Origin of the sequence: Streptomyces sp. SPB074 (genome assembly GCF_000154905.1) — a bacterium.
Lineage (GTDB): Bacteria > Actinomycetota > Actinomycetes > Streptomycetales > Streptomycetaceae > Streptomyces.
Genome location: NZ_GG770539.1, coordinates 4,256,853 through 4,298,165, shown reverse-complemented (window position 1 = coordinate 4,298,165; position 41,313 = coordinate 4,256,853). Strand labels below are relative to the sequence as shown.

Genomic DNA, 41,313 nt, shown 5'->3' with positions numbered 1-41,313 from the left:
CGCCCGTGTGGCTCACCGCGAGGCACACCGAGGTGTCCGTGAGCAGCCCGGCGGAGAGCTGCGCGGTGAGCGGATCGGCGGGGGCGTCCACGACGCGGCCCACCGCGCGCAGCCGGTACGCGGTGTCGGCGACGACCGGTCGTGAGAGGCCCGCGCCCACGACGAGGACCCTGCTCGCCCCGTGGAGCAGGCGGGCGGCCTCGCCCAGGCGCGCGGGGGGCAGCGTCGTGCGCAGCCCGTCGAGCGCCTCGCGGCTCGCGGCGAGGGTCGAGGCGAGCGCGCGAGCGGCCGGGTCGGCCGCGTCCCCGAAGCCGTCGGCCGGTCCCGGTGGGTGCGGGGCCTGGCGGGCGGCGGCGATCTTCAGCTCCTGGAAGCCGCGGAATTCCAGCCGCTGACACGTGCGCACGACCGAGGAGGGCGCCGTCTCGGCGAGCGCGGCCACCTCGCTCACGCTCAGCCCGACGAGGCGTTCCCCCAGGTCGAGGACGGTGTGCGCGACACGCGCCTCGGCACCGCTGAGCCCGGAGAGACGGGAGCGGATGTGCGCGGCGAGGTCGGCCGGACTCTTCTCGGAATTCTGTTCCACGAAAATAGTGCACCTTGGAATTCAGTTCCTCGCTCGCCGTGCCGCACGGAACGGCGAGCGGGAGACGTCGCGCCCGAACGGATTCCACCGCGGGAAGGAGAACCGAGTGCCCGCCGCCGTCCCCGTCGCCGTGCTCACGGCGGCGCTGCCGCACGCCATCTGGAACGCCCTCTCGCACGCGGCCGCCGACAAGGCGGCGCGCACGGTGATGATCAACCTCGTCTACACGGTCTGCGGCGCGCTCATCGCCTGCTGGACGCCCGTCCCGGAGGCGCGCGCCTGGCCGTTCCTGATCGCCTCGGCCCTGTTGCAGGCGGTCTACCAATGGCTGCTGCTCCAGGCGTACCGGCTGGGCGACTTCGGCCAGATGTACCCGATCGCGCGCGGCACCTCGCCCTGGCTCGTCGCGCTCGCGTCGACGGTGCTGCTCGGGCAGGCGCTGCCCGGGGGGGCAGGCGCTCGGCGTCATCGTCATCTCCCTCGGCCTCGCGGGGCTCGCCCTCGCGGACGGCCCACCGGGGCGGGCCCAGTGGCCGGCGCTCGCCGCCGCGCTCGGCACGGGCGTGATGATCGCGAGCTACACCGTCGTGGACGGCACGGGCGTGCGGGACGCGGGGACCGTGCTCGGGTACATCGGCTGGATGTTCCTGCTCCAGGGACCCGTGCTTCCGCTCCTCGCCCTTATCCGCTGGCGCGACCGCTTCGGCGAGCGCATACGGGTGGGCTGGCGGACGGGTGTGCTCGGCGGGGTCCTCTCGCTCTCGGCCTACGGGCTCGTCGTGGGGGCGCAGGCGTACGGGGACCTGGCGAGCATCGCGGCGCGGAGCGAGACGAGCATCGTCATCGCGGCGGTGATCGGGGCGGTGGTGTTCAGGGAACGACTGGGGAGGTGGCGGCTTGTCGCGAGCGCGGTGGTACTGGGCGGGATCGCGGTCCTGGAGCTGGCCTAGCCGGAACGCGACGCGAGGGCGCGCGCGGTACGGACCCGGGCGGTACGGACCCGGGCGGTACGGGCCGGGGCGGTACGGACCCGGGCGGTACGGGCCGGGGCGGGCCGCCCGGAGGCGGTCACCCCTCGGCGATCACCACCGCCGAGGCCACGCCCGCGTCGTGGCTCAGCGAGACGTGCCAGTGGCGGACGCCCAGCTCCGCCGCGCGCGCCGCGACCGTGCCGCGGACGCGCAGGTAGGGACGGCCGCCCGGCTCGGCGCAGACCTCGGCGTCGGTCCAGCGCAGCCCGGCGGGGGCGCCCAGCGCCTTGGCCAGGGCCTCCTTCGCGGCGAAGCGCGCGGCGAGCGAGGCGATACCGCGCGGCTCGCCGTCGGGGAGCGTGGTCTCGCCCCCGGTGAAAAGGCGCTCCGCGAGCTGCGGAGTGCGGCGCAGGGCCGCGCCGAAGCGGTCGATCTCCGCCACGTCGATACCGACACCGATGATCACGGGAGCCGTTCCTTCCCGGCCGGGAAGGAACCCCGGCCCGGGGAAAACCTACGCCCCGGGCCCGCCGGCCCCCCACGCGCCCGGCGCACCGCCCCCGCACCGCACACCGGGCTCACCCGCCACCGAGCCTGCCGCCGGGCCCGCCACCGCACCCATCACCGAGCCCGCCGCCACGTGCCGCCCCCTTCACCGCTCACCCCCTCACCCCCCGCCCCCTCACTCCACCGTCACCGACTTCGCCAGGTTCCTCGGCTGGTCCACCTCGTTGCCCCGCGCGGTCGCCAGCTCGCACGCGAAGACCTGGAGCGGGACCGTCGCCACGAGCGGCTGGAGGAGCGTGGGTACCTCGGGGACCTCCACGAGGTGGTCCGCGTACGGGGCCACCGCCTCGTCGCCCTCCTCCGCGATGACGACCGTGCGCGCCCCGCGGGCCCGGATCTCCTGGATGTTGGAGACGATCTTGTCGTGCAGGACCGAGCGACCGCGCGGGGAGGGCACGAGGACGACGACGGGCAGCCCCTGGTCGATGAGCGCGATGGGCCCGTGCTTCAGCTCCCCGGCGGCGAAGCCCTCGGCGTGCATGTACGCGAGTTCCTTGAGCTTGAGGGCGCCTTCGAGGGCGACGGGGTAGCCGACGTGGCGGCCGAGGAAGAGGACCGTGTCGTGCCCGGCGAGGGAGCGCGCGAGCTCCCGCACCGGCTCCATCGTCTCCAGCACGCGTTCCAGGTCGGCCGGGATGCCGGCCAGCTCCGAGACGACCTCGCCGATCTCGTCGCCGAACTTCTCGCCCCGGTGCTGCGCGAGCCACAGGGCGACGAGGTAGCAGGCGACGAGCTGGGTCAGGAACGCCTTCGTGGAGGCGACGGCGACCTCGGGACCCGCGTGCGTGTAGAGAACGGCGTCGGACTCGCGCGGGATGGTCGAGCCGTTGGTGTTGCAGATGGCGAGGACGCGCGCTCCCTGTTCACGGGCGTGGCGCAGCGCCATGAGGGTGTCCATGGTCTCGCCGGACTGCGAGATCGCGATGACGAGCGTGCGGTGGTCGAGGATCGGGTCCCGGTAGCGGAACTCGCTGGCCAGCTCGACCTCGCAGGGCAGGCGCGTCCAGTGCTCGATGGCGTACTTGGCGATGAGCCCGGCGTGGAAGGCGGTCCCGCAGGCCACGACGACGATCTTCGACGTCTCGCGCAGCGCCTCGGGCGGGACCCGCACCTCGTCCAGGAGGAGCGTCCCGGACTCGTCCACGCGGCCCAGGAGCGTATCGGCGACGGCCTTCGGCTGCTCGGCGATCTCCTTGAGCATGAAGGAGGCGTAGCCGGACTTCTCGGCCGCCGAGGCGTCCCAGTCCACGTGGTACGTGCGGACCTCGGCGGGGAGCCCGTCGAAACCGGTGACCGCGACGCCCTGGGGCCACACCTCGACCACCTGGTCCTGGCCCAGTTCGATCGCCGTGCGCGTGTGGTCGATGAAGGCGGCGACGTCGGAGGCGAGGAAGTACTCGCCCTCGCCGACACCGACGACGAGCGGCGAGTTGCGGCGGGCGCCGACGACCCTCTCGGGGGCGTCGGCGTGCACGGCGACGAGCGTGAAGGCCCCCTGGAGGCGCCCGCACACCTCGCGCATGGCGGCGGCGAGATCGCCGTGCGCGCCGTACGCCTCGGCGAGGAGGTGCGCGACGGTCTCGGTGTCCGTCTCGGACTCCAGGTGGTGGCCGCGCGCGCGGAGTTCGGCGCGCAGTTCGGCGAAGTTCTCGATGATGCCGTTGTGGACGACAGCGACCCGCCCGGCGTTGTCGAGATGGGGGTGGGCGTTGGCGTCGTTGGGGGCGCCGTGGGTGGCCCAGCGCGTGTGGCCGATGCCGGTCGTCGCGCTCGGCAACGGCCGTTCCATCAGCTCCTTCTCCAGGTTGGCGAGCTTGCCCGACTTCTTCGCCGTCGCGAGTCCCCCGTCCGCGAGCACGGCGGCGCCCGCCGAGTCGTAGCCCCGGTACTCCAGGCGACGGAGCCCGGCGAGGACGACGTCAAGAGCCGACTGCGTTCCGGCATATCCCACAATTCCGCACATATCGGAAGACTACGGCGCGGGGGCGCCCGGCGACGGAGAGCGACGCGGCCCCACTCGGCCTCATTCGCGCGCCTCCGCGAGCAGCGCCAGGTACTCGACCTCCTCGCAGCGGGGCTTGCTGCCGAAGCGGTAGGCGTCCGCGAGCGCCTCCAGGTCCTCCCCTATGCCCTCGTCCGGCAGGTCCTCGGCGAGCCCGGCGAGCCGCGCCTCACGCCGCCCCCTGGCCCGCGCCTCACGCCCGGCCTTCCGTCGCTCTCCGTCACGACGCCACCACTGCGTACGCCACACACGCACCACCTCCCGGCGACAGAAGCTACTCGCCGCTTCCACAGAAAATCCACAGTCGCGCGCCCCCCTCTCCCCGCGCCCCGCCACCCCGCCGCCCTCGCGCGTGACGCACCCCACCCCCGCCGCGCGTATCGCGGGCGTGACAATGGGAGGTGTGATCACCTCACCCCCGAGGAGCGTCCACCGCAGGCCGGAGGCGACTCCCTACGTGGATCTGACCAGGGACGAGTGGAGCGCGCTGCGCGCCAAGACCCCGCTGCCGCTGACGGCCGCCGAGGTCGAGCGGCTGCGCGGCCTCGGCGACGTCATCGACCTCGACGAGGTCCGGGATGTCTACCTGCCGCTCTCGCGCCTGCTGAATCTGTACGTGGACGCCAACGACGCCCTGCGCGGCTCGCTCAACACCTTCCTCGGCGAGCAGGGCACGCAGTACGGGACACCGTTCGTGATCGGTGTCGCGGGGAGTGTCGCGGTCGGCAAGTCCACCGTCGCGCGCCTGTTGCAGGCGCTGCTCGCGCGGTGGCCGGAGCACCCGCGCGTCGAGCTGGTCACGACGGACGGCTTCCTGTACCCGATGGCGGAGCTGGAGAAGCGCGGCCTCATGGCGCGCAAGGGCTTCCCCGAGTCGTACGACCGCAGGGCGCTGACCCGCTTCGTCGCGGACGTGAAGGCGGGCAAGGACAACGTGACCGCGCCCGTCTACTCGCACCTCACCTACGACATCGTGCCCGGCGAGCGCCTGACCGTCTCGCGCCCGGACATCCTCATCGTGGAGGGCCTCAACGTCCTCCAGCCCGCCCTGCCGGGCAGCGACGGACGTACCCGCGTCGGCCTCGCGGACTACTTCGACTTCAGCGTGTACGTGGACGCGCGCCCGCAGGACATCCGCGGCTGGTACCTGAACCGCTTCCGCCGCCTGCGCGAGACGGCCTTCCAGGACCCGTCCTCGTACTTCCGCAAGTACACGCAGGTCTCCGAGGAGGAGGCCCTGGCCTACGCCCGCCGCACCTGGCGCACCATCAACGAGCCCAACCTCATCGAGAACGTGGCGCCGACCCGGGGCCGCGCGACGCTCGTCATACGGAAGGGCCCCGACCACAAGGTCCAGCGCGTCCGCCTGCGCAAGCTCTGACCCCGGACCGCGCGCCACGCGGCCGGCCGGGGGCCACGCGACCGACCGGGGGGCCACGCCGCCCGCCGGGCACCCCGCGACCGACCGGGCGCCGCGCGAGGGCGGGTTCGGCGCCCGTCCGGGGCTACCGGACCCGCGCCACCCCGGCCCAGAACCCGCTGCGTTCCTGCGGCGGCACCCTGTCCCCGTCCTGGTACCAGTAGTTGGCGGTGACGAGTCCGGGGGCGACGAGGTCGAGTCCCGTGAAGAACCGCTCGACCTCCTGGCGGGTCCGCATCCGGAGCGGGATCGCGCCGCGGCGGTAGCTGTCCTTCGTCGTCTCCTCCAGCTCGGGGTGCTCGTCCGCCGTGCCGTGCGTCAGGACGAGGTAACTCCCGGGCGCCAGGCGGGAGACGAGCGTCCGCACGATCGTGTAGGGGTCCTGGTCCTCCGGCACGAAGTGCAGCAGGGCGACGAGCGAGAGCGCGAGGGGACGCCGCAGGTCGAGGAAGTCGCCCGCGCGGTCCAGGAGTTCGGCCGGGGCACGGACGTCCGCGTCGAGATAGGCCGTCGCGCCCTCGGGGGTCCCGGCGAGGAGCGCCGAGGAGTGCGCGAGGACGAGGGGGTCGTTGTCGGCGTAGAGGACGCGGGCGCCCGGGACGAACTCCTGCACGACCTGGTGGAGGTTGGGCTCGGTCGGGATGCCGCTGCCGATGTCGAGGTACTGCCGGACGCCCCGCCCCGCCACGTACCGGGCCGCGCGGTGCATGAACTGCCGGTTGCGCCGGGCGTTGAGCCGCGCCCCGGCGGGCAGCCCCTCCCCCACGGCACGGTCCGCGGGGAAGTTGTCGACGCCCCCGAGAAGCCAGTCGTAGACGCGCGCGGGGTGCGGCCTGCTCGTGTCGACGCGGGGGTCGTAGCTCATGAAAAGGGTCCTCCGTGGGGCGAACCTGGCACTGCTGACAGGGAGTTGACAGACCCCCAGGATGCCTCATGCCACCCCGGCCGCGGACCGGACCCCGCGCGGCCGGGGCGACGGACGCGGTGGACCCGCCCCCCGCGCCCCCGCCCGCGCCCCCGCCCGGCCTCAGCCCAGCGCCGACTTCACGGCGTCCGCGAGGCCACTCGCCACCGAGCGTGCCTGCTCGATGTCCGCCGCCTCGACCATGACCCGCACGAGCGGTTCGGTGCCGGAGGGGCGGAGCAGGACGCGGCCCGTCGTGCCGAGCGCGTGCTCGGCCTCCTCGACGGCGGTGCGCAGCTCGGGGGCCGAGGCGACGCGGGAGCGGTCGACGTCGGGGACGTTGACGAGGACCTGCGGCAGGCGGGTGACGACGGAGGCGAGGTCCGCGAGGGAGCGCCCGGTCTCCGCCATGCGCGCGGCGAGCATGAGCCCGGTCAGGGTGCCGTCGCCCGTCGTCGCGTGGTCGAGGAGGATGACGTGCCCGGACTGCTCGCCGCCGAGCGCGTACCCCTCCGCCTTCATGCGTTCGAGGACGTACCGGTCGCCGACGCGCGTCTCCTCGAAGTGCACGCCCTCGCGCTCCATGGCGAGCTTGAAGCCAAGGTTCGACATGACGGTGGCGACGACGGTGTTCTTGCGGAGCGTGCCGTGCTCGCGCATCGCGAGGGCGAGGACGGCGAGGATCTGGTCGCCGTCGATCTCGCGGCCCTCGGCGTCCACGGCGAGGCAGCGGTCGGCGTCGCCGTCGTGCGCGATGCCGAAGTCCGCCTGGTGGGCGACGACGGCGGCCTGGAGCTGGGCGAGGTGCGTGGAGCCGACGCCGTCGTTGATGTTGAGGCCGTCCGGCTCGGTGCCGATCGTCGTGATGACCTCGGCCCCGGCGCGCGCGAAGGCTTCGGGCGAGACGCGGGCGGCGGCGCCGTGCGCCTCGTCCAGGACGACGCGGAGGCCGTCGAGACGGTTGGGGAGCACGGCGACGAGGTGCGCGACGTACTGGTCGAAGCCCTCGTCGTAGTCACGCACCCGGCCGACATCGGCGCCGGTCGGCCGCGACCACTCGGTGGCCCCGGGCTCGCGGTGGCGGTGGTACTGGGCCTCGACGCGGTCCTCCAGCTCGTCGGCGAGCTTGTGCCCGCCACGCGCGAGGAACTTGATGCCGTTGTCCGGCATGGCGTTGTGGCTCGCCGAGAGCATGACGCCGAAGTCGGCGCCGAGCACCCCGGTCAGGTGCGCGATCGCGGGCGTCGGCAGCACGCCGACGCGCAGCACGTCCACCCCGGCGCTCGCGAGGCCCGCGACGACGGCGGACTCCAGGAACTCGCCCGAGGCGCGCGGATCGCGCCCCACCACGGCGGTCGGCCGGTGCCCCGGCCTGCTCCCCACCTCACCCAGTACGTGCGCCGCCGCGACCGCGAGCCCGAGCGCGAGCTCGGCCGTCAGATCGACGCCCGCGACCCCGCGTACGCCGTCCGTCCCGAAGAGCCGTCCCACCTGGATTCCTCCCGCTCGCTGTCACGCGCGACCCCGCCGTTCACCGGGCCGCCGCACTTCGCACATCAGTTGTTATACGTCATACCGCATACACCGGGTCCCCCCGGGGACGTCGCGCGCCCAGCGGATGCCCGCCGGGGACGTCGCGCGCCCGCCGGATGCCCGCCGGGTACGCGAACGCCCCGGCGACACGGAAGTGCCGCCGGGGCGAACAAGCGATACGGCAGGGGCCGTGATCAGCGCTTGCTGTACTGCGGGGCCTTGCGGGCCTTCTTGAGACCGGCCTTCTTGCGCTCGACGGCACGGTCGTCGCGGCGGAGGAAGCCCGCCTTCTTGAGGGCGCCGCGGTTGTTGTCCACGTCGGCCTCGTTCAGCGCGCGGGCCACGCCGAGACGCAGGGCGCCGGCCTGACCCGAGACGCCGCCACCCGCGATGCGGGCGATGACGTCGTAGCGGTTGTCGAGTTCGAGCACCTTGAAGGGCTCGTTGACTTCCTGCTGGTGCACCTTGTTGGGGAAGTAGTCCTCAAGGGTGCGACCGTTGATCTTCCACTTGCCGGAGCCCGGGACGATCCGGACGCGGGCGATCGCGTTCTTGCGACGGCCCAGGCCGGCGGCCGGCTGCGGCTCGCCGAAGGCGGAGGCGAGGGACTCCGAGGTGTACTCGCCCTCGACGGGGACCTCGGACTCGGTGGTGTACTGCTCGACGTCGACAGCCTCTTCGATCGGCTGCTCGGCGGTGGTCTCGGCCACGATGCTCCTCAGAATTCTCTGTGTCTTAGGGGGTGGCCGGACTTACTGCGCGACCTGAGTGATCTCGAACGGCTGCGGCTGCTGCGCACCGTGCGGGTGCTGCTCGCCCGCGTAGACCTTCAGCTTCGAGAGCATCTGACGGCCGAGGGTGTTCTTCGGGAGCATCCCCTTGACGGCCTTCTCGACGGCCTTCTCCGGGTTGTTCGCGAGGAGGTCGTCGTAACGGACCGAACGCAGACCGCCCGGGTAGCCCGAGTGACGGTAGGCGAGCTTCTGGGTCCGCTTGTTGCCGGAGAGGTGCACCTTGTCGGCGTTGATGATGACGACGAAGTCACCGGTGTCGACGTGGGGGGCGTAGATCGGCTTGTGCTTGCCCCGCAGGAGGCTGGCGGCGGTCGACGCCAGACGGCCCAGGACAACGTCCCGGGCGTCGATGACGTGCCACTGGCGAGTCACATCGCCGGGCTTGGGGCTGTACGTACGCACTGGTCGTAGCCTTCGCTTCTTCTGTGATGGGTGTCTCCCGGGCCGAGAACAGCCAGGGAGGGGGTCCTGACATGGCCACCACGGACGATCACGACAGCCCTGGACGCACTCGTCGACGCAAACGCGTGCGCACCGCTGGTCATCGGCTTGGTGGACCGGTGTAAGGGCCCCTCACGTGAGAATGAGCAAGCCAATACACAACGAGAAGCCAGGCTACCCGCCCGTCCCCGTACGGGTCAAAAGCGTGCGGCCCGCCCCCGCGATATCGCGGGGCGAGGGAGCAGATGTCCGCCCCGCCCGCAGGCGGTCACCGCCCGCATCCGTGTGACTAGTATGCGCGCCATGAGCTTTGGGCACGGGGGACCCCATGGTGACGACGACGGCTTCGGCACGGGGCGGCGGACCCCGGACTGGGACGCGCTCGCGGAGGACAACGCCCGCGCCAAGCGCCGCAGGACGGTGCTGTGGACGGCCTTCGGCGTCGTCGCCACCGGGCTCGTCGCCGCGCTCGTGGCGACCGTCGTCGTCACGGTGAACAAGGACGACGGCACGAAGAGCGACGACGCCCGCAAGAGCCTCCCGCCCACCGCGACGCTCCCCGGGCCCGCCACGAGCGCGAGCCCCCGCTTCTCCTCGGTCGCGCCCCGCCCCCTCCCGAGCCCCAGCGAGTACCTCAACAGCGCCGCGCGCGACACGGCCCCGCTCACGGCCGCCGGGCTCTTCCCCGGGAGCGGGGCCCGGCTCGACAGCGGTACGTACGCCAAGGGGCCGCTCGCCGCGACGGGCGACTGCGCCTCGGCCGCCCAGGGCGCGCTCGGCGGGGTGCTCACCGCGAACGGCTGCCGCCAGGTGCTGCGCGCCACGTACACGAAGGGCGGCGTCGCCGTCACGGTCGGGGTCGCCGTCTTCGACTCGGCGGGGGCGGCGGCGAAGGCGAAGGAGCAGGCGCGCGGGAACGTCGCCTCGCTGCCGGGCGCCGGGGTGCCCGTCTTCTGCCGGACGACGGTGTGCCGCAGCACCACCAACGCCTTCGCCCGGTACGTCTACCTCACGGTCGGCGGCTTCCGGGACGGCAAGGCGGTCACGAAGGCCGACACGGAGGTCTTCCGCGCGGGCGACGAGCTGTCCACGTACGCCTTCCGGCAGATCTACGCCCGGGGCCTCGCCGCCGCCTCGAAGGCGGCCACGTCCCCGGCCCCGTAGCCCATCGCGAGCGCCCCGGCCCCGCCGTGGGCCCCGCGCCTCAGCGGTCCCCGCGCATCCGGAGCCGCAGTGGCACGAGCGCGCTCTCCCACTGCGTGCGCAGCGTCATCTTCGAGGCGCCCTCCGTCCGTTCCTCGAAGCGGATGGGGACCTCGACGGCGCGGTGCCCGGCGCGCGTCGCCCGGTACTTGAGCTCGACCTGGAAGCTGTAGCCCGCGCTGTCGAGCGTCGTGAGGTCGATGTCCCGCAGCGTCGCGGCGGACCACAGGTTGAAGCCCGCCGTGATGTCGCGGATGTCGCTGCCGAGCACGGCGCGCGCGTAGGCGTTGGCGAAGCGCGAGAGGAGCACGCGGTGGCGGCCCCACTCCTCGTCGAGCTGCCCACCCTCGACGTACCGGCTGCCCACGACGAGCCCGGCGTCCTCGGCGCGCGCGGCGGCGAGCATCCGGACGACGGCCTCGACGGGGTGGCTCCCGTCGGCGTCCATCTGCACGACGAACTCGGCGTCCTCCTCCAGTGCCTCGCTCATCCCCGCGACGTACGCGCGCCCGAGGCCGTCCTTCTCGGTGCGGTGCAGCACGGTCATCCGCGGGCGCTCCCCGGGGACGCGGTACTTCTCCGCCAGCTCGTCCGCCAGCTCCCCCGTGCCGTCCGGGCTGGAGTCGTCCACGATCTTGAGCTGGAGCGCCGGGAGCGGCAGCGCGAGGACGGCCTCCGCCATGCGCGGCAGGTTCGCCGCCTCGTTGTACGTGGGCATGACGACGGTGACGCGCGCGGCGTCGCCCGGCGGGGTGTTCTCCGGGGTGTCCGGTGCTGCTGACGACTGGCTCACGGGCTTGCTCCTCGGCGGAAAGGGACGGGAAGGGGAAGTGAGGGGAAGGGAAGGGAAGGGGTGCGGGGAGGGTGGTCAGGAGGTGTGGACCGCGCGGCCCGCGGCGCCGTCGTCGCGCGGGCGCTCGGCCGCGGCGCGGGTGAACAGCAGGACCCGGACCTGGCGCAGCCGCTTGGTGTCCGCGAGGCGGAACCCGGCGCGGATCGCCTTCGCGTTCGCGCGCGGCATGTCCCCGTAGGGGTCCTCGCCGAACGAGGTCGTCACGAGCCACAGCCGCTTGGTCGTGGCGAGGCAGCGCGCGGGGTGCGGGCACTCCCGCGCCCCGTAGGAGCCGAGTTCCTGCGGCGTCTCGTAGAGGAGGACGTCCTTCGGGCGCTCGGGGGCGTCGCGCAGCTCGTAGTCGAGCGCCCGCCGCTCGGAGAACGTCCCGCCGTACGCGAGCGCGTCGCCCTTCTCCTGATGGGCGAGGAGGTACGCGGCACTCCCCCGGAAGTCGGGCTCGCCCACGATGTCGGCGCGCGCGGTCCGCAGGCCCGGCTGCGCGGCGAGGGCGAGCCCGGCGACGGCGAGGAGCCCGAGGACGAGCCCCCCGGCGCGCAGCGCGCGCGGCCCCTCGCCGTTCAGCCGCCCGCCCGCGCGGCCGAGCGCGGCGGCGGCGAGCAGGACCCAGGCGGGCACGGTGAAGAGCAGGTAGCGCGGCAGGAAGAGGTGGAGCTGCGCGGCCGTCGCGAAGGTGAGCAGCGGTGGCAGTACCGCCCACAGCGCGAAGGGCAGCACGTACGCGCGGACGAGGCACGCGCCGGCGACCGCGAGGACGAGGACCGGGACGGCGACCGCCCAGCTCCCGAAGAGCTGTTCCGGGTAGGTCCGGAGGTCGTGGAAGGTGGGGTTGTTCCAGGCGATCTGCCCGCTCTGGCCGCTGCCCGCGAGCGCCATCGGCAGCACGAGGCACAGCCCGATGAGCGCGGCGGCCGTCCACGCCCAGCTCGCGACGCGGTCCCCGGCGCGGCGGGCGCGCAGGACGAGCGCGAGGTGGGTCGCGAGGACGCACAGCGAGGCGAGGTGGCTCCAGCCGACGAGCGGCACGGTGAGCGCGTACGCGCACCAGCCCTTGAAGCCGTGGCGTTCCAGGAGCCGCAGCAGCAGGAGCGTGGACAGCAGCACGGCCGCGACGGCGAAGGAGTAGGGGCGCACCTCCTGCCCGTACCGCGTGATCCCCGGGACGAGGGCGAGGGCGAGCCCGGCGAGGAGCCCGACGCGCGCGGTGAACAGGTGCCGCCCGAGCAGCCCGAGCAGCCCGGCCGCCGCCGCCATCGCGAGCGCGCCGGGGACGCGCAGGGCCGTCTCGGAGTCACCCAAGACCGCGATCCAGAGGTGCATCCCGAGGTAGTACGGGATGAAGACGATGTCGATCGACTTGGTCAGGACGCTCAGGTCGTGCAGCGAGAGCGAGGCCGCCCACCACGTCGCGTGCTCGTCCCGCCAGAGCTGGCGGTCGCCGAGCCCCGGCAGGAGCATGACGAGCGCGAGCAGCGTGGGCAGCGCGAGGACGGGCGCGGCGGTGCGCCATCCGCCCCGGTCGCGGCGCGGCGCGGGCGGCTCGGCGGGCCCGTCCTCGCGCGGCACGGCGGGCCGTACGGCCTGCGGGACGCGCGTGGCGGCCGCGTCGGCGGCCCGGCGGAGCTGACTGGGCAGGAAGAGGCTCATGGTGCGGGTCGACTCGGACTCGCCGTCGAAAAAAGCCTCCCGCTCCGGTGGCCGGTTCACTGTTTGACCCATATCCGGTAGACCGAGTCTCCGCTGCTCGTCGTGGTGGGGAAGCGCCCGGTCAGCCGGTAGCGCGGATTGCCGCGCAGCGCCTTCTCGACCGCCGCGTCGACCTCGGGCGTGACCCCGCCGCGCAGCATGATCACGTCGAACCGCGCCTCGCGCACGGCCGCCGCGAACCCGGCCGGGTCGGAGCCCTCGTAGTGCTTGCCGTCCTTCGCCGTGTAGGGGAAGAAGGTCGTGTTGACCCATTGGTTCCATCCGGTGCGCTCGCGCAGCAGATACGCGGGCACCTCGGACTCCTCGGCGAGGTAGAGCCCCTCGCGGTCCACGACCGTGCGCAGGTACCTCGCGGGGCCGCGCGCGTCCGGCCAGCTGAACGCGTTCTGCGCCTGCACCATGCCGAGCACGAGCGTCAGCACGAAGAGCATGATGCCGAGTTGCGGGTTGCGGAAGTGCGGGCCGACGAGCCGGGACATGCCGAGCCCGGCCATCGGCGCGGCGAAGAGCAGCCCGAAGCCGACGTGCTTGAAGAGCGAGACCTCCGTCTGGAGGTGGATCTGGTACGCGGGGGCGAGGAGCGCGGTGCCGGTCAGGAGCACGCCGAGCAGCGCGCGCCGCCAGCGCCCCGGGGTGCTGCCCCGCACCCAGGGCATCTCGACCATGCGCGCGCGCAGCACGTAGGCGAGGCTGCCGCCGGCCGCCGTGAGCACGAGCAGTCCGCCCCACTGGGCGCTGTGGCCGAGCAGCCGGCCCGCCGGGTCGCCGCCGTGGGCGCGGTCGGTCGTGGTGGAGGTGATGCCGCCGAGCGGGCCCGAGAGCGCGTAGCCGAGGCCGAGCAGCGCGAGGACGCCGAGGCCGAGCACGACGCCGCGCAGCAGGGTGCGCGCGCTGCGCTGCCGGTAGGCGGTGAGCACCGCGAGGAGGACCAGGGTCGGTACGTACAGTGCCGCCGCGTACTTGACGCCGCACGCGAGCGCGATCGGCGGGGCCGCGAGCAGCACGGCGGGCACCCGCATCCGCCCGGTGCGCACGACGAGCCACAGCCCGAGCGCGAGGAGGAAGAGCGCCGCCCCGTCGTAGGTCGCGAGCCGTCCGAGCGTGAGGGTCGGCTGCACGACGGCGAAGAGCGCGGCGGCGCCGAGCGCGGAGCGGGCGTTGAAGAGGCGCCGCGTGCTCGCGTACAGCAGCGCCGTCGTGGCGAGGAGGAAGACGAGGCTCAGCAGGCGCACCCCGGCGAGCCCGAAGCGGTCGTCCACGAGCGCGGCGAGCACCGGGTAGAGCTTCGGGTGGCCGGAGAAGTAGGCGGCGAAGTCGACGGGCAGCGGCGTGCCGTGGAGCAGGTTGGCCAGCTCGTAGTGGCCCGAGGCGATGTACAGCGCCTCGTCCTGGAAGACGGAGCCGCCGAGCCGCAGCGTGAGGATCGCCTGCACGAGCAGGACGCACAGGAGCGCGCCCCTGCTGATGAGCGTCGACCTGCGGGTGTCCACGGACCAGGCCGACTCGGGCACCTCGGGCACCCGGTACCCGGGGACGGGCGCGCGCTGCGGATTGACGTCGAAGGCGTCCGCCCGGGGCGCGGCGACGGGGGCGAAGTTCTGGGTGGGCGGATCGAGCGCGGGGTCGGCCGGGGCCGGGGGGTACGGGTGCGGTGAGGGCGCGGAGCCGTCCGGGGGGTACGGGTGCGGTGAGGGCGCGGCGTCGTCCGGGGGGTACGGGTGCGGTGTGGGCGCGGCGTCGTTCTCGTACGTGCCCGGACCCGCCGTGTTCCAGGAGTCCATCAGCGGCCCGCTCCCCCGTTCCCGCCGCCCGCCGCGCGCACGTCGAAGCCGTACGAGGGCGAGGCCGCCTCGCGGCGGTAGGCGGCCTCGGCCGCCGGATCGCTCGCGATGCGCCAGTCCGCCTCCTTGTCGAAGTCGAACCAGACGTGCCCGAGCACGTCGTCCCGCTTCGCGGCGCCCGTGAACAGGTCGTGGATGTCGGCCGGTTTGCGCGGGGTGTCCTCGGAGGCCGTCTCGGCGATGAGGAAGGGCTTTCGCGTGAAGGCGCGGACCTCGTCCATCGTCGGCCCGTACAGCGTCCCGAAGGTCGAGGGCCCGTCGGCCCCGTAGTAGCCGATGACGCCGACCCAGTCGACGTACGCGTCCCCCGGCCAGTACGGGCGCAGCCGCACGTCCGGCACCGGGTTGATCACGTTCGGGCTCCACACCCAGATCACCTGCGTCGCGCCCTCGTCGGCGAAGACGTCGTGGAGGTGCCGCCAGGCGCGCACGAACTCGGCGGGGCTCGCCTTCTTGCTGCCCCAGGGGTACCAGTGGCCGTTCATCTCGTGCGCGAAACTGATCGCGACGGGCTGGTTGAGGTCGCGCACGTCCCGCGCGAAACCGCGGACGTACTTGTCGTCCTTGCCCGCGCCGATCTGCGCCAGCGTCTTCTTGAAGGGCTCCCAGGCGATGAACGGGAGCGCCCCGTAGTCCCAGGCGTTGACGGCGAGCCGCGTCTCGTAGGCGTCGCCCCACGCCGAGTAGAACTCGACGAGGTCGGGCTTCTTGCCCGCCTGCTTCGCGAACCGCGCGAGCGGCGCGACCGAGGCGGGCGCCCCGTCGAGCGCGACACCGAAGTACTTCTTCGCCGGGGCGAGCAGCGGCCGCACATCGTACGGGAGTTCGCTCGGCTTCGGCGAGGGGCCGCCCTCGGCGTCCGCCGACGCGGTCGCGTCCGAGTGGCCCCGCGCGCGCTCGTACTGCGACCTGCCCTCGTCGCTGAAGACGGAGCAGCCGGCGGCGCCGAGCGCGGCGGCGCCCGCGAGAGCGCCGAGCGCGGCCCGGCGCGGGAAGGCCGTGGCGTGGGGGGAGGTCATACGAGGGCTCCCTGGGGGGGAGGAGGTCATACGAGGGCTTCCTGAGGGGTGGGCGGCAGCGGGGCCTGCGCCCGGGCGGCACGCGGTTGTACGAGGACGCGGGCGACGACGGCCGCGTAGAAGAGACCGCCCGAGAGCATGAGGGCGTAGTCCGGCGGGTAGCCCGTGAGCAGCCGCCAGCCGGAGACCGCGACCCACAGCACGGCGGTGCCGCCGGTCCAGCCGATCATCCCGGCCCAGTAGCGGCCCATGCCGTTCTTCTTCGCCCCGTCCGAGCCGGTCGGCTTCCAGCCCATGGGCCGCCCGCGCAGCACGTCCCACACCGCGAAGACGTGCGACCAGCCGTACATGATCCGCACCGCCCAGGCTTCGAGCCGGTAGGGGGCCCGGTGCCACAGCGGCAGCACGAGCGTCACGTAGAAGACGCTCGGCAGGATCAGCAGGCCGGCCTGCGCGCGCAGCAGGTCGGGGCGGAGCAGGAGCAGCGAGAGCGGGATGAGCGGGGCGATGAAGGTGAGCAGCGCGGTCTGGAGGTAGTAGAGGAACCCGGAGACGTAGCACAGCCGGGTCAGCAACCGGAGGTCCATCTGCCAGAAGGACTTCGAGGTCAGGAGCGAGAGCGAGCCCATGCACCAGCGGTACTGCTGGTTGTGGAAGGCGCCCGCTGTGTCGGGGCAGACCCCGGCGGAGAGCGCGACCGGCACGTACCGCAGCTTCCAGCCCAGCGCGCGCAGGTCGAAGCCGGTGTACATGTCCTCGGAGTGCTCGATCAGCGAGATCCCGCCGATCTCCTCCAGCGCCTCGCGCCGGTAGACCGCGCAGGAACCGACGCAGATCGAGCCGTCCTTGTCCTCGCGGGAGGTCTGCACCGAGCGGTAGAACTGCTCCTGGACCGCGCCCGCCCCGCGCTCGATCCAGTTCTGCCGGTCCACGATGCGGAAGAACTGCGGGGACTGGACGATCGCGACCTTCTCCTCGTCCATGTGCGGCAGGAGTTCGTCCAGGAGGTCGGCGCGCGGGGCGAAGTCGGCGTCCAGGATGAGGATGTGCTCGCCGCTCGTGCGCTCGAAGGCGTACCGCAGGTTCCCGGCCTTCTTGAACCAGCCGCGGTTCGGGCGCACGAGGTAGCGGAAGCCGAAGTCGGCGGCCATGCGCGCCACGTCCGGGTCGTCGGCGTCGTCCAGCACATGCGCCTCGACGCGGCCCGCGTAGGCATTGGCGAGCGCGCGCACGTGCGTCCACGTGTTGTGCAGGACCTCGATCGGCTCCCCGCACACCGGCAGGAACACGTCCACCGTCGGGTACGTGGCGGGCCGCCAGGCACGCGCCATCGCACGGTGCTTCTTGAGGTCGAAGTCCTTGCTGAAACTGTCGAGGACGAAGGAGAGCAGGTAGTCCACGACGACGAAGGCGAGCAGCGGCATCATGACCCAGAACCAGGGGCTCGACGCCGTGAACATGAGCTGACTGAGGCCCAGGCACGCGAAGCTGATGAACGAACCGAGCGTCAGGACCCAGCGGTTGCGCTGCGCGTAGGAGTACTTCTCCCGGTCGTCGGGCGGCTGCGGCAGCAGCCCGTGGCTGTGCGCCACGGCCCTGCGCCACTCCGCCGCGCCCCCGCCGGCCCGCCGTCGGCGCCCGGGCTGCGGCGTCTCACGGGAAGCGGAATGGACGGCGCTCATACAAACCCCCGGGCCCCGAGGACCCCGAACTCTTCGGCAAGCCGTTCGAAGGACTCACCCGGAGTTCGCGAGCATATACGAGCCGGGCGGCCGCGAGGTCAAGCGTCCCCCGGCTCAGTCACAACCTCCGCACTCCTTGGGCGGGTTGCCGGCCGCCGTCTTGAGGGTGCGCATGTTCCGCGCCTCGGCGCTGCGCGCCGCGAGGAGCGCGTCGGCCGGGTACCCGACCTCCTCCAGCGTGAGCCCCACGGGCCGTACGACGTGCACCGCCGAGTCCCGCACCCCGGCCGCGAGCACCTTCGCCGGCCAGGACGGCGGCCGGTGCCCGTCCCCGACGAAGAGCAGCGCGCCGACGAGCGAGCGCACCATGTTGTGGCAGAAGGCGTCCGCGCGCACGGTCGCCTCCAGGACACCGTCCGCGCGCCGGGTCCAGAAGAGCCGCTGCATCTCGCGGATGGTCGTCGCGCCCTCGCGCTTCTTGCAGTACGCGGCGAAGTCGTGCTCCCCGAGCAGCCCTTCGGCCGCCTCGTTCATCGCGTCGATGTCGAGCGGCCTGTCGTGCCACAGCACGTGCCCGCGCAGCAGCGGGTCCGCGCCGCCCGGCTGGTCGGCGACGCGGTACGCGTAGCGCCGCCAGATCGCCGAGAACCGGGCGTCGAAGCCCTCGGGCGCGGGCGCCACACGCCACACCCGGACGTCCTTGGGCAGCCGCCCGGCGAGCCGCTTGAGCAGCTTCTCGCCATGCTCGGCCCACACCTCGTCCGCCATTTCGACGTGGGCGACCTGCCCGCGCGCGTGCACCCCGGCATCGGTGCGCCCCGCGACGGTCAGCTCGTACGGTTCCGGCGCGCGCGTCACGACGCGCAGCGCCTCCTCCAGCGTCTCCTGCACGGTGCGCCGCCCGGCGGGCTGCCTGGCCCAGCCGTGGAACTCCGTGCCGTCGTAACTCAGGTCCAGCCGCAGCCGCACGGCCGCCCTCCCTCTCTGTGGTACGGCAGCGGGCCCGCCCCCGGAGGGACGGGCCCGCTGTCGGTTCGAGTCCTCGCGGACTCAGGCGTCCTTCGACTCCTCGGTGGACTCGGCCTTCGCCTCGTCCTCCTTGACCGCGCGCTTCGTCGCGGCCTCGGCCTCACCGGTGGCCTGCTGGGCCACGGTCAGGGCCTCCACCAGCTCGATGACCGCCATGGGCGCGTTGTCGCCCCGGCGGTTGCCGATCTTGGTGATACGGGTGTAGCCACCCGGACGGTTCTCGTAACGCGGGCCGATCTCCGTGAAGAGCGTGTGGACGACGCTCTTGTCGGTGATGACCTGGAGGACCTGGCGGCGGTTGTGAAGGTCGCCCTTCTTCGCCTTGGTCACCAGTCGCTCGGCGTAGGGCCGCAGCCGCCGCGCCTTCGCCTCGGTCGTGGTGATCTTGCCGTGCTCGAACAGCGCCTTCGCGAGGTTCGCGAGCAGCAGCTTCTCGTGCGCGGCACCGCCGCCGAGACGAGCACCCTTGGTGGGCCTGGGCATATCCAACTCCTAATGTGTCTGCGCCGGCCGTACGAGGTACCGACGACAGTGTCCGCGCGGAGGAGACCCCCCGACGGAGATCCGGCCCGAAGTCCGGAATCCGGCACGGGCGGGAAAAATTCCAGCCCGTCCGGCGCTTGAGAACGAGCGCGAAGCGCAAAAGCACACCCGCACCCGACGTCCCGCCGAGCAAAACCCAGCCCGTCCGGCGCTTGAGGACAGGCGCGAAGCGCGATCACGCACCCGCACCCGGCGCCCCACCGAACAGAACCCAGCCGGTCCGGCGCTTGAGGACCCCGAGCCGGAGGCGAGATCAGAAACCCCGCCCCCGCCCCGCGGAACTCAGTACTGCTCGGTCTCCACGAACCCCGCGTCCGCGTCGTCGTCCGCGCCGAAGGTGTCGGCGGCCGACGTCGGGTCGAAGCCGGGAGGCGAGTCCTTGAGCGCGAGGCCCATGCCCGCGAGCTTCGCCTTGACCTCGTCGATCGACTTGGCGCCGAAGTTGCGGATGTCGAGCAGGTCCGCCTCGGAGCGGGCCACCAGCTCGCCCACCGAGTGGATGCCCTCGCGCTTGAGGCAGTTGTACGAGCGGACCGTCAGCTCCAGCTCCTCGATCGGGAGCGCGAGATCGGCGGCGAGCGCGGCGTCCGTCGGGGACGGGCCCATGTCGATGCCCTCGGCGTCGACGTTCAGCTCACGCGCGAGGCCGAAGAGCTCGACCAGCGTCTTGCCCGCGGACGCCATGGCGTCACGGGGCCGCATGGCCTGCTTGGTCTCGACGTCGACGATGAGCTTGTCGAAGTCGGTGCGCTGCTCGACACGGGTCGCCTCGACCTTGTACGTGACCTTGAGCACCGGCGAGTAGATCGAGTCGACCGGGATACGGCCGATCTCCTGGCCCGCCTGCTTGTTCTGGACGGCGGAGACGTAGCCGCGACCGCGCTCGACGGTCAGCTCCAGCTCCAGCTTGCCCTTGGCGTTGAGCGTGGCGAGCACGAGGTCGGGGTTGTGCACCTCGACACCGGCCGGGGGCGCGATGTCGGCGGCGGTGACGACACCCGGGCCCTGCTTGCGCAGGTACATCACGACGGGCTCGTCGTGCTCCGAGGAGACGACGAGCTGCTTGATGTTGAGGATGAGGTCGGTCACGTCCTCCTTGACACCCGGCACGGTGGTGAACTCGTGCAGGACGCCGTCGATCCGGATCGAGGTGACGGCGGCACCCGGGATCGAGGAGAGGAGCGTGCGGCGCAGGGAGTTGCCGAGGGTGTAACCGAAGCCCGGCTCCAGCGGCTCGATGACGAACCGCGAGCGGAACTCGTCGACGACCTCTTCGGTCAGCGACGGACGCTGAGCGATCAGCATGTGCGTATTCCTTCTGTCGCGGGCGACCACTATTTGACGCCCTACGGGGGCCGGAGGCGGCCGTACGGCCCAGGGGCGTGCACCCCGGGGCCGTACGGCACCACCTCACGGCGAACCGGGACCGGCGGTCCCGGGAGTCGACTCAAACGCGGCGGCGCTTGGGCGGACGGCAGCCGTTGTGCGGCGTGGGGGTGACGTCCTGGATCGAGCCGACCTCCAGGCCGGTGGCCTGGAGCGAGCGGATCGCGGTCTCACGGCCGGAGCCGGGACCCTTGACGAAGACGTCGACCTTGCGCATCCCGTGCTCCTGCGCGCGGCGGGCGGCCGACTCGGCGGCCATCTGCGCGGCGAAGGGGGTGGACTTGCGCGAGCCCTTGAAGCCGACGTGGCCGGCGGAGGCCCAGGAGATCACGTTCCCGGTCGGGTCGGTGATCGAGATGATCGTGTTGTTGAACGTGCTCTTGATGTGGGCGTGCCCGTGAGCGACGTTCTTCTTTTCCTTGCGGCGCACCTTCTTGGTAGCGCCCTGACGGCCCTTCGGAGGCATGTATTACTCCCGTGGAGGTGGTCGGTCCTACAGCGCGACGCTGTCGATCGACGGTCGACTGCTGAGGACTACTTCTTGCCCGGCTTCTTCTTGCCGGCGATCGCGCGACGCGGGCCCTTGCGGGTACGGGCGTTCGTGCTGGTGCGCTGGCCGTGGACGGGCAGGCCGCGACGGTGGCGAAGACCCTGGTAGCAGCCGATCTCGACCTTGCGGCGGATGTCGGCCTGGATCTCGCGACGGAGGTCACCCTCGGTCTGGATGTTGGCGTCCACGTACTCGCGGATCTTGACGAGGTCTTCCTCGGCAAGGTCGCGGACGCGGGTGTTGGGGTCGACACCGGTCGCGGCCAGCGTCTGCTTGGACAGCGTCCGGCCGATACCGAACACGTACGTGAGGGCGACCTCGACGCGCTTTTCGCGCGGGAGGTCCACACCTTCAAGGCGTGCCATTCAAGGCTCCTGTGAATGCTTCGGAGGTCTGCCGCAGCACCGCTCCCAACCGCCGAGGCCCCCATATGGGCCTGGTACGGACTGGGTCCCCGGCCTCCGCGCCGGGGGTGTCGCCCTCCTCGGACCGATGGATCACTCCATGGGCGCGAAGAAGAGGGACGGGTCCTGCGTATATGTACTTTGCTACGTCACGCGAGAGAACTGCGAACGCGGGGAGGGATCTGGGTCAGCCCTGGCGCTGCTTGTGGCGCGGGTTGTCGCAGATGACCATGACCCGGCCGTGACGGCGGATCACCCTGCACTTGTCGCAGATCTTCTTGACGCTCGGCTTGACCTTCATTGCGGTGAGGTTCTCCGGGTCAGTGCCCGCTCCACGGGAGCCGGGGGGCGGGCGAGGGCAGATCTACTTGTACCGGTAGACGATCCGGCCACGCGTCAGGTCGTACGGAGAGAGCTCCACCACGACCCGGTCGTCAGGGAGGATGCGGATGTAGTGCATACGCATCTTGCCGCTGATGTGTGCCAGGACCTGGTGGCCGTTCTGGAGCTCGACCTTGAACATCGCGTTCGGCAGAGACTCGACGACAGTGCCCTCGATCTCGATGGCACCTTGCTTCTTGGCCACGCTTCGCCCTTCGAATCGACTACCTTGGCCGACTCCGTGTCGCGGACATGCCGATACACGAGAGCCGACGACCGAGTCTACGTCACCCCTCGAAGAAACACGAATCGCCTATGTCTGCCCACGAGAGAGCCCCCTCTAACCAGCAGTCGCCGGACGGGCTGGTTTTCTCCAGCCCGTCCGGCGATCGGGGACAAAGGTCAGCCCAGCGGGTCCGGGGCCACGGTGATCCCCATCGCTCCGAGCTTCGCCTTCCCGCCGTCCTCGGCGGTCAGCACGAGCGGCCCCTCGGCGGTCAGAGCGACCGAGTGCTCCCAGTGCGAGGACCACGAGTGGTCGGTCGTCTCCACCGTCCACTCGTCCTCCAGGACCTCCGTCCTGGGCGAGCCGAGCGAGACCATCGGCTCGATCGCGAGGCAGAAGCCGGGCACGAGCTTGGGGCCCTTGCCGCGCCGCCGCTCGACGTAGTTCAGCAGGTGCGGCTCCATGTGCATCGCGGTGCCGATGCCGTGCCCGCCGTAGTCCTCGATGATCCCGTACTTGCCGCCGCCCGGCTTCGGCTGCCGGCGGATGTACGTCTCGATCGCGCGCGAGACGTCCACGAGCCGGTTGCCGAGCTTCATCGCGGCGATCCCCGCCCACATCGACTCCTCGGTCACCCGGGAGAGCTCGACCAGCTCCGGGGCGTGACCCGAGCCCACGAAGGCCGTGAAGGCCGCGTCCCCGTGCCAGCCGTCGATGATCGCCCCGGCGTCGATCGAGATGAGGTCGCCGTCCTTGAGTACCGTCTCGTCGTCCGGGATGCCGTGCACCACGACGTCGTTCACCGAGGTGCAGATCGTCGCGGGGAAGCCCCCGTACCCGAGGAAGTTCGGCTTCGCGCCGTGCTCGGCGAGCACCTTGCGCGCGACCTGGTCGAGGTCGCGCGTCGTCGCACCCGGCACGGCGGCCTCGCGCGTCGCGCGGTGCACGGCGGCGACGACCAGACCCGCCTCACGCATCTTCGCGATCTGCTCCGGGGTCTTGATCTCGACCACGCCCATGCTCACGGCTCCTGTTGTTCTGCTGGTACGGGAAAGGACTCTTACGGGAAGGGGCCCGGCGGCGGGGACGGGCCGATGCCCGGCGAGCGCCGCGCACCCCGTGCACAACACTACGGCCGCACCCCGCGAAGGGGCACGGCCGTAGCGCGTACGTGCGGCGGCGACAGCGCGCCACCGGCGGGCCTCAGCCCTCCAGCGCCGCCAGCGCCCGCTCGGTGACCTCGTTCACCTTGCCGAGCGCCGGGATCGTCTTCACGAGGTCCTGCGCCCGGTAGAAGTCGATGATCGGCTCGGTCTCCGTGTGGTAGACCTCCAGGCGCTTGCGGACCGTCTCCTCCTTGTCGTCGTCCCGCTGGTACAGCTCGCCGCCGCAGACGTCGCAGACGCCCTCCTGCTTCGGCTTGCTGTACGTGACGTGGAAGACGTGACTGGAGTCGTTGCGGCAGATGCGGCGGCCCGCGATGCGCTTGACCACCTCGTCCTCGGGGACCTCCAGGTCCAGGACCGCGTCGAGCGTGACGCCCCACTCCTTGAGGATGCCGTCCAGCGCCTCGGCCTGGCCGACGTTGCGGGGGAAGCCGTCGAGCAGGAAGCCGTGCGCGGCGTCCGCCTGCCCCATGCGGTCCTTCGCCATCCCGATGGTGACCTCGTCCGGAACCAGGTTGCCCGCGTCCATGTAGGACTTCGCGCGCTTGCCCAGTTCGGTGCCCTGGCTGATGTTCGCCCGGAACAGGTCTCCGGTGGAGATGTGCGGGACCGACAGCTTCTTGGCGAGGAACGCGGCCTGCGTTCCCTTGCCCGCCCCAGGCGGCCCGACGAGGACGATACGCATCAGCGGAGGAACCCTTCGTAGTTGCGCTGCTGGAGCTGGCTCTCGATCTGCTTCACGGTCTCCAGACCCACACCCACGATGATCAGGATGCTCGTCCCGCCGAACGGGAAGTTGGAATTCGCCCCGAAGCCCGCGAGTGCCAACGTCGGCACCAGCGCGATCAGCCCCAGATACAGCGAGCCCGGCCAGGTGATCCGGTTGAGTACGTAACTCAGGTACTCGGCGGTCGGTCGGCCAGCCCGGATGCCCGGGATGAACCCACCATACTTCTTCATGTTGTCCGCGACTTCTTCGGGGTTGAACGAGATGGCCACGTAGAAGAAGGCGAAGAAGACGATCAGGAGGAAGTACAGCACCACGTGTGGCCAGGCGGAAGTGTCCGCCAGGTTGTCCCTGATCCAGGTGGCCCAGCTCGCCTGCGAATCGGTGAACTGGACGATCAGCGCCGGGATGTAGAGGAGCGAGGAGGCGAAGATCACAGGGATCACGCCGGCCTGGTTCACCTTGAGCGGGATGTAGGTGGACGTGCCCCCGTAGGAGCGGCGGCCGATCATGCGCTTCGCGTACTGCACCGGGATACGGCGCTGGGCCTGCTCCACGAAGACCACGAGGGCGACCATGATGAGGCCCACGATGATCACGGTGCCGAACTCGATCCAGCCGCCTGCGAGGTCGCCGCCCTTCTTGATCGCCCAGAGCGAGCCGGGGAAACCGGCCGCGATCGAGACGAACATGAGGATCGACATGCCGTTGCCGATGCCGCGGTCGGTCACCAGCTCACCGAGCCACATGACGGTGGCGGTACCGGCGGTCATCGTCAGCACCATGACGATCGTCGTGAAGATCGACTGGTCCGGGACGATGTCCCCGGCGACCGAGCAGCCCTGGAAGATCGCGCCGCTGCGCGCGGTCGCGACGAGCCCGGTGCCCTGGAGCACCGCGAGGGCGACGGTCAGGTACCGGGTGTACTGGGTGATCTTCGCCGTACCGGACTGGCCCTCCTTCTTGAGGGCTTCGAGTCGCGGGATCACGACGGTGAGCAGCTGGAGAATGATGCTCGACGTGATGTAGGGGAGAATCCCGAGCGCGAAGATGGTGATCTGGAGCAGCGCCCCGCCACTGAACAGGTTCACCAGGCCGAAGAGGCCGGAGTTGGTGTTGGCCTGCTCGATACAGGTCTGGACGTTCTTGTAGTTCACCCCCGGGATCGGTACGTGCGTACCGAGCCGGTAGATCACGATGATGCCCAGCGTGAAGAGCAGCTTCTTGCGCAGGTCGGGCGTTTTGAACGCTCGGGCGAACGCGGTGAGCACGGTGCCTCCTGCGACCCCCGCGCTACTGCGCCAGAGGTGACGGTCTTGAGGTTCGGCGGTAACGGAACTGACGGAACTACTGCGGTACTGAGGGAACTACTGCGGTACTGCGTTGTTCTCACAGAGACAACCGCGTGACACCCCGGAGGGACACGCCACGCGGCACAGTCGACGCCACCTTACCGGCGCTCCCTGTCCCTGGGGAACGACCGGCGAAGGGGAGCGCGTGCCGGAGGCGTGGGCCACAGCACCACACACCGGCGCACACCCCCCACAACGACCACCGGGGACACCCCAGGGAAGAACCCTGGAGTGTCCCCGGTGGGGTGTACGTCGCCGAAGTGCCTCACGGTGGGGGCACTTCACGCGTCCGGGCCTCGAAGGCTCAGACGAGCTCGGTGACGGTGCCGCCGGCGGCGGCGATCTTCTCCTTGGCGGAGGTGGAGACCTTGTCGACCTTCACCGTCAGCGCCACGGAGAGGTCGCCCTGGCCGAGCACCTTCACGAGGCTGTTCTTGCGGACCGCGCCCTTGGCGACCAGGTCCTCGACCGTGACCTCGCCACCCTCGGGGTAGAGGGCGACCAGCTTGTCGAGGTTGACGACCTGGTACTCGGTGCGGAACGGGTTCTTGAAGCCCTTGAGCTTCGGGAGACGCATGTGGAGGGGCATCTGCCCACCCTCGAAGCGCTCCGGAACCTGGTAGCGGGCCTTGGTGCCCTTGGTGCCACGACCAGCCGTCTTACCCTTCGACGCCTCACCACGACCCACACGGGTCTTGGCGGTCTTGGCGCCGGGGGCCGGACGGAGGTTGTGGACCTTGAGCGGCTTCTGCTCGCCCATGTCAGTCGACCTCCTCGACCGTCACGAGGTGGCGGACGGTGTGCACCATGCCGCGGAACTCGGGACGATCCTCCTTGACAACCGTGTCGTTCAGGCGCTTGAGGCCGAGCGAACGCAGGGTGTCACGGTGGTTCTGCTTGCTGCCGATGTACGACTTCGTCTGCGTGATCTTGAGGCGGGCCATCAGACACCCGCCCCGGCACGCGCACGGAGCAGGGCCGCGGGGGCCACGTCCTCCAGGGGCAGACCGCGGCGGGCCGCGATCTCCTCGGGACGCTGGAGGCCCTTGAGGGCCGCCACGGTCGCGTGGACGATGTTGATGGCGTTGTCGGAGCCGAGCGACTTCGACAGGATGTCGTGCACGCCCGCGCACTCCAGGACGGCACGCACCGGGCCACCGGCGATGACGCCGGTACCGGGGGACGCCGGCTTGAGGAGCACGACACCGGCCGCCTTCTCACCCTGGATCGGGTGCGGGATGGTGCCCTGGATACGGGGGACCTTGAAGAAGTGCTTCTTGGCCTCCTCCACACCCTTGGCGATGGCGGCCGGCACCTCCTTGGCCTTGCCGTAGCCGACACCGACGGTGCCGTCCGCGTCGCCCACCACGACCAGCGCGGTGAAGCTGAAGCGGCGACCACCCTTGACTACCTTGGCGACACGGTTGATCGCGACGACACGCTCGACGTACGCGGTCTTCTCGGCGGCGGAAGCTCCGCCGTCACGGCCCTTCCGGTCCCGCCGCTCGCCACCGGCACCGCTACCGCGGCGCTGGGGTCCAGCCATTGGATTACCTCTCTCTTTTCCGCTAGCTACGCAGCGACTTCACGTCGCTGTGCGACGGGCGGCTCAGAACTTGAGCCCGGCCTCGCGGGCGGCGTCCGCGAGGGCGGCGATGCGCCCCGCGTACTTGTTGCCACCACGGTCGAACACGACGGCCTCGACACCCGCGGCCTTGGCACGCTCGGCGACGAGCGCGCCGACCTGCTTGGCCAGGGCGCTCTTGTCGCCCTCGGTGCCGCGGATCGAGCTGTCCAGGGTGGACGCCGACGCCAGGGTGTGACCCTTGATGTCGTCGATCACCTGGGCGACCATGTGGCGGTTGGAACGCGTCACGACCAGGCGCGGACGCTCCGGCGTACCGGAGACGTGCTTGCGGACGCGGATGTGCCGCCGCTTGATGGCGGCGCGCTTGTAGGCGTCGCCCTTGGCGATCTTTACGCCGAATGCCATGGCTTACTTACCCGCCTTTCCGACCTTGCGGCGGATGACTTCGCCCTCGTACTTGACACCCTTGGCCTTGTACGGGTCGGGCTTGCGCAGCTTGCGGATGTTCGCGGCGACCTCGCCCACCTTCTGCTTGTCGATGCCCTCGACCGAGAAGTGGGTGGGGTTCTCCACCTTGAACGAGATGCCCTCGGGCGCCTCGATCGTGATGGGGTGGCTGTAGCCCAGGGCGAACTCCAGGTTGGAGCCCTTCGCCTGGACGCGGTAGCCGACACCGCTGATTTCGAGCTTCTTCACGTAACCCTGGGTCACGCCGGTGATCATGTTCGCCACCAGCGTGCGAGACAGGCCGTGCAGAGCCCTGTTCTGACGCTCGTCGTTGGGGCGGGTCACCGCGAGGGTGCCGTCCTCGCCCTTGGCGATGTCGATCGGGGCGGCGATGGTGTGGCTGAGGGTGCCCTTGGGGCCCTTCACGTCCACCTTGCGCCCGTCGATGGTGACGTCCACGCCGGCGGGAACCGTGATGGGCAGCTTGCCGATTCGCGACATGTTGCTTTTCTCCGTTCCCGACTACCAGACGTAGGCGAGGACTTCCCCACCCACGCCCTTCTTCGACGCCTGCTTGTCGGTGAGCAGACCGTGCGACGTGGAGATGACCGCCACGCCCAGGCCGCCGAGCACCTTCGGCAGGTTGGTGGACTTCGCGTAGACCCGCAGGCCCGGCTTCGAGATCCGCTTGATGCCCGCGATGGAGCGCTCACGGTTCGGACCGAACTTCAGCTCGATGACGAGGTTCTTGCCGACCTCGGCGTCCTCGGTCTTCCAGCCGGTGATGAAACCCTCCTGCTGGAGGATCTCCGCGATGTGCGACTTGATCTTGCTGTGCGGCATCGACACGGAGTCGTGGTACGCCGAGTTGGCGTTCCGCAGACGCGTCAGCATGTCCGCGATGGGATCAGTCATGGTCATGAATTGGCCTTGGGCCTTTCTCGCCGTGGTTTCCTATGTGCGCCATCCCTCTCCCCGATCCGGGACGGGACGGGTGCGGCGCGGGGACCTACGGCGTAGTAAGCGTTGACTGCGGGCGTGTGCCCGCCAGTGGTCCAGGGCGGCGGGACGCCCAACCCTCCAAGACTAAGCCATGGAGAGCGGCGTCCCGCACGCCCCGATGCTTACCGAGAGGCTGGCGTCACCCTGAAAGGGGTGACTACCAGCTGCTCTTGGTCACGCCCGGCAGCTCGCCGCGGTGCGCCATCTCACGAAGGCACACGCGGCACAGGCCGAACTTGCGGTAGACGGAGTGCGGACGCCCGCAGCGCTGGCAGCGGGTGTACGCGCGCACGCCGAACTTCGGCTTGCGCTCGGACTTTGCGATGAGAGCCTTCTTCGCCACGGCTCACGCCTCCTTGAACGGGAAGCCGAGGTGACGGAGGAGCGCGCGGCCCTCTTCGTCGTTGGTCGCCGTGGTCACCACGGTGATGTCCATACCCCGGGTGCGGTCGATCTTGTCCTGGTCGATCTCGTGGAACATGACCTGCTCGGTGAGACCGAAGGTGTAGTTGCCACGGCCGTCGAACTGCTTGGGGGACAGGCCGCGGAAGTCGCGGATGCGCGGGAGCGCGAGCGACAGGGTGCGGTCCAGGAACTCCCACATGCGGTCGCCGCGGAGCGTGACGTGGGCGCCGATGGGCTGGCCCTCGCGCAGCTTGAACTGCGCGATGGACTTCCGGGCCTTCGTCACGGCCGGCTTCTGGCCGGTGATCGTGGTGAGGTCGCGGATGGCGCCGTCCATCAGCTTCGAGTCACGGGCGGCGTCGCCGACACCCATGTTGACCACGATCTTGACGAGACCGGGGATCTGCATGACGTTCTCGTACTTGAACTCGTCACGCAGCTTGCCCGCGATCTCCTCGCGGTACTTCTGCTTGAGGCGGGGGGCAGTGGTGGTCGTCATCAGATGTCCTCACCCGTCCGCTTGGCAACGCGGATCTTGTTGCCGTCCTCGTCGAAGCGGTAGCCGACGCGGGTGACGACCTTGTTGCCGTCCTTCTCCACGACCAGCTGCACGTTGCTCACGTGGACCGGCGCCTCGGTGGTGATGATGCCACCGGCCTGCGAGGCCTGCCCGGGCTGGTTCGCCTTGGTGTGCTTCTTGACCCGGTTGACACCCTCGACCAGGACGCGGTCCTCGCGGGGGAAGGCCGCGATGACCTTGCCCTGCTTGCCCTTGTCCTTACCGGTGATGACCTGGACCAGGTCGCCCTTCTTGATCTTCATGCTTACAGCACCTCCGGCGCGAGCGAGATGATCTTCATGAACTTCTTCTCGCGCAGCTCACGGCCGACCGGGCCGAAGATACGGGTGCCGCGGGGGTCGCCGTCGTTCTTGAGAATGACGGCGGCGTTCTCGTCGAAGCGGATGTACGAGCCGTCCTGACGGCGACGCTCCTTGACGGTGCGAACGATGACCGCCTTGACGACGTCACCCTTCTTCACGTTGCCACCGGGGATCGCGTCCTTCACGGTGGCGACGATGACGTCACCGATGCCCGCGTAGCGGCGACCGGAGCCACCGAGAACACGGATGGTGAGGATTTCCTTCGCACCCGTGTTGTCGGCGACACGCAGTCGCGACTCCTGCTGGATCACGTCTGTCTCCTGATCGTCTGCCGGTTCCCCGGGGGCCGTACTCGTGAGCGCGGCCCCCGGAGCCTGGCGGAACTGGTCCGAGGGGACGAAGTGCCCCTCGGAAGGGTTTACTTGGCCTTTTCGAGGATCTCGACGATGCGCCAGTTCTTGCCGGCGGACAGCGGCCGGGTCTCCATGAGGAGGACACGGTCGCCGACACCGGCGGAGTTCTGCTCGTCGTGCGCCTTCAGGCGGTGCGTACGGCGGATGACCTTGCCGTACAGCGCGTGCTTGACGCGGTCCTCGACGGCGACGACGACGGTCTTGTCCATCTTGTCGCTGACGACAAGGCCCTCGCGGACCTTGCGCTGACCGCGCGCGGCCTTGGTCTCTTCAGTCACGTTGCTCTCGCTCATCAGGCGCTCTCCACCGTCTCGATGCCCAGCTCGCGCTCACGCATCAGGGTGTAGATCCGGGCGATGTCCTTGCGGACGGCCTTCAGCCGGCCGTGGTTCTCAAGCTGCCCGGTCGCCGCCTGGAAGCGGAGGTTGAACAGCTCTTCCTTGGCCTCGGTCAGCTTGGCAACAAGCTCCTCGTTGCCCAGCTCGCGCAGCTCGGACGCCTTGGTTCCGGCCGACATCACGCCTCACCTGCCTCGCGCCGCACGATCCGGCACTTCATCGGGAGCTTGTGAGCCGCGCGGGTGAGCGCCTCACGAGCGATCTTCTCGTTCGGGTAGGAGAGCTCGAACATCACCCGACCGGGCTTGACGTTCGCGATCCACCACTCCGGCGAACCCTTACCGGAACCCATGCGGGTCTCGGCGGGCTTCTTGGTCAGCGGGCGGTCCGGGTAGATGTTGATCCAGACCTTGCCGCCACGCTTGATGTGACGGGTCATCGCGATACGGGCCGCCTCGATCTGGCGGTTGGTGACGTACGCGGGAGTGACGGCCTGGATGCCGTACTCGCCGAACGTGACCTCCGTACCACCCTTGGCCATGCCATCGCGCTTGGGGTGGTGCTGCTTGCGGTGCTTGACCCTGCGGGGGATCAGCATGGGTCAGCCCTCCGTTCCGGTGCTCTCGGCCGGAGCGGACGCGGCGGCAGGAGCCTCGGCCTTGGGGGCCTCGGCAGCCGGCGTCGACTGCGGCTTACGACCGCGACCGCCACGCTCGCCACCGCGGCCACCACGGGCCGGGCGGTCGTTGCCGCCACGGGCCGGACGGTTACCGGCGCGGGCCGCGGCGTTCTCGGCGCGAACCTCGGCGATGTTCTTGACGTCGCCCTTGTAGATCCAGACCTTCACGCCGATACGGCCGAAGGTGGTCTTGGCCTCGAAGAAGCCGTAGTCCACGTTCGCGCGGAGCGTGTGCAGGGGCACACGGCCCTCGCGGTAGAACTCCGAGCGGGACATCTCGGCGCCGCCGAGGCGACCGCCGCACTGGATCTTGATGCCCTTGGCACCGGCCTTCATGGAGGACTGCATACTCTTGCGCATGGCCCGCCGGAAGGAGACGCGGCTGGAGAGCTGCTCGGCGACGGCCTGGGCCACGAGCTGAGCGTCGACCTCGGGGTTCTTGACCTCAAGGATGTTCAGCTGGACCTGCTTGCCGGTGAGCTTCTCCAGCTCGCCGCGGATGCGGTCGGCCTCCGCGCCGCGACGGCCGATGACGATGCCCGGCCGGGCGGTGTGGATGTCGACGCGGACGCGGTCACGGGTGCGCTCGATCTCCACCTTCGAGATGCCGGCGCGCTCCATGCCCTTCGTCATCATGCGACGAATGGCGACGTCTTCCTTGACGTAGTCCTTGTACAGCTTGTCGGCGTACCACCGCGACTTGAAGTCCGTGGTGATGCCGAGCCGGAACCCGTGCGGGTTTACCTTCTGGCCCATTACCGGGTTCCTTCCTTGGCGCTGACGACCACGGTGATGTGGCTGGTCCGCTTGCGAATCCGGTAGGCGCGGCCCTGGGCGCGCGGACGGAAACGCTTGAGCGTCGGGCCCTCGTCGACGTACGCCTCGCTGATGACCAGCGAGGAGGCGTCGGTGTGGTCGTAGTTGTGGGCCGCGTTGGCGATGGCGCTGTCCAGCACCTTGCCGACGGGCTCACTCGCGGCCTGCGGGGCGAAGCGCAGGACCGCCTGGGCCTCCGTGGCGTCCATGCCACGGATGAGGTCCACCACACGGCGGGCCTTCATGGGCGTGACGCGGATGTACCGCGCCTGGGCCCTGGCTTCCATGGTTGTCCCTTCAGTGTCTGTCATTGGTCATTCACCCCGCGTTAGCGGCGCTTCGACTTCCGGTCGTCCTTGACGTGACCCCGGAAGGTGCGCGTCGGCGAGAACTCGCCGAGCTTGTGGCCGACCATGGACTCGGTGACAAACACCGGGATGTGGGTCTTGCCGTTGTGCACCGCGATCGTGTGGCCGAGCATGGCCGGGACGATCATCGAGCGACGGGACCAGGTCTTGATGACGTTCTTGGTGCCGGCTTCGTTCTGTACGTCCACCTTCTTGATGAGGTGGTCGTCGACGAAGGGCCCCTTCTTGAGACTGCGCGGCATCTAAACCCGCTCCTAGCGCTTCTTGTTCGTCTTGCGGCGGCGGACGATGTACTTGCTGCTCGCCTTCTTGGGAGAGCGCGTACGACCCTCCTTCTGACCCCAGGGGCTGACCGGGTGGCGACCACCGGAGGTCTTGCCCTCACCACCACCGTGGGGGTGGTCAACCGGGTTCATCGCCACACCGCGAACGGTCGGGCGCACGCCGAGCCAGCGCTTGCGGCCGGCCTTGCCCCAGTTGATGTTCGACTGCTCGGCGTTGCCGACCTCGCCGACGGTGGCGCGGCAGCGCGCGTCGACCATGCGGATCTCGCCGGACGGCATACGGAGGGTCGCCATGGCGCCCTCGCGGGCCAGGAGCTGCACGGAGGCACCGGCGGAGCGGGCGAACTTGGCGCCGCCACCGGGGCGGAGCTCGATCGCGTGCACCGTCGTACCGACCGGGATGTGACGCAGCGGCAGGTTGTTGCCGGGCTTGATGTCGGCGCCCTGGCCGTTCTCGACCCGGTCGCCCTGCTGGAGGCCGCGCGGCGCGATGATGTAGCGCTTCTCGCCGTCGGCGTAGTGCAGCAGCGCGATGCGCGCGGTGCGGTTCGGGTCGTACTCGATGTGCGCGACCTTCGCCGGCACGCCGTCCTTGTCGTGACGACGGAAGTCGATCACTCGGTAGGCGCGCTTGTGTCCGCCACCCTGGTGGCGAACGGTCACACGACCGGCGTTGTTACGGCCGCCCTTGCTGTGCAGCGGGCGGACCAGCGACTTCTCCGGCGTGGACCGCGTGACCTCGACGAAGTCGGCGACGCTGGAGCCACGACGGCCCGGAGTCGTCGGCTTGTACTTGCGGATACCCATTCTTAAGTCCTCGTCCGATATCGAACGATCCGGACCTCCGTCAGGAGGTCGGACCGCCGAAGATGTCGATACGGTCGCCCTCGGCGAGGGTCACGATCGCGCGCTTGCTGTCCGCACGCTTGCCGAAGCCGGTGCGGGTGCGCTTGCGCTTGCCCTGGCGGTTGATCGTGTTGACCCCGGTGACCTTGACCTCGAAGACCGCCTGGACGGCCTGCTTGATCTGGGTCTTGTTGGCCCGCGGGTCGACGATGAAGGTGTACTTGCCCTCGTCGAGCAGCGCGTAGCTCTTCTCCGAGACGACCGGACGCAGGAGGACGTCACGGGGGTCCGTGAAGCTCTTGCTCAGCGGCGTCTCGACGGTGTTCTTTCCCTCGGCCTCGTGGCGGCGCGCCTTGGCGACGCGCGCGGCCTTGGCGGCCTTGGCCGCCTTGGAGGCGATGCTCGGGTGACGCGTGGCCATCAGGCGTCGCTCCCTTCCTTGTCGTTGGCCTGCGGGCCGGCGACGAAGGACTCGAAAGCGGCCTGGGTGAAGACCACGTCGTCCGAGACGAGAACGTCGTACGTGTTCAGCTGGCCCGGCTCCAGGATGTGCACCCGGGGCAGGTTGCGGGCGGAGAGCCACGCGGCCTCGTCGGAGCGCTCGGCGACCAGGAGCAGGTTCTTGCGCTCCGAGATCTTGCCGAACAGCGTCTTCGCGGCCTTCGTGGAGACCTCGCCCTCGATCACGCCGGAGACGACGTGGATGCGCGCGTTGCGGGCCCGGTCGGAGAGGGCACCGCGGAGGGCGGCGGCCTTCATCTTCTTCGGGGTCCGCTGCGAGTAGTCGCGCGGCACGGGACCGTGCACGACGCCACCACCGGCGAACTGCGGGGCGCGGGTCGAGCCCTGGCGGGCGCGGCCGGTGCCCTTCTGGCGGTACGGCTTCTTGCCGCCGCCGCGGACCTCGCCGCGCGTCTTCGTCTTGTGCGTGCCCTGACGGGCAGCGGCCAGCTGAGCGACGACGACCTGGTGGATCAGCGGAACGCTGACCTTCGCGTCGAAGATCTCCGCGGGGAGCTCGACGGTCCCGGCCTTGTCGCCCGCGGGCGAAAGGATGTCAACAGTGCTCATCGTTACCTCAGGCCCCCTTGGCCGCGGTGCGGACCAGGACGAGGCCGCCGTTCGGACCGGGGACGGCGCCCTTGATGAGCAGCAGACCCTTCTCCGCGTCAACGGCGTGGACGGTCAGGTTCTGGGTGGTGACCCGCTCGTTGCCCATGCGGCCCGCCATGCGCAGGCCCTTGAACACGCGGCCCGGGGTGGCGCAGCCACCGATGGAGCCGGGCGAGCGGTGCTTGCGCTGGGTGCCGTGACCGGCGCCGAGGCCCTTGAAGTTGTGACGCTTCATGACACCGGCGAAGCCCTTGCCCTTGCTCTTGCCGGTGACGTCGACCTTCACGCCCGACTCGAAGGTCTCGGCGGTGACTTCCTGGCCGAGGGTGTACTCCGAGGAGTCCGAGGTACGGATCTCGACGAGGTGGCGGCGGGGGGTCACGTCGGCCTTGGCGAAGTGGCCCTTGAGGGGCTTGTTCACCTTGCGCGGGTCGATCTCGCCGAAGGCGATCTGGACCGACTCGTAGCCGTCGCTGTCGTTCGTACGGACCTGGGTCACGACGCAGGGACCGGCCTTGACGACGGTCACGGGGACAACGCGGTTGTTGTCGTCCCAGACCTGCGTCATGCCGAGCTTCTCGCCCAGGATGCCCTTGATCTGCTTCGTCATTCTCAGATCACCGGCCCTCAGAGCTTGATCTCGATGTCGACACCGGCCGGGAGGTCGAGTCGCATCAGGGAGTCAACGGTCTTGGGCGTCGGGTCGAGGATGTCGATCAGGCGCTTGTGGGTACGCATCTCGAAGTGCTCGCGCGAGTCCTTGTACTTGTGCGGCGACTTGATGACGCAGTACACGTTCTTCTCAGTGGGCAGCGGCACCGGGCCCGCGACCGACGCACCAGTACGCGTCACCGTCTCGACGATCTTCTTCGCCGAGGAGTCGATGACCTCGTGGTCGTAGGCCTTGAGCCGGATGCGGATCTTCTGTCCCGCCATGGCTACTTGGTAGTCCTGTCTCTCGTCACGCTCTGCGGCCTGGCGGTCCTGTCTGCTCCGTCCGGCACACGCGGTCGGGCGTGTCGCATTGCCGCCAACAGCGAACCGCTGGGGTTTTGCGATCGTGACCGCGGGATTCGGGGAGGAGCCTCCACCAGGGCGCCTGGTCGGCACCGCGCCTTGCTTCCCGGAAGATTCCCGTACGTCCGGCCCTCAACAGGGCCGACGAGTACCGTGGGACTCGCTTCCGGTCCTCCCGGCGGGAGGCGCGCAGCATCGGCACTCAACCGAGCAACCTGGTCAGTGTGCCACACGAAGCGAGCCGGTCGCCAATCGGGCCGGACAGCTTACCCCCGTGGGGTCGGGGTTCAAACGGGGGTGCGGGCCGATCGGCCGACCGGGGTACCCGGACGGGGCCGTCCGGCCGGCGAAGTCAACCGATCGACCGCCTGTCGCCCGCACCGGCGAAGGTCTGGCATATGCCAGCGCATAGACTCCGACAGCACTTAGCGCGACGCCATGGTCACCGCGCCACACGAAGCCCTGCACCACGTCTTCCTGCAGGACAAGACCCTCTACGCCCGCGTCCTTCGCCGCCTGGGGGTGGAGGTCGGGGAGCCCGCCCGGGTGGAGGAGGAGACGACGGATCTCACCGAGACGAGGCCGCTGGAACGGCGCGTCGACAGCCTGTCGCGGGTCAAGGACACCGGCGGCGAGTACTTGATCGCCCCGCAGTCCCGGACCGGGGTCGATCCACTCAAACCGGCCGCGTGGGCGTACTACGTCGCGTTCCTCATGAGCAAGTACCGCCTGCCCGTCCTGCTCCTGGTCGCGACCGCGAGCCACCGGACGGCGAAATGGGCGGACCGGGCCCATGACCACGGCGTCGCCGACTGGTCCGCCCTCACCGTCCGTCCCCTCGTCGTCGGCCCCGACACGCTCGCCCCGGTCACCGACCCGGAGGAGGCCCGCCGCGACCTCGCACTCGCCGCACTGACCGTCATGACACACGCCACGTCCCCGGCCGTCGATGCCACAATGAAGGCCCTGTCCGCCGCGCTGCGCGACCAGGCCGAAGCCATTGCCCTCGCCTATCTGGAACTTGTCGCACAGGGTCTCGGAACCACCGAGGCCGGAATCAAGTGGAGGAGCCTCGTGGCCACCGATCTGTCGTTCTTCACGTCGCCGCTGAGCGAGGAGCTCAGGGAGGAAGGCCGCGCGGAGGGTCAGGCGCGGTCGCTGCTCAAGGTGCTGCGCGCACGCGGAATCGAGGTGCCCGACGAGAGCCGCGCCCGCGTCGAGTCCTGCGCCGACACGGCGACGCTCGACACGTGGCTGGACAGGGCCCTGGTCGCGACCACTCTCGCCGAGGTCTTCGCCCTTCCCGAGTAGTCCGCCCCGAGCCCGTCGGCGCTTCGGGCGGGCTCAGTACTTGCCGTCGACCGGGAGCCAGTCGGACCAGGCGTCGGGGACGTAGAACTTGGCGGTGCCCGAGTCGTAGCGCAGGGCGCGGAGCTGGATGTTGCCCTTCTCCCAGTAGTCGTAGTCGCACTTGACCCAGTGGTTCACGCCGGCGCTGTTGACGCAGACGCGGGAGGCGCGGCCGTAGTCGGTGTAGACGCCGCCGGCCGCCGACATGCCGTCCTTCTTCGTGTCGAGGACCCAGACCACGTCGCCGTAGGGGACGAAGCAGACGGTCGCCCCGTAGGCGGCCGTCGTGCCGATGCAGGAGGGGGCGGCCGTCGTGGCGGTGGCCGCGCGGGCCGCCTCCGTACCGCTCTCCGCGAGGGGGCCGGCCGTTCCCATGTCCACGCCCTCGACCACCTCGGGGGCCTCCTGCGCCGCGCTCGCGGGTCCCGTGCCGAGGAGCGCACCACCGAGCGCCGCCGCACCGGCCAGCGTCCCCCACCTGCCGAGACGGCGTCCTCGCACTGTGTCCACTCCCCGGAATCGATCGCCTGCGTAAGCCAAGTGATCGTAGCCATCAGGAAAAGTGAAGAAAAGATGACGGCTGCGATCACTCGGTGAGGCGGTGCGGACGGTCCGCGCCGGCGGCTCTCAGCGGAGCAGGTCGGTCACGACCACCCGGGCCGTCGTGCCGTCCTTGAGGGCCTCGTACCCGGCGTCGATCCCGTCCAGCGCGATCTCCCTGGAGACCAGGTCGTCGAGGTTCATCCGGCCCTGGAGGTACATCGAGGCGTAGAAGGGGATGTCCCGCTTGAGGTGCGAGGAACCCATGTAGACGCCCTGGACCTTCTGCGAGCCGCTGAGCGCGGCCAGCGCGCTCACCTCGACGCCCGCGTCCGTGCCGGCGATGCCGATGAGGTAGAGGCCGCCGCCCTTGCCGAGCAGCTGGAAGCCCTGCGCGGTGACGGGCCGAGCGCCGACGAAGTCGAAGACGTGGTCGGCACCGCCGCCGGTCAGCTCGCGCACGGCCTCGACGGGGTCGCTCGTACGGGAGTTGACGACGTCGGTCGCGCCGAAGGCCCGGGCCCGCTCCAGCTTGCCGTCCTCGATGTCCGTCACGATGATCCGCCCGGCCCCGGCGAGCCGTGCCCCGCTCACCGCGTTCATGCCGACACCGCCCGCGCCCATGACCACGACGGTCTCGCCGTGCCGCACGTTCGCGCTGTTCAGCACCGCGCCGGCGCCCGTCAGGACCCCGCAGCCGAGCAGCGCCGCCGGGGCGAAGGGCATCTCCTCGGGAATGATCCCGAGCTGGTTCTCGTGGATGAGGGCCTCCTGCGCGAAGCCGCTGAGCCCGGAGAAGTTCCAGACCGGCTCGCCGTTCCAGCTCAGCCGGGGGGCCTCGCCGGGTGCGCGGACCGTCGTCCCGGGGCGCTCGCACAGGTACGTACGGCCCGCGAGGCAGTTGACGCACGCGCCGCAGTACTGGATGAGACTGCCGACGACGTGGTCCCCGACGCGGACCTGGGTGACGGCGGGACCCGTCGCCGTGACGACGCCCGCGACCTCGTGCCCGAGCACGGCGGGGAACTCGCCGCCGAGGAAGGTCGCGACGCTGAGGTCGGAGTGGCAGAGCCCGGAGGCCCGTACTTCGACCCTGACCTCGTGCCCCACCGGTTCGGCGAGCGTGACGTCCTCCACGACGAAACCCTGCCCCAGCCCCTTGGTTACCGCTGCCTTCATGTGCCGCTTCCTTACATCGCGTGCCCGCCGCCGGGTGCCGGGGGCGGGCGGGTGGAACGAGAGGCCGCGCATGGGGGGACGGGGGCCCGCGAGGGTCGCCGGGCGCGGTCGCGAAAAGGGCCCTTTTCCTACGGTTCGCGCCGCTCTGCCGCTTTGTTCAGTCTGGCACCGCAGGACCGAAAAGAAAAGAGACAGATGTTGCTTTGTGCATGTGAGAGGCGTGACAGGGGCCGAGCGCCGGGGGCGGGCGGCTAGCCTGCGGGGATGAGCGGAAGCACGCGGGAACCACAGCACCCCTCCCCCGGCGACGTCCGGGTGCGCAGGACGTGGGCGCGGCTGAGCGAGGCCGTGCTGCGGCTCGCGGCGGAGCGGCCGGTCGAGGAGGTGGCGGTCGCGGACCTCGTACGGGCGGCGGGCGTCAACCGCTCCACCTTCTACAAGCACGCGCCGAGCCCGGCGGCCGTCCTGGAGCGGGTGCTGTACGCGGAACTGGACGAGATCCGGGCGGCCTGGATCGCCGAGACGAAGACCGAGGGGCGGGGGGCCGGGACGGAAGGGGCGGATGCCCCGGCGGCGAGTACCCCGGCGGCGGACGCCCCGGCGGCGGGCGCGGGGCCGGCGGGGGCGGCGCCCGGTACGTGGCACGGGGCGACGGCGGCGCTGGCGGAGCACGTACTGCGGTACGAGGCCGTGTACACGGTGGGGCTCGTGGGGCAGCGGAGCCCGGCGCTGTACCGCCTGCTCGCGGAGCACCTCAGGACATCGGTACGGGTCCACGTGGCGCGGGACCCGGGAGCGCTGCCGGACGGGGCGGGCCCCCCGGAGTGGCGGGCCGAGGCGTGGAGCCGGTTCGTGGCGCAGGGGCAGGTGGGGGTGATGGAGGCGTGGCTCTCCCTCCCCGGGGAGCGGGAGGTGGGGTTGTTCGTGGGGGCGGTGGAAGAGGTACTGCCCGCGTGGCTCGTGCCCGGACGGGGGTGACCTCGCGGGGCGCCGCCCCGGACCACGGCCCCCGGGCCCCGAGCCCCGGACACCGGCCCCGGGGCGCCGCTCCTCGGACACCGGAGGGGCCGGAACAAGGACCAGCGCGCCTCAGGGGCCGGGAGGGGACTCGCCCGCCCATGTCAGCCCTCGCGCCGTCGCCCTGAGCAGCCGTGTCACCCGCTCCTCGAACTCCTTCGCCGGGTGCGACAGTTCGGGGTTCTGTTCGTAGAGGACGGCCAGCGTGGCCGTGGGGTGGGCGATCTGCCAGGCGTGGGCGGCCTGGGCGGCCGTGGCGGCGATCAGGTCGGCGACCTGCGCGGCCGTCATCGCGCCCGCCCCGGCGAGCGCGTCCGCCATCGCCACGACCGAGGAGAAGGACAGCCTCTTGTAGTGGCGGGCGCGCTCCAGGGGGACCTCGCCCTCCAGGCTCAGCGGGATGTGCGTGAAGAGGTCGCACAGCAGGGGGCGCGCGAGGAGACCCCCGGCGAGCAGGTCCGCCGTCCCCTCCGGGCTGAGTCCCGTGGCCTCCCCCGCGCGGCGCAGCACCTCCTCGCGCCAGTCCACCCACTCGCGTTCGGCGAGTTCGAGGAGGAGTTCCTCCTTGCTGTCGAAGTAACGGCGGATCGCCGAGGGGTGGAGTCCCGCGGCCTCCGTGACGGCCGCGAGCGTGAGGAACCGCACTCCCCCGGCCCCGGCCGCGAGCCTGCGGGCCGCGTCGAGCAGGTCCTCGGCACGCTGCCGCTTGGCCTCCTGGGAACGGGCGCGGCGATGGGTGGGCATGGGTCAAATCTAACGTCCGGGTGGCACGCGGCCCGCGTAACGCGTGCCACGTGCGTTAAGGGCGGGCGCGGTGTAGCGTGGCAGACAGTTAACGCACTCGCATTGCGTTAGATCCCCCGCCCCTTCTCCGGAGGTTTCTCCCATGTCCCAGGTCTTCCTCGTGACCGGTTCCTCGCGCGGTCTCGGCCGCGCGCTGGTCGAGACCGCCCTCCAGGCCGGTCACCGCGTCCTCGCCACCGCGCGCGACCCCCGCGCGCTGGACGGGCTGCGCGCCTCGTACGGGGACGCGCTCGCCACCGCCCCGCACGACGTGACCGATCCGGCGGCGGCCGAGCGCGCCGTCGCGGAGGCGGTCGCGCGCTTCGGGCGGCTCGACGTCCTGGTCAACAACGCCTAGCAGGCCGACCTCGTCACGGTCGAGGACAGCGATCCCGAGGTCTTCCGGCGGCAGATCGACACGAACTTCTACGGGGTCGTGCACACGAGCCGCGCGGTACTGCCCGTGCTGCGGGAGCAGGGCGGCGGCCACATCATCCAGGTCTCCTCGGTCGGCGGGCGCCTCGCGAGCCCGGGCCTGTCGGCGTACCAGTCGGCGAAGTGGGCCGTGGGCGGTTTCTCGGAGGTGCTGGCGGCGGAGACCGCCTCGTTCGGCGTCAGGGTCACGGTCGTCGAGCCGGGCGGGATGCGGACCGAGTGGGGGGCCGCGTCGATGGAGGTGGCGGAGGCCAGCGGCCCCTACCGGGAGCTGATGGCGGGCGCGGCGAAGCGGCGGAACGACTTCGACACCCGCGCGCCGGACCCGGTCCGTGTCGCCCGCGCGATCCTCACGGTCGCCTCGCTGGACGAGCCGCCGCTGCGTCTCCTCCTCGGCAGCGACGCCTACGAGTACGGGCGGGCCGCCTGGTCGGCCCGGGTCGCCGAGGACGCGAAGTGGGAGGAGCTGAGCCGCTCGGCGGACTTCCCGAAGGGGGAGTGAGCGGGGGTGGGGGCCCGACCGG

General features: G+C 70.8%; 52 protein-coding genes and 1 pseudogene. 6 read left to right on the top strand and 47 right to left on the bottom strand.

Annotated features, from left to right (window positions below; translation table 11 throughout):
• On the bottom strand, positions 1–586 hold a 586-nt coding region (locus SSBG_RS31425; RefSeq protein WP_008747503.1), incomplete at its 3' end, for a MurR/RpiR family transcriptional regulator.
• Positions 587–1,152: 566 nt separating this feature from the next.
• On the opposite strand from SSBG_RS31425, the gene SSBG_RS34890 reads away from it, so the two are divergent.
• Complete coding sequence (locus SSBG_RS34890; protein ID WP_234010573.1) at positions 1,153–1,536, top strand: EamA family transporter; 384 nt, start codon at positions 1,153–1,155, stop codon at positions 1,534–1,536.
• A gap of 118 nt (positions 1,537–1,654) precedes the next feature.
• Here the strand turns inward: SSBG_RS34890 and SSBG_RS18035 are convergent, their stop codons facing one another.
• From SSBG_RS18035 to SSBG_RS18025, 3 genes are all read right to left on the bottom strand, one after another.
• Positions 1,655–2,023, bottom strand: coding sequence for a holo-ACP synthase (locus SSBG_RS18035; RefSeq protein ID WP_007826058.1), 369 nt, complete (start codon positions 2,021–2,023; stop codon positions 1,655–1,657).
• 216 nt (positions 2,024–2,239) lie between these two features.
• Complete coding sequence (gene glmS, locus SSBG_RS18030) at positions 2,240–4,087, bottom strand: glutamine--fructose-6-phosphate transaminase (isomerizing) (protein ID WP_008747502.1); 1,848 nt, start codon at positions 4,085–4,087, stop codon at positions 2,240–2,242.
• Between the two features lie 60 nt (positions 4,088–4,147).
• Positions 4,148–4,375: a hypothetical protein gene (locus SSBG_RS18025; RefSeq protein WP_037870070.1), complete on the bottom strand. Its 228-nt coding sequence runs from the start codon at positions 4,373–4,375 to the stop codon at positions 4,148–4,150.
• A gap of 145 nt (positions 4,376–4,520) precedes the next feature.
• Between SSBG_RS18025 and coaA the strand changes: the two genes are divergently transcribed.
• A complete protein-coding gene (coaA, locus tag SSBG_RS18020; protein ID WP_008747501.1) occupies positions 4,521–5,507 on the top strand; it encodes a type I pantothenate kinase in 987 nt (328 codons plus the stop codon).
• A gap of 124 nt (positions 5,508–5,631) precedes the next feature.
• Here coaA and SSBG_RS18015 read toward each other — a convergent pair whose 3' ends face one another.
• The 4 genes from SSBG_RS18015 to rplM form a co-directional block, all read right to left on the bottom strand.
• Positions 5,632–6,411, bottom strand: a complete 780-nt coding sequence (locus tag SSBG_RS18015; RefSeq protein WP_008747500.1) for an SAM-dependent methyltransferase — start codon at positions 6,409–6,411, stop codon at positions 5,632–5,634.
• Between the two features lie 162 nt (positions 6,412–6,573).
• Complete coding sequence (gene glmM, locus SSBG_RS18010; RefSeq protein ID WP_008747499.1) at positions 6,574–7,941, bottom strand: phosphoglucosamine mutase; 1,368 nt, start codon at positions 7,939–7,941, stop codon at positions 6,574–6,576.
• A gap of 236 nt (positions 7,942–8,177) precedes the next feature.
• On the bottom strand, positions 8,178–8,693 hold the full coding sequence (rpsI, locus tag SSBG_RS18005; RefSeq protein WP_007826038.1) for a 30S ribosomal protein S9: 516 nt from the start codon (positions 8,691–8,693) through the stop codon (positions 8,178–8,180).
• A gap of 42 nt (positions 8,694–8,735) precedes the next feature.
• Positions 8,736–9,179 carry a 50S ribosomal protein L13 gene (gene rplM / locus SSBG_RS18000; RefSeq protein WP_008747498.1) on the bottom strand — a complete coding sequence of 148 codons (444 nt, stop codon included), beginning with the start codon at positions 9,177–9,179 and terminating at the stop codon, positions 8,736–8,738.
• Positions 9,180–9,521: 342 nt separating this feature from the next.
• Here rplM and SSBG_RS17995 point away from each other — a divergent pair, with 342 nt between their 5' ends.
• Positions 9,522–10,382: a hypothetical protein gene (locus tag SSBG_RS17995; RefSeq protein WP_037871579.1), complete on the top strand. Its 861-nt coding sequence runs from the start codon at positions 9,522–9,524 to the stop codon at positions 10,380–10,382.
• A 40-nt stretch (positions 10,383–10,422) separates the two neighbouring features.
• On the opposite strand, the gene SSBG_RS17990 is transcribed toward SSBG_RS17995, so the two are convergent.
• The 36 genes from SSBG_RS17990 to rpsJ all read right to left on the bottom strand — a co-directional run bounded on the left by SSBG_RS17990 (position 10,423) and on the right by rpsJ (position 35,404).
• A complete protein-coding gene (locus SSBG_RS17990) occupies positions 10,423–11,214 on the bottom strand; it encodes a polyprenol monophosphomannose synthase (RefSeq protein WP_008747496.1) in 792 nt (263 codons plus the stop codon).
• A 75-nt stretch (positions 11,215–11,289) separates the two neighbouring features.
• On the bottom strand, positions 11,290–12,921 hold the full coding sequence (locus tag SSBG_RS17985; RefSeq protein ID WP_037871578.1) for a glycosyltransferase family 39 protein: 1,632 nt from the start codon (positions 12,919–12,921) through the stop codon (positions 11,290–11,292).
• A 56-nt stretch (positions 12,922–12,977) separates the two neighbouring features.
• Positions 12,978–14,762, bottom strand: a complete 1,785-nt coding sequence (locus tag SSBG_RS17980; RefSeq protein WP_008747494.1) for an ArnT family glycosyltransferase — start codon at positions 14,760–14,762, stop codon at positions 12,978–12,980.
• Positions 14,762–15,841 carry a glycoside hydrolase family 26 protein gene (locus SSBG_RS17975; RefSeq protein WP_008747493.1) on the bottom strand — a complete coding sequence of 360 codons (1,080 nt, stop codon included), beginning with the start codon at positions 15,839–15,841 and terminating at the stop codon, positions 14,762–14,764. The genes SSBG_RS17980 and SSBG_RS17975 overlap by 1 nt, the downstream gene beginning before the upstream one ends.
• 26 nt (positions 15,842–15,867) lie before the next feature.
• A complete protein-coding gene (locus tag SSBG_RS17970) occupies positions 15,868–17,523 on the bottom strand; it encodes a glycosyltransferase family 2 protein (RefSeq protein WP_008747492.1) in 1,656 nt (551 codons plus the stop codon).
• A 114-nt stretch (positions 17,524–17,637) separates the two neighbouring features.
• A complete protein-coding gene (gene truA, locus SSBG_RS17965; RefSeq protein WP_008747491.1) occupies positions 17,638–18,492 on the bottom strand; it encodes a tRNA pseudouridine(38-40) synthase TruA in 855 nt (284 codons plus the stop codon).
• Positions 18,493–18,573: 81 nt separating this feature from the next.
• Positions 18,574–19,035: a 50S ribosomal protein L17 gene (rplQ, locus tag SSBG_RS17960; RefSeq protein WP_007826024.1), complete on the bottom strand. Its 462-nt coding sequence runs from the start codon at positions 19,033–19,035 to the stop codon at positions 18,574–18,576.
• A gap of 342 nt (positions 19,036–19,377) precedes the next feature.
• Positions 19,378–20,400, bottom strand: a complete 1,023-nt coding sequence (locus SSBG_RS17955) for a DNA-directed RNA polymerase subunit alpha (protein WP_008747489.1) — start codon at positions 20,398–20,400, stop codon at positions 19,378–19,380.
• Between the two features lie 142 nt (positions 20,401–20,542).
• The gene (gene rpsK / locus SSBG_RS17950) at positions 20,543–20,947 is read right to left on the bottom strand and encodes a 30S ribosomal protein S11 (RefSeq protein WP_008747488.1); all 405 of its coding nucleotides are present in this window, start codon (positions 20,945–20,947) and stop codon (positions 20,543–20,545) included.
• Positions 20,948–21,015: 68 nt separating this feature from the next.
• Positions 21,016–21,396 (bottom strand): 30S ribosomal protein S13, encoded by a 381-nt coding sequence (rpsM, locus tag SSBG_RS17945; RefSeq protein ID WP_007826015.1) that lies wholly within the window; start codon positions 21,394–21,396, stop codon positions 21,016–21,018.
• A 226-nt stretch (positions 21,397–21,622) separates the two neighbouring features.
• Positions 21,623–21,736, bottom strand: coding sequence for a 50S ribosomal protein L36 (gene rpmJ / locus SSBG_RS17940; protein WP_003974245.1), 114 nt, complete (start codon positions 21,734–21,736; stop codon positions 21,623–21,625).
• A gap of 63 nt (positions 21,737–21,799) precedes the next feature.
• Positions 21,800–22,021 carry a translation initiation factor IF-1 gene (infA, locus tag SSBG_RS17935; RefSeq protein WP_003948620.1) on the bottom strand — a complete coding sequence of 74 codons (222 nt, stop codon included), beginning with the start codon at positions 22,019–22,021 and terminating at the stop codon, positions 21,800–21,802.
• A gap of 197 nt (positions 22,022–22,218) precedes the next feature.
• Positions 22,219–23,055: a type I methionyl aminopeptidase gene (gene map / locus SSBG_RS17930; RefSeq protein ID WP_008747487.1), complete on the bottom strand. Its 837-nt coding sequence runs from the start codon at positions 23,053–23,055 to the stop codon at positions 22,219–22,221.
• 190 nt (positions 23,056–23,245) lie between these two features.
• Complete coding sequence (locus tag SSBG_RS17925; protein ID WP_008747486.1) at positions 23,246–23,893, bottom strand: adenylate kinase; 648 nt, start codon at positions 23,891–23,893, stop codon at positions 23,246–23,248.
• The gene (gene secY, locus SSBG_RS17920; protein ID WP_008747485.1) at positions 23,893–25,206 is read right to left on the bottom strand and encodes a preprotein translocase subunit SecY; all 1,314 of its coding nucleotides are present in this window, start codon (positions 25,204–25,206) and stop codon (positions 23,893–23,895) included. The genes SSBG_RS17925 and secY overlap by 1 nt, the downstream gene beginning before the upstream one ends.
• A 385-nt stretch (positions 25,207–25,591) precedes the next feature.
• The gene (gene rplO, locus SSBG_RS17915; RefSeq protein WP_008747484.1) at positions 25,592–26,047 is read right to left on the bottom strand and encodes a 50S ribosomal protein L15; all 456 of its coding nucleotides are present in this window, start codon (positions 26,045–26,047) and stop codon (positions 25,592–25,594) included.
• Between the two features lies 1 nt (position 26,048).
• Positions 26,049–26,231 carry a 50S ribosomal protein L30 gene (rpmD, locus tag SSBG_RS17910; protein WP_007826007.1) on the bottom strand — a complete coding sequence of 61 codons (183 nt, stop codon included), beginning with the start codon at positions 26,229–26,231 and terminating at the stop codon, positions 26,049–26,051.
• Positions 26,231–26,833, bottom strand: coding sequence for a 30S ribosomal protein S5 (gene rpsE, locus SSBG_RS17905; protein WP_008747483.1), 603 nt, complete (start codon positions 26,831–26,833; stop codon positions 26,231–26,233). Before rpsE ends, rpmD begins: the two co-directional genes overlap by 1 nt.
• Positions 26,834–26,896: 63 nt before the next feature.
• Positions 26,897–27,280, bottom strand: a complete 384-nt coding sequence (gene rplR / locus SSBG_RS17900) for a 50S ribosomal protein L18 (RefSeq protein WP_008747482.1) — start codon at positions 27,278–27,280, stop codon at positions 26,897–26,899.
• Positions 27,281–27,283: 3 nt separating this feature from the next.
• Complete coding sequence (gene rplF / locus SSBG_RS17895) at positions 27,284–27,823, bottom strand: 50S ribosomal protein L6 (RefSeq protein ID WP_008747481.1); 540 nt, start codon at positions 27,821–27,823, stop codon at positions 27,284–27,286.
• Positions 27,824–27,844: 21 nt separating this feature from the next.
• On the bottom strand, positions 27,845–28,243 hold the full coding sequence (gene rpsH / locus SSBG_RS17890) for a 30S ribosomal protein S8 (RefSeq protein WP_007826000.1): 399 nt from the start codon (positions 28,241–28,243) through the stop codon (positions 27,845–27,847).
• Between the two features lie 238 nt (positions 28,244–28,481).
• A complete protein-coding gene (locus tag SSBG_RS17885) occupies positions 28,482–28,667 on the bottom strand; it encodes a type Z 30S ribosomal protein S14 (protein WP_008747480.1) in 186 nt (61 codons plus the stop codon).
• Positions 28,668–28,670: 3 nt separating this feature from the next.
• Positions 28,671–29,228 (bottom strand): 50S ribosomal protein L5, encoded by a 558-nt coding sequence (gene rplE, locus SSBG_RS17880; protein ID WP_007825999.1) that lies wholly within the window; start codon positions 29,226–29,228, stop codon positions 28,671–28,673.
• Positions 29,228–29,551, bottom strand: coding sequence for a 50S ribosomal protein L24 (gene rplX, locus SSBG_RS17875; RefSeq protein ID WP_007825997.1), 324 nt, complete (start codon positions 29,549–29,551; stop codon positions 29,228–29,230). Before rplX ends, rplE begins: the two co-directional genes overlap by 1 nt.
• Positions 29,552–29,553: 2 nt before the next feature.
• Positions 29,554–29,922, bottom strand: coding sequence for a 50S ribosomal protein L14 (gene rplN / locus SSBG_RS17870; protein ID WP_003966950.1), 369 nt, complete (start codon positions 29,920–29,922; stop codon positions 29,554–29,556).
• 107 nt (positions 29,923–30,029) lie between these two features.
• Positions 30,030–30,317, bottom strand: a complete 288-nt coding sequence (gene rpsQ / locus SSBG_RS17865) for a 30S ribosomal protein S17 (RefSeq protein ID WP_007825995.1) — start codon at positions 30,315–30,317, stop codon at positions 30,030–30,032.
• Positions 30,317–30,541, bottom strand: coding sequence for a 50S ribosomal protein L29 (gene rpmC / locus SSBG_RS17860; protein WP_007825990.1), 225 nt, complete (start codon positions 30,539–30,541; stop codon positions 30,317–30,319). Before rpmC ends, rpsQ begins: the two co-directional genes overlap by 1 nt.
• The gene (rplP, locus tag SSBG_RS17855; protein WP_007825988.1) at positions 30,541–30,960 is read right to left on the bottom strand and encodes a 50S ribosomal protein L16; all 420 of its coding nucleotides are present in this window, start codon (positions 30,958–30,960) and stop codon (positions 30,541–30,543) included. Before rplP ends, rpmC begins: the two co-directional genes overlap by 1 nt.
• Positions 30,961–30,963: 3 nt before the next feature.
• Positions 30,964–31,797: a 30S ribosomal protein S3 gene (gene rpsC, locus SSBG_RS17850; protein WP_007825986.1), complete on the bottom strand. Its 834-nt coding sequence runs from the start codon at positions 31,795–31,797 to the stop codon at positions 30,964–30,966.
• On the bottom strand, positions 31,797–32,144 hold the full coding sequence (gene rplV / locus SSBG_RS17845; RefSeq protein WP_037870060.1) for a 50S ribosomal protein L22: 348 nt from the start codon (positions 32,142–32,144) through the stop codon (positions 31,797–31,799). The genes rpsC and rplV overlap by 1 nt, the downstream gene beginning before the upstream one ends.
• A gap of 41 nt (positions 32,145–32,185) precedes the next feature.
• Positions 32,186–32,467 (bottom strand): 30S ribosomal protein S19, encoded by a 282-nt coding sequence (rpsS, locus tag SSBG_RS17840; protein ID WP_003948639.1) that lies wholly within the window; start codon positions 32,465–32,467, stop codon positions 32,186–32,188.
• A gap of 12 nt (positions 32,468–32,479) precedes the next feature.
• On the bottom strand, positions 32,480–33,316 hold the full coding sequence (gene rplB, locus SSBG_RS17835; RefSeq protein ID WP_008747478.1) for a 50S ribosomal protein L2: 837 nt from the start codon (positions 33,314–33,316) through the stop codon (positions 32,480–32,482).
• 40 nt (positions 33,317–33,356) lie between these two features.
• A complete protein-coding gene (gene rplW / locus SSBG_RS17830) occupies positions 33,357–33,776 on the bottom strand; it encodes a 50S ribosomal protein L23 (RefSeq protein WP_007825983.1) in 420 nt (139 codons plus the stop codon).
• On the bottom strand, positions 33,776–34,426 hold the full coding sequence (gene rplD / locus SSBG_RS17825; RefSeq protein ID WP_007825982.1) for a 50S ribosomal protein L4: 651 nt from the start codon (positions 34,424–34,426) through the stop codon (positions 33,776–33,778). The genes rplW and rplD overlap by 1 nt, the downstream gene beginning before the upstream one ends.
• 7 nt (positions 34,427–34,433) lie before the next feature.
• A complete protein-coding gene (rplC, locus tag SSBG_RS17820) occupies positions 34,434–35,078 on the bottom strand; it encodes a 50S ribosomal protein L3 (protein ID WP_007825980.1) in 645 nt (214 codons plus the stop codon).
• A gap of 17 nt (positions 35,079–35,095) precedes the next feature.
• The gene (rpsJ, locus tag SSBG_RS17815) at positions 35,096–35,404 is read right to left on the bottom strand and encodes a 30S ribosomal protein S10 (RefSeq protein ID WP_003948644.1); all 309 of its coding nucleotides are present in this window, start codon (positions 35,402–35,404) and stop codon (positions 35,096–35,098) included.
• Between the two features lie 519 nt (positions 35,405–35,923).
• On the opposite strand from rpsJ, the gene SSBG_RS17810 reads away from it, so the two are divergent.
• A complete protein-coding gene (locus SSBG_RS17810; protein ID WP_008747477.1) occupies positions 35,924–36,796 on the top strand; it encodes a hypothetical protein in 873 nt (290 codons plus the stop codon).
• A 33-nt stretch (positions 36,797–36,829) separates the two neighbouring features.
• Here SSBG_RS17810 and SSBG_RS17805 read toward each other — a convergent pair whose 3' ends face one another.
• Positions 36,830–37,345 carry a hypothetical protein gene (locus SSBG_RS17805; RefSeq protein WP_199781380.1) on the bottom strand — a complete coding sequence of 172 codons (516 nt, stop codon included), beginning with the start codon at positions 37,343–37,345 and terminating at the stop codon, positions 36,830–36,832.
• A gap of 117 nt (positions 37,346–37,462) precedes the next feature.
• Positions 37,463–38,554, bottom strand: a complete 1,092-nt coding sequence (locus SSBG_RS17800; RefSeq protein WP_008747475.1) for a zinc-binding dehydrogenase — start codon at positions 38,552–38,554, stop codon at positions 37,463–37,465.
• Between the two features lie 264 nt (positions 38,555–38,818).
• Between SSBG_RS17800 and SSBG_RS17795 the strand changes: the two genes are divergently transcribed.
• A complete protein-coding gene (locus SSBG_RS17795; protein WP_037870058.1) occupies positions 38,819–39,532 on the top strand; it encodes a TetR/AcrR family transcriptional regulator in 714 nt (237 codons plus the stop codon).
• Between the two features lie 111 nt (positions 39,533–39,643).
• On the opposite strand, the gene SSBG_RS17790 is transcribed toward SSBG_RS17795, so the two are convergent.
• Complete coding sequence (locus SSBG_RS17790; RefSeq protein WP_008747474.1) at positions 39,644–40,315, bottom strand: TetR family transcriptional regulator; 672 nt, start codon at positions 40,313–40,315, stop codon at positions 39,644–39,646.
• A gap of 142 nt (positions 40,316–40,457) precedes the next feature.
• Between SSBG_RS17790 and SSBG_RS17785 the strand changes: the two are divergent.
• Positions 40,458–41,291: pseudogene (locus tag SSBG_RS17785) on the top strand (SDR family NAD(P)-dependent oxidoreductase).
• Positions 41,292–41,313 lie beyond the last annotated feature (22 nt).

Excerpts from the sequence above, each read along its gene's own strand:
- SSBG_RS34890 (WP_234010573.1), top strand. The coding sequence starts at position 1,153 with ATGATCGCGAGCTACACCGTCGTGGACGGCACGGGCGTGCGGGACGCG.
- glmS (WP_008747502.1), bottom strand. The coding sequence starts at position 4,087 with ATGTGCGGAATTGTGGGATATGCCGGAACGCAGTCGGCTCTTGACGTC.
- coaA (WP_008747501.1), top strand. The coding sequence starts at position 4,521 with ATGGGAGGTGTGATCACCTCACCCCCGAGGAGCGTCCACCGCAGGCCG.
- SSBG_RS18015 (WP_008747500.1), bottom strand. The coding sequence starts at position 6,411 with ATGAGCTACGACCCCCGCGTCGACACGAGCAGGCCGCACCCCGCGCGC.
- SSBG_RS17995 (WP_037871579.1), top strand. The coding sequence starts at position 9,522 with ATGAGCTTTGGGCACGGGGGACCCCATGGTGACGACGACGGCTTCGGC.
- SSBG_RS17985 (WP_037871578.1), bottom strand. The coding sequence starts at position 12,921 with ATGAGCCTCTTCCTGCCCAGTCAGCTCCGCCGGGCCGCCGACGCGGCC.
- SSBG_RS17980 (WP_008747494.1), bottom strand. The coding sequence starts at position 14,762 with ATGGACTCCTGGAACACGGCGGGTCCGGGCACGTACGAGAACGACGCC.
- SSBG_RS17975 (WP_008747493.1), bottom strand. The coding sequence starts at position 15,841 with ATGACCTCCCCCCACGCCACGGCCTTCCCGCGCCGGGCCGCGCTCGGC.
- SSBG_RS17970 (WP_008747492.1), bottom strand. The coding sequence starts at position 17,523 with ATGAGCGCCGTCCATTCCGCTTCCCGTGAGACGCCGCAGCCCGGGCGC.
- rplQ (WP_007826024.1), bottom strand. The coding sequence starts at position 19,035 with ATGCCCAGGCCCACCAAGGGTGCTCGTCTCGGCGGCGGTGCCGCGCAC.
- SSBG_RS17955 (WP_008747489.1), bottom strand. The coding sequence starts at position 20,400 with ATGCTGATCGCTCAGCGTCCGTCGCTGACCGAAGAGGTCGTCGACGAG.
- rpsK (WP_008747488.1), bottom strand. The coding sequence starts at position 20,947 with ATGCCTCCGAAGGGCCGTCAGGGCGCTACCAAGAAGGTGCGCCGCAAG.
- rpsM (WP_007826015.1), bottom strand. The coding sequence starts at position 21,396 with ATGGCACGCCTTGAAGGTGTGGACCTCCCGCGCGAAAAGCGCGTCGAG.
- rpmJ (WP_003974245.1), bottom strand. The coding sequence starts at position 21,736 with ATGAAGGTCAAGCCGAGCGTCAAGAAGATCTGCGACAAGTGCAGGGTG.
- SSBG_RS17925 (WP_008747486.1), bottom strand. The coding sequence starts at position 23,893 with ATGCGTATCGTCCTCGTCGGGCCGCCTGGGGCGGGCAAGGGAACGCAG.
- rplO (WP_008747484.1), bottom strand. The coding sequence starts at position 26,047 with ATGGGCGAGCAGAAGCCGCTCAAGGTCCACAACCTCCGTCCGGCCCCC.
- rpmD (WP_007826007.1), bottom strand. The coding sequence starts at position 26,231 with ATGGCCCGCCTCAAGATCACGCAGACGAAGTCGTACATCGGCAGCAAG.
- rpsE (WP_008747483.1), bottom strand. The coding sequence starts at position 26,833 with ATGGCTGGACCCCAGCGCCGCGGTAGCGGTGCCGGTGGCGAGCGGCGG.
- rplR (WP_008747482.1), bottom strand. The coding sequence starts at position 27,280 with ATGGCATTCGGCGTAAAGATCGCCAAGGGCGACGCCTACAAGCGCGCC.
- rplF (WP_008747481.1), bottom strand. The coding sequence starts at position 27,823 with ATGTCGCGAATCGGCAAGCTGCCCATCACGGTTCCCGCCGGCGTGGAC.
- rpsH (WP_007826000.1), bottom strand. The coding sequence starts at position 28,243 with ATGACCATGACTGATCCCATCGCGGACATGCTGACGCGTCTGCGGAAC.
- rplE (WP_007825999.1), bottom strand. The coding sequence starts at position 29,228 with ATGACGACCACCACTGCCCCCCGCCTCAAGCAGAAGTACCGCGAGGAG.
- rplX (WP_007825997.1), bottom strand. The coding sequence starts at position 29,551 with ATGAAGATCAAGAAGGGCGACCTGGTCCAGGTCATCACCGGTAAGGAC.
- rpsQ (WP_007825995.1), bottom strand. The coding sequence starts at position 30,317 with ATGAGCGAGAGCAACGTGACTGAAGAGACCAAGGCCGCGCGCGGTCAG.
- rpmC (WP_007825990.1), bottom strand. The coding sequence starts at position 30,541 with ATGTCGGCCGGAACCAAGGCGTCCGAGCTGCGCGAGCTGGGCAACGAG.
- rplP (WP_007825988.1), bottom strand. The coding sequence starts at position 30,960 with ATGCTGATCCCCCGCAGGGTCAAGCACCGCAAGCAGCACCACCCCAAG.
- rpsC (WP_007825986.1), bottom strand. The coding sequence starts at position 31,797 with ATGGGCCAGAAGGTAAACCCGCACGGGTTCCGGCTCGGCATCACCACG.
- rplV (WP_037870060.1), bottom strand. The coding sequence starts at position 32,144 with ATGGAAGCCAGGGCCCAGGCGCGGTACATCCGCGTCACGCCCATGAAG.
- rpsS (WP_003948639.1), bottom strand. The coding sequence starts at position 32,467 with ATGCCGCGCAGTCTCAAGAAGGGGCCCTTCGTCGACGACCACCTCATC.
- rplB (WP_008747478.1), bottom strand. The coding sequence starts at position 33,316 with ATGGGTATCCGCAAGTACAAGCCGACGACTCCGGGCCGTCGTGGCTCC.
- rplW (WP_007825983.1), bottom strand. The coding sequence starts at position 33,776 with ATGGCCACGCGTCACCCGAGCATCGCCTCCAAGGCGGCCAAGGCCGCC.
- rplD (WP_007825982.1), bottom strand. The coding sequence starts at position 34,426 with ATGAGCACTGTTGACATCCTTTCGCCCGCGGGCGACAAGGCCGGGACC.
- rplC (WP_007825980.1), bottom strand. The coding sequence starts at position 35,078 with ATGACGAAGCAGATCAAGGGCATCCTGGGCGAGAAGCTCGGCATGACG.
- rpsJ (WP_003948644.1), bottom strand. The coding sequence starts at position 35,404 with ATGGCGGGACAGAAGATCCGCATCCGGCTCAAGGCCTACGACCACGAG.
- SSBG_RS17810 (WP_008747477.1), top strand. The coding sequence starts at position 35,924 with ATGGTCACCGCGCCACACGAAGCCCTGCACCACGTCTTCCTGCAGGAC.
- SSBG_RS17800 (WP_008747475.1), bottom strand. The coding sequence starts at position 38,554 with ATGAAGGCAGCGGTAACCAAGGGGCTGGGGCAGGGTTTCGTCGTGGAG.
- SSBG_RS17795 (WP_037870058.1), top strand. The coding sequence starts at position 38,819 with ATGAGCGGAAGCACGCGGGAACCACAGCACCCCTCCCCCGGCGACGTC.
- SSBG_RS17790 (WP_008747474.1), bottom strand. The coding sequence starts at position 40,315 with ATGCCCACCCATCGCCGCGCCCGTTCCCAGGAGGCCAAGCGGCAGCGT.